General features: G+C 61.4%; 41 protein-coding genes, 1 pseudogene and 1 riboswitch. Of the genes and pseudogenes, 29 read left to right on the forward strand and 13 right to left on the reverse strand.

Translation table 11 applies throughout. The annotated features are described in order from the left end of the window. Positions 1 to 1,097 (reverse strand): porin (locus PQR67_RS34625; RefSeq protein ID WP_408467301.1); only part of this gene is annotated, 1,097 nt, incomplete at its 3' end. Between the two features lie 150 nt (positions 1,098 to 1,247). Continuing rightward, positions 1,248 to 2,963 carry an FAD-dependent monooxygenase gene (locus PQR67_RS34630; protein ID WP_408467302.1) on the reverse strand — a complete coding sequence of 572 codons (1,716 nt, stop codon included), beginning with the start codon at positions 2,961 to 2,963 and terminating at the stop codon, positions 1,248 to 1,250. 96 nt (positions 2,964 to 3,059) lie between these two features. Between PQR67_RS34630 and PQR67_RS34635 the strand changes: the two genes are divergently transcribed. After that, positions 3,060 to 3,974, forward strand: coding sequence for a LysR family transcriptional regulator (locus tag PQR67_RS34635; protein ID WP_408467303.1), 915 nt, complete (start codon positions 3,060 to 3,062; stop codon positions 3,972 to 3,974). A gap of 14 nt (positions 3,975 to 3,988) precedes the next feature. On the opposite strand, the gene PQR67_RS34640 is transcribed toward PQR67_RS34635, so the two are convergent. Beyond that, entirely contained in the window at positions 3,989 to 4,903 is a 915-nt protein-coding gene (locus PQR67_RS34640; RefSeq protein WP_408467304.1) for a LysR family transcriptional regulator, read from the reverse strand. 882 nt (positions 4,904 to 5,785) lie between these two features. Here PQR67_RS34640 and PQR67_RS34645 point away from each other — a divergent pair. The 12 genes from PQR67_RS34645 to PQR67_RS34700 all read left to right on the forward strand — a co-directional run bounded on the left by PQR67_RS34645 (position 5,786) and on the right by PQR67_RS34700 (position 24,151). Further along, on the forward strand, positions 5,786 to 14,212 hold the full coding sequence (locus PQR67_RS34645; protein WP_408467305.1) for a discoidin domain-containing protein: 8,427 nt from the start codon (positions 5,786 to 5,788) through the stop codon (positions 14,210 to 14,212). A 77-nt stretch (positions 14,213 to 14,289) separates the two neighbouring features. After that, positions 14,290 to 14,754: a type II secretion system major pseudopilin GspG gene (gspG, locus tag PQR67_RS34650; RefSeq protein WP_054042398.1), complete on the forward strand. Its 465-nt coding sequence runs from the start codon at positions 14,290 to 14,292 to the stop codon at positions 14,752 to 14,754. A gap of 84 nt (positions 14,755 to 14,838) precedes the next feature. Next, positions 14,839 to 16,026 carry a type II secretion system F family protein gene (locus tag PQR67_RS34655; protein WP_408467306.1) on the forward strand — a complete coding sequence of 396 codons (1,188 nt, stop codon included), beginning with the start codon at positions 14,839 to 14,841 and terminating at the stop codon, positions 16,024 to 16,026. Continuing rightward, complete coding sequence (locus PQR67_RS34660) at positions 16,023 to 17,711, forward strand: GspE/PulE family protein (RefSeq protein WP_408467307.1); 1,689 nt, start codon at positions 16,023 to 16,025, stop codon at positions 17,709 to 17,711. Before PQR67_RS34655 ends, PQR67_RS34660 begins: the two co-directional genes overlap by 4 nt. Further along, complete coding sequence (locus tag PQR67_RS34665) at positions 17,704 to 18,570, forward strand: hypothetical protein (RefSeq protein WP_408467308.1); 867 nt, start codon at positions 17,704 to 17,706, stop codon at positions 18,568 to 18,570. Before PQR67_RS34660 ends, PQR67_RS34665 begins: the two co-directional genes overlap by 8 nt. Beyond that, positions 18,567 to 19,118, forward strand: coding sequence for a PilN domain-containing protein (locus PQR67_RS34670; RefSeq protein WP_408467309.1), 552 nt, complete (start codon positions 18,567 to 18,569; stop codon positions 19,116 to 19,118). The genes PQR67_RS34665 and PQR67_RS34670 overlap by 4 nt, the downstream gene beginning before the upstream one ends. Next, positions 19,115 to 19,705 (forward strand): hypothetical protein, encoded by a 591-nt coding sequence (locus PQR67_RS34675; protein ID WP_408467310.1) that lies wholly within the window; start codon positions 19,115 to 19,117, stop codon positions 19,703 to 19,705. Before PQR67_RS34670 ends, PQR67_RS34675 begins: the two co-directional genes overlap by 4 nt. Then, entirely contained in the window at positions 19,702 to 20,235 is a 534-nt protein-coding gene (locus PQR67_RS34680) for a hypothetical protein (RefSeq protein ID WP_408467311.1), read from the forward strand. Before PQR67_RS34675 ends, PQR67_RS34680 begins: the two co-directional genes overlap by 4 nt. Positions 20,236 to 20,267: 32 nt before the next feature. Beyond that, on the forward strand, positions 20,268 to 22,709 hold the full coding sequence (locus PQR67_RS34685; protein ID WP_408467312.1) for a secretin GspD/PilQ domain-containing protein: 2,442 nt from the start codon (positions 20,268 to 20,270) through the stop codon (positions 22,707 to 22,709). Further along, the gene (locus PQR67_RS34690; RefSeq protein WP_200661060.1) at positions 22,706 to 23,221 is read left to right on the forward strand and encodes a type II secretion system protein; all 516 of its coding nucleotides are present in this window, start codon (positions 22,706 to 22,708) and stop codon (positions 23,219 to 23,221) included. Before PQR67_RS34685 ends, PQR67_RS34690 begins: the two co-directional genes overlap by 4 nt. A 4-nt stretch (positions 23,222 to 23,225) precedes the next feature. Beyond that, a complete protein-coding gene (locus tag PQR67_RS34695) occupies positions 23,226 to 23,609 on the forward strand; it encodes a type II secretion system protein (RefSeq protein ID WP_128576812.1) in 384 nt (127 codons plus the stop codon). A 2-nt stretch (positions 23,610 to 23,611) separates the two neighbouring features. Beyond that, the gene (locus tag PQR67_RS34700) at positions 23,612 to 24,151 is read left to right on the forward strand and encodes a type II secretion system protein (RefSeq protein WP_408467313.1); all 540 of its coding nucleotides are present in this window, start codon (positions 23,612 to 23,614) and stop codon (positions 24,149 to 24,151) included. A 57-nt stretch (positions 24,152 to 24,208) separates the two neighbouring features. Here the strand turns inward: PQR67_RS34700 and PQR67_RS34705 are convergent, their stop codons facing one another. The 5 genes from PQR67_RS34705 to PQR67_RS34725 form a co-directional block, all read right to left on the reverse strand. Beyond that, on the reverse strand, positions 24,209 to 24,565 hold the full coding sequence (locus tag PQR67_RS34705) for a hypothetical protein (RefSeq protein ID WP_408467314.1): 357 nt from the start codon (positions 24,563 to 24,565) through the stop codon (positions 24,209 to 24,211). A gap of 140 nt (positions 24,566 to 24,705) precedes the next feature. Then, positions 24,706 to 25,002 carry a hypothetical protein gene (locus tag PQR67_RS34710; RefSeq protein WP_408467315.1) on the reverse strand — a complete coding sequence of 99 codons (297 nt, stop codon included), beginning with the start codon at positions 25,000 to 25,002 and terminating at the stop codon, positions 24,706 to 24,708. 12 nt (positions 25,003 to 25,014) lie between these two features. Further along, positions 25,015 to 26,754, reverse strand: a complete 1,740-nt coding sequence (locus PQR67_RS34715; RefSeq protein ID WP_408467316.1) for a methyl-accepting chemotaxis protein — start codon at positions 26,752 to 26,754, stop codon at positions 25,015 to 25,017. A gap of 419 nt (positions 26,755 to 27,173) precedes the next feature. After that, the gene (locus tag PQR67_RS34720) at positions 27,174 to 28,307 is read right to left on the reverse strand and encodes a hypothetical protein (RefSeq protein WP_408467317.1); all 1,134 of its coding nucleotides are present in this window, start codon (positions 28,305 to 28,307) and stop codon (positions 27,174 to 27,176) included. Between the two features lie 219 nt (positions 28,308 to 28,526). Further along, positions 28,527 to 30,095: a hypothetical protein gene (locus PQR67_RS34725; protein WP_408467318.1), complete on the reverse strand. Its 1,569-nt coding sequence runs from the start codon at positions 30,093 to 30,095 to the stop codon at positions 28,527 to 28,529. 699 nt (positions 30,096 to 30,794) lie between these two features. Between PQR67_RS34725 and PQR67_RS34730 the strand changes: the two genes are divergently transcribed. From PQR67_RS34730 to PQR67_RS34740, 3 genes are all read left to right on the forward strand, one after another. Further along, positions 30,795 to 32,078, forward strand: a complete 1,284-nt coding sequence (locus PQR67_RS34730; protein WP_408467319.1) for a serine hydrolase domain-containing protein — start codon at positions 30,795 to 30,797, stop codon at positions 32,076 to 32,078. Further along, complete coding sequence (locus PQR67_RS34735) at positions 32,078 to 33,097, forward strand: zinc-dependent alcohol dehydrogenase family protein (protein ID WP_408467320.1); 1,020 nt, start codon at positions 32,078 to 32,080, stop codon at positions 33,095 to 33,097. Before PQR67_RS34730 ends, PQR67_RS34735 begins: the two co-directional genes overlap by 1 nt. A gap of 90 nt (positions 33,098 to 33,187) precedes the next feature. Then, the gene (locus PQR67_RS34740) at positions 33,188 to 34,327 is read left to right on the forward strand and encodes an ABC transporter substrate-binding protein (protein WP_408467321.1); all 1,140 of its coding nucleotides are present in this window, start codon (positions 33,188 to 33,190) and stop codon (positions 34,325 to 34,327) included. 77 nt (positions 34,328 to 34,404) lie between these two features. On the opposite strand, the gene PQR67_RS34745 is transcribed toward PQR67_RS34740, so the two are convergent. Both PQR67_RS34745 and rpiB read right to left on the reverse strand, forming a co-directional pair. Continuing rightward, positions 34,405 to 35,391, reverse strand: coding sequence for a sugar-binding transcriptional regulator (locus PQR67_RS34745; protein ID WP_211623401.1), 987 nt, complete (start codon positions 35,389 to 35,391; stop codon positions 34,405 to 34,407). Positions 35,392 to 35,478: 87 nt separating this feature from the next. Next, complete coding sequence (rpiB, locus tag PQR67_RS34750) at positions 35,479 to 35,949, reverse strand: ribose 5-phosphate isomerase B (RefSeq protein WP_054042378.1); 471 nt, start codon at positions 35,947 to 35,949, stop codon at positions 35,479 to 35,481. Positions 35,950 to 36,246: 297 nt separating this feature from the next. On the opposite strand from rpiB, the gene PQR67_RS34755 reads away from it, so the two are divergent. The 12 genes and pseudogenes from PQR67_RS34755 (at position 36,247) to PQR67_RS34810 (ending at position 51,680) form a co-directional block, all read left to right on the forward strand. Continuing rightward, complete coding sequence (locus PQR67_RS34755) at positions 36,247 to 37,725, forward strand: sugar ABC transporter ATP-binding protein (RefSeq protein ID WP_408467322.1); 1,479 nt, start codon at positions 36,247 to 36,249, stop codon at positions 37,723 to 37,725. Then, positions 37,722 to 38,708 carry an ABC transporter permease gene (locus PQR67_RS34760; protein WP_408467323.1) on the forward strand — a complete coding sequence of 329 codons (987 nt, stop codon included), beginning with the start codon at positions 37,722 to 37,724 and terminating at the stop codon, positions 38,706 to 38,708. Before PQR67_RS34755 ends, PQR67_RS34760 begins: the two co-directional genes overlap by 4 nt. Before the next feature lie 45 nt (positions 38,709 to 38,753). Next, positions 38,754 to 39,758 carry a substrate-binding domain-containing protein gene (locus tag PQR67_RS34765; protein ID WP_408467324.1) on the forward strand — a complete coding sequence of 335 codons (1,005 nt, stop codon included), beginning with the start codon at positions 38,754 to 38,756 and terminating at the stop codon, positions 39,756 to 39,758. A gap of 15 nt (positions 39,759 to 39,773) precedes the next feature. Then, on the forward strand, positions 39,774 to 40,544 hold the full coding sequence (locus PQR67_RS34770; RefSeq protein WP_408467325.1) for a GolD/DthD family dehydrogenase: 771 nt from the start codon (positions 39,774 to 39,776) through the stop codon (positions 40,542 to 40,544). 26 nt (positions 40,545 to 40,570) lie between these two features. Then, complete coding sequence (locus tag PQR67_RS34775) at positions 40,571 to 41,578, forward strand: dihydroxyacetone kinase subunit DhaK (RefSeq protein ID WP_408467326.1); 1,008 nt, start codon at positions 40,571 to 40,573, stop codon at positions 41,576 to 41,578. Then, the gene (dhaL, locus tag PQR67_RS34780) at positions 41,575 to 42,246 is read left to right on the forward strand and encodes a dihydroxyacetone kinase subunit DhaL (protein WP_408467327.1); all 672 of its coding nucleotides are present in this window, start codon (positions 41,575 to 41,577) and stop codon (positions 42,244 to 42,246) included. The genes PQR67_RS34775 and dhaL overlap by 4 nt, the downstream gene beginning before the upstream one ends. 99 nt (positions 42,247 to 42,345) lie before the next feature. After that, positions 42,346 to 44,382, forward strand: a complete 2,037-nt coding sequence (gene tkt / locus PQR67_RS34785) for a transketolase (protein ID WP_408467328.1) — start codon at positions 42,346 to 42,348, stop codon at positions 44,380 to 44,382. Positions 44,383 to 44,503: 121 nt separating this feature from the next. After that, on the forward strand, positions 44,504 to 45,556 hold the full coding sequence (fba, locus tag PQR67_RS34790) for a class II fructose-bisphosphate aldolase (protein WP_408467334.1): 1,053 nt from the start codon (positions 44,504 to 44,506) through the stop codon (positions 45,554 to 45,556). A 66-nt stretch (positions 45,557 to 45,622) separates the two neighbouring features. After that, a complete protein-coding gene (zwf, locus tag PQR67_RS34795) occupies positions 45,623 to 47,071 on the forward strand; it encodes a glucose-6-phosphate dehydrogenase (RefSeq protein ID WP_408467329.1) in 1,449 nt (482 codons plus the stop codon). Positions 47,072 to 47,164: 93 nt separating this feature from the next. Beyond that, positions 47,165 to 48,172 (forward strand): annotated as a pseudogene (locus PQR67_RS34800) (class 1 fructose-bisphosphatase); the annotation flags it as partial. A gap of 15 nt (positions 48,173 to 48,187) precedes the next feature. Further along, on the forward strand, positions 48,188 to 49,792 hold the full coding sequence (gene pgi, locus PQR67_RS34805; protein WP_408467335.1) for a glucose-6-phosphate isomerase: 1,605 nt from the start codon (positions 48,188 to 48,190) through the stop codon (positions 49,790 to 49,792). 172 nt (positions 49,793 to 49,964) lie between these two features. Next, a complete protein-coding gene (locus PQR67_RS34810) occupies positions 49,965 to 51,680 on the forward strand; it encodes a methyl-accepting chemotaxis protein (RefSeq protein WP_408467330.1) in 1,716 nt (571 codons plus the stop codon). A gap of 49 nt (positions 51,681 to 51,729) precedes the next feature. Here the strand turns inward: PQR67_RS34810 and PQR67_RS34815 are convergent, their stop codons facing one another. The 3 genes from PQR67_RS34815 to PQR67_RS34825 all read right to left on the reverse strand — a co-directional run bounded on the left by PQR67_RS34815 (position 51,730) and on the right by PQR67_RS34825 (position 55,344). After that, complete coding sequence (locus tag PQR67_RS34815) at positions 51,730 to 52,239, reverse strand: 6,7-dimethyl-8-ribityllumazine synthase (protein ID WP_408467331.1); 510 nt, start codon at positions 52,237 to 52,239, stop codon at positions 51,730 to 51,732. Positions 52,240 to 52,308: 69 nt separating this feature from the next. Beyond that, a riboswitch (FMN riboswitch) is annotated at positions 52,309 to 52,464 on the reverse strand. Between the two features lie 60 nt (positions 52,465 to 52,524). Further along, complete coding sequence (locus tag PQR67_RS34820) at positions 52,525 to 53,667, reverse strand: alkene reductase (protein WP_408467332.1); 1,143 nt, start codon at positions 53,665 to 53,667, stop codon at positions 52,525 to 52,527. A gap of 228 nt (positions 53,668 to 53,895) precedes the next feature. Continuing rightward, positions 53,896 to 55,344, reverse strand: a complete 1,449-nt coding sequence (locus tag PQR67_RS34825; protein WP_408467333.1) for an aldehyde dehydrogenase family protein — start codon at positions 55,342 to 55,344, stop codon at positions 53,896 to 53,898. A gap of 697 nt (positions 55,345 to 56,041) precedes the next feature. Here PQR67_RS34825 and PQR67_RS34830 point away from each other — a divergent pair. Next, positions 56,042 to 56,758: a type IV toxin-antitoxin system AbiEi family antitoxin domain-containing protein gene (locus PQR67_RS34830; RefSeq protein ID WP_236556493.1), complete on the forward strand. Its 717-nt coding sequence runs from the start codon at positions 56,042 to 56,044 to the stop codon at positions 56,756 to 56,758. Positions 56,759 to 57,016: the final 258 nt, after the last annotated feature.

A 57,016-nucleotide genomic window follows, 5' to 3' on the forward strand; every position in this document is an offset into this window, starting at 1 on the left:
CCGAGTTGGCCGACACCCGCTGCGGGCGTTGCGCCTGGGCCACCGGCACTCAACGTGTAGTGCGCTTTGGCACTATTGAACAGATACCCGCTTTGCAGATAGACGCTGGTCTGTTTGGAGAGCAGATAGGTACCACGCAAAGCGGCCGACGTGGCACGCGTGTCCTGTTGCTTGTCGATGGTGTGATAGACACCGCCGTCCATCACGAAGTAAGGCGTCACGTAGTAGGAACCGGTGAGGTAGAAGATATCCGTGCGCACGTCCCGAGCTGCCGTCTCAACGCGACGACCCAGCCAGCCGCCACCGACTTTCGCTTGCCCCGCCTTGATGTAGCCATTGAGTTGCGTGCGTGCGTCCTTGTCGCTGCTGTTCGTCAAGGCAATCGGTGCCAGGCCATTGAAGAAATTGGCTGCTGCGCCTGGGCCGCCGTGCTGTTCGTCATAGGAGGCGGCCACGCCGAACGCACTGGCGTCGTAGCGCAGCATCGCGGACCATTGGCGGCACGCCTGCGAATTGCCCGGGATCGATCCCGCACAGGTCCCTTGTCCAGGTGAGTTGCCGGTGCCGCTCGAGTCGCGTCCGAACGAATACGTCGCGCCGACCGTCACGCCGTAGAACGTGCCTTTATAGGCCACCGTGTTGTCGCTGCGTGAGTTGGGAATATAGGCGTCGAGGCCACCCACGCCACCGTAGATATCCGGACCCAGAATGTCGGAATCGGTGATGGCCCAAAAACTCATGGTGTACTGGCGCCCAAAGGTCAATGCACCGTACCGACTGGACAATCCTACCCATGCCTGACGTCCAAATAGCCGGCCGCCCTGATTCATGTCACCTGCACGAGTATTGAAGCCATTTTCCAACACGAAGATGGCCGCGAGCCCGCTGCCTAGATCCTCCTTGCCGCGCAAGCCCCAGCGAGACGGCACGGAGCCGGTAATGCCGGGCATCCGAATCACCTTATCGCCTGCGGCATTCGCATGAGTGACGAGCTCGATACCGGTGTCGAGAATCCCGTAGAGCGTCACGCTGCTTTGCGCGAACACGGGACCGCTGATGGCGAGCATGACCGCCGCTGCAATAGTTGTGTATTTCATGTCTCCAGACCTGATATTTTATTTTCTTCGACTGAATTGCGCTTTACATGACGTCAGTAATCGTCATGATTCGTCCCGCTTTGGCGTTGCAAATAGAGTGACCAGTACTGCGAATTGATTGGTGTGGACCATCAATCCAGCCAGGACCTCTCAGGCGACCAGAGGACGTACCGGGGCTGAGATGGTGCCGATGTCCGTGGGCAGGTGCCCTACTGCCCTGAGCGCCACCGTTTCAAAGCCGCGATTCAGCACATCGCCACGCCAGGCGACATGCTGGTCGGGGCGGATCAGTACGAACCTGGCCTGATAGAGCTCCGCGACGGCTGCTTCGCCGACGTGCACGACGGCGAGTTGAGGCAGCGCTGCGCCGGCGCGTTGCAGCGCCAGTTGCTGTTCGTCGCTGAATCCGCCCGCTCCCGTGCAAAGCAGCGTGAAACCGCTGCCAAAGCGGTCATATAAGGAACGACCGTCGGCGAGCCATGCGTGTGGCGCACGATGGCCCGGCCGTGCGCATGGCACATACAGGTTGGCCGGGTCCGGAGAAGCAGGGCCTGCTTCAACCTCGAGGAGCGGAGACGACTCGTAGCGTGTCCCAAGATGAACACCCGGAATCACGAACTCCGAAGTCGCATGGAACATCAGGTAGTCACCGAATGCCGTGCGCGCGGAGTTGCCAGCGGGGCCGGACTCATACACTTCACGAGGCACACGCAGGTGGCCGATACTATCGGCAAAGCCGCGTGCAAATGCCGTGTTTCTCAGCGCAGCGGGACGACGCTCCGCTTCATAGCTCGCCCCCAGCGCCTGGCCGGCGTGGCCCTTGATCATGGCTTCGAGCTTCCATGCGAGATTGGCGGCATCGTCGATGCCGGTGTTGTAACCGAGGCCGCCAGTCGGCGTAAACAGGTGCGCGGCGTCGCCCGCAAGAAACACCCGTCCAGCCTGAAACTGTTCCGCCACCAGCGTGAACCCCGCAGTCCATGTCGAACTGCTCTTCAGTTCGAAAGGAATATCGGTGCCGATTGCTTCGGCAATCCTCTGCCGCACGCTGTCGTCGTCGGGGCGTTCATCGTCGCGCATCTGCACGTTCATGATGAAATGACCGTGGCCGTCAACGGCGATGATGAGGGCGCGCTGTTTGGGGCTGAAGGTCCAGTATTGCCAGGCGGGTGCGTGCGGGCTCACGCGATAGAGGTCGGGTGCGTAGAAATAGACGGCGTCCATCTGGCCGCCCATGAATTCCCGCTTCTCGCCGGCCACACCTTCATAGCGGATACCGAGCGATTTGCGCACGAAACTGCGTGGACCATCGCAACCGATCAGGTAGCGCGCGGTGACGGTGCGGGTTTCGGCAGCACGCTCGGCAGTGGCCTCGAACTCGACGGTTGCAGTGACCCTGTCGTCGCTTTGGGAGATATCGACCACACGCGTGCTGAATTGCACCCGGCAGCGGGCATGACTGCGCGCCGCTTCAAGCAGAACCGGCTCGACATACAGTTGCGAACAGCGATGCGGTGGCTCGGGCGTTGCCCAGGTGAACGAATGTGCCTTCGCCCATTCCACCGCGTCCTGCGATGCGGGTTGATGAAGCCGGGCCAATTCGTGACCCGTAATCGACGTGAAGTACGCAACGTCCGGCGCATAGTCGCGCGGCAGCCCCAGCGAGCGGATTGCGGCAGAAATGCCGATGCGGCGGAAATGCTCCATCGTGCGTGCGCTGTTGGCATTGGCGGCGGGATGGGTGCTGGTGCCGGGTTTCGCATCGAATACCTCGACACTGATGCCGCGCTGGCCGAGCTCAGCGGCCAGAAACAAACCTACCGGGCCACCGCCCACGATGATCACGTCGCAGTCCACCACATCCATCTCCTGATTCTTTTAAAGTGTGGATGCGACGTTAAACGCTGGCGGGCTATAAATCTATACAATGGATTTCATACCCACCATGAAACAGGTGCATAGATGCAACCGCCCGATCTGAATTTCCTGTACGTGCTTCAGGCCCTTGCTGATGAACGAAGCGTGTCGCGGGCTGCCGATCGACTCGGGCTTACGCAACCGGCAGTCAGTCATGCATTAGGGAAATTGCGGACTCTGTTTCAGGACGATCTGTTCGTCCGTGCCGGACCGGTTATGGCTCCGACCCCTGTTGGCGAGCAGCTGATCGAAGGCGTCGCGCGCGTATTGGCTATGGTGCAGCAGGAAATCTGGAGCACGAAAGCGTTTGACGCCGCGACCACGGAACGTACATTCTCTGTATGCCTAAGTGACATGGGCATGATCGTGATACTGCCGCAGCTCCTGGCAGCGTTCCGTGAGCGGGCGCCACTTGCGACGCTAAAGCCGATCCAGCTGCCGTCGATGGAACTGGCGGGCGCACTACAGGATGGTAAGGTCGATCTGGCAATCGGCTATCTAGGCAAACTCGGTGACAATCTGCATCAGCAGTCGCTGTTTCGCCGCTCGCTGGTCGGCATCGTCAAGGCTGGCACCAAACGCAAGAAGATCAGCATGACGCTCGAGCAATTCGTTGAGCGAAAGCATGTTGTCGCCGGCACCCTGGCGCTGACCAACCAGTTGTTGGAGAGGGAGTTGCGCCAGCATGGCGCGCGTTTGAAAGTGGGCGTAGAAGTGCCTTTTCTGCTGGCTGTCCCGAACCTCGTCGCCATGTCCGATTTCATCGCAGCCGTGCCCGACGAACTCGCAACCCTGTTCGCGAGGCTTGCAAATGTTGAAGTGTTTCCCCTGCCGATCAAGCTTCCCGACCTTACCGTTCAACAATTCTGGCACGCCCGCTTTCACAACGACGCAGGGCATCGTTGGCTCCGAGGTGTCGTTGCGGAAACGCTAGGACAGGGTTGGAGAGATCAGGCCTAGCGCTCGCCGTCGCCTTATCGAATGGCCCACGGCGGATGTGGATTGAATGCGTCGAGAAGGAAATCAGTCATGACCCGCACCTTCGCCGGGGGAGCCCGATCCGGCGCGCGAACGAGGTGTATGCCGCCGAGGTCCGCGGTGCGAACTTCGAGCGTAATCTGCTCCAGTGCGCCTTGCCGGATTGCATCGGCAACGATGAACTCGGGCTCGTAAAGAACGCCGAGACCGGCAACGGCTGCTGCAACGAGTGCATCGCCGTTATTGGCCCGCATGGTTCCCTTGACGACCACATGCTTGTCCCCATCCTTGCCGAACCGCCATTCGTCGGGCCGCGAGATGTTGGAGAACGTAACGCTCAGGCAATTGTGGCCACCCAGTTCGGACCAGCGTTTCGGGCGCCCGTGCCGGGCCCAGTAGCCCGGAGCTGCACAGACAATCATCGCGCTCTCCGCGAGCCTGCGTGAGACGAGACGACTGTCCTTCAGACGCCCAACCCGGATCGTCAGATCCCAGCCCTCTTCCATGAGATCGACGACGCGATCGTTCAGCCCGAGGTCGATGGTGACCCCGGGATGCTTGTTTCTGAAGGCAGGAATCAGCGGCGCGATGTAGCGAACACCAAACGAAAGTGGCGAATTCAGACGCAGCAATCCGCTCGCCTCCACGCGCTGGGACGCGATCGTCGCCTCCGCTTCTTCCAGATCGGGCAGGAGGCGGGCACAGGTTTCCAGATACTGCTGTCCCGCCTCGGTGAGCGTGAGCTTGCGCGTGCTGCGGTGAAACAGACGCACGCCCAGCCGGTGCTCCACCGCATCCAGATGCTTGGTCGCCATGGCGGGCGACAGGCCGAGTTGCCGGGCGGCTGCGGAGAGGCTTCCGGCAGTAGCTGCACGGGAGAACACCTGCATTCCCGTAAGACGGTCGAGCATTGTGATTTCTCGCTGTGGTTAAAAACTGAATCGACGAATATGCATGTTATCGCCTAAAAAGTGCAACTGTATCCTTGCGCCGTAATGTTCGAACCAGCCTGCGTGCGCCAGCAAACGGATGCTTCTGAAGTTGGCGCTTCCATTCAGTGAGCGGGGTCGGATGCACATCGAACTGCTGCGCCAGTCAGTGCCACCTTTGCCTTGAACGCCGCTAAGGGCGTCCGCGAGGCTCAGATTCAAGCAGTTCCACGAATCGCCCTGTCCGAATTTTTGACGCCACCTCTAGACGGTCTGGCGTAGCTTTGTGCTGCTCATTTGTTCGGTAGTGAACATTTTATCATTGGTTTTCGGGGAATTTTTTTGCTGAGAAGGTCGAATCCGCGTTTTTGATGTGACGAATCGGCAATCGGAGCGCCTCGGTTATGACTTGTTGTTGCCGCTGAGTGGCCAGCGTCGATTCGGCTTGAACGAGCCGAATAGTATTGAAATTTATGAATTTGTTGTGAAATAAATGGTGCGTGAGAGAAGTTTCGGCATTTGATATTCGCGCTGCTGGTCGGGAAATGTAGGGTTTACCCCAATCAAGATATACATAGTCGAGGCCGTCATATCATTTGTTCGTAAATGATCATTTAATCAGCGGTAAGGCCGTAAGTCGAATGGAAGCGCAAACGTTAGCCACAAAGAATTATGGCGACCGTCGCGCGATTCAATCCGCTGTGGAAGGCCCCCATGTCAGGCGAATAACGGGGTCGATGTTGCGGGTTGGCTAGTTTTGGCCCACAGGTGCCGTCGAGCAACGCACCGAGGCGGGCAACATTGAATTGCGCGCTGCTCGCGGCGAAGCAAAACCACACACGCTCGAAAAAACAGGATTTCGCCATGCGCGATCGCGTTTGGAAGGTTACGGGGCAGCTTGCCGGTTTGTTTGCTTTGCTGTGGGTCTTGCTGGTGTTCGCCGCAGTTCATGCAGTCGCGAGTGACGATCTGCCGGCATCGAACCGCATCAGGATCAATCTGGGGCAGACGCCCTGGCGGTACGTCAAGGACGTCGACGATCCTGGTTCGATGCAGCCGGGTTTCGACGACTCGGGTTGGCAATCGGTGGGCGTGCCGCAAACGCCGTCCGACAACGACACTTTCATCAACACGAAATCCGGTGGCGACCAGTTGTACCTGACGGGCAACATCAACTGGTACCGCAAACACTTCACCGTGGATCCGTCCTACGCGAACCGCAAAATATTCGTCGAGTTCGAGGGCGCACACACGGGGGCACAGGTCTACATCAATGGCCAGTTCATTCCCGGCAACAGCCTGATCAACCCCAAAGCCACTCACGTGATCGGCTTCGTTCCGTTCATCGTCGACATCACGCCTTACGTGAAATTCGACGGGACGGATAACGTGATGGCGGTGAAGGTTGCGCGCGGCGACAGCTTCTTCGAGTCGCCGAGTTTTTCGGGCGCCTTCCGCTTTGGTCAGGACGATACCGGTCTGTTCCGGCCCGTGTGGATGTACATCACGGACAAGGTTCACATTCCGGAGAATGTCTATGCAGTCCTTGGCACCTGGGGAACTTATGTCTCCACGGTCGCCGCGAGTACCGCTTCGGCCACGATCCGTGTACAGACCAACGTGCTGAACGAATATCCGACGGACCAGCAGGTGACGTTGACGACGCAGATCGTGAACGCCAGCGGTAACGTCGTGGCAACTGCCCAGGATACCAGTACGGTGCCGGCCAATGTGCCGCCGGGTTTGCATCCGGGCCTCTTCGATCAGGTGTTGACTGTCGCGAACCCGACCCTCTGGTTTCCGAATAACAGTGTCTTCGGCAGTCCATATCTGTATCACGTGATTCACTTGGTCAGCGTCGGCGGCACCGTCGTGGATTCCACGGAGACTCCGCTCGGCATTCGCACGATCACTTGGGACCAGAACTTTCCGATCATTAACGGCCACCCGCACTATCTGTGGGGAGCCTCCGGGCGCTACGACTACCCGGCGCTCGGATCGGCTGTGCCGGAAGAGCTGCAATGGCGCGATCTGAACCTGCTCGCGCAGGCGGGCGGCAGCCTCTACCGGCCCGGCCACTCCAGCCAGGGCCCGGAATTCCTCGACGCCGCGGACGCCTACGGCGTGATGATGATTCAACCCAGCGGCGACGGCGAGAACGGATTTTCGATCCTCTGCACGAGCACGGTCACGACGGGCTGCACGACGGCTGACAACGTGGAGCTGAAGAAGGAGCTGCACCGGGACATGATCGTGCACGATCGCAATCATCCCTCGGTGCTGGCATGGGAAGCCGACAACGGCTCGACCGATACATCGCTCGCGCAATCCCTGAAGGCTTTGTCGCAAGTGTGGGATCCGATTCTCACGCGCGCCCAGGCCGACCGCATGCCGAACCCGCTTAACGGCGACATCCTCGGCTGCAGCGGCGAAGGGTGTGACATCAATGTCAAACAAACCTATCCGGATTCGCCTGCGTGGGGGTCCGAATATTGGGGGGACGGCGTCGGCCGCGCGCTGTATGACTATGAGCTCGCGTTTGCCGCGCCTTACCTGAACGATTGGGTGCACAGCGTGGCCGGCAAGTCGTTCGGCATCGCGCACTGGTACCTGGCCGATACGCCAGGTGAAATCAACCAGCAGATCGATGGTCCCGGCTCGCCGCAAGGAAACGCGAACGGCACCACCCCGGAGATGGTGCGCGGCAATGGCGCATCGATGATGGATGCCAACCGCATTCCACGCCTGCTTTACTACATCTATGAAGCGGCCTGGACGCCGTTCCAGATCAAGCCGGTGGTCAAACTCGCCTACCACTGGAACCGTTCTGCTGCTGGCCCCGTGACCGTCAATGCGTTCAGCAATTGCGCCACGGTGCGGCTGCTGCTCAACGGCCAGCCGGTTGGCCCCGACCAGACTCCGAACCCGCCGACGTCGGACCCGAGGGCAGACCTGAGCGAGAACACGACGCTGCTGCCGGCCCAGGTGCACTGGAATAACGTCGCGTGGGCACCCGGCACGCTGCTGGCTGAATGTCTGGACGGCAATGGCCAGGTCGCCGCGACGGACACCCAGGTGACGGCTGGTCCGGCCGACCATATCGTGCTCACGGTCGAGCCCGAACTCGTCAAGCCGGACGGCGAGGTTTTCGCGCTCACGGCCAACGGTACGGACGCGGCCCTCGTGACGGCGACCGTGGTGGATGCGAACAACGTTCGCGTGCCTGACGCGAGCCCGATCATTACTTTCAACGTCAGTGGCCCCGGTACCTACCGCGGCGGCTCCGACCACCTGGTCACGGCGAACCAGCCGCTTGGTTACCATGCGCCTGGCGATCCTAACTTGTCGGCTGAAGGTGGCCTGACCCGAATCGCAGTCAAGACGCAGTTCATGCCCGGCACGGTCACCGTGACGGCAAGCGCGCCTGGCCTCGGTGGCGGCACGACCACGTTCAACGTATTGCCGACCGGCAGCCAGCAGGTGTTCAACGGCGATGCCCTGGTTATCGGTCCGCAACAGGCGAGCAGTCTGCAGATCATCACACAGCCGCTCAGCCAGACGGCCGCCGTGGGGCAAACGGCGCAGTTCACCGTGCTCACGGCCGGCGCTTCGCCGAACTTCCAATGGATGAAGAATGGCGTGCCGATCGCCGGTGCGACCAGCTTTACCTACACGACGCCGGCTGTTCTGAGCGGCGACAACGGCGCAAGCTTCAGCGTCGACGTGAGCAACGCCAGCGGCAGCATCACGTCGAGTGCGGCAATCCTGACGGTGGTGGCGCCGGCGGTGCCGACCATCGTCACGCCTCCCGCGCCGCAAAGCATCACGAGCGGGCAGGGGGCTGAATTCACCGTGGCGGCGGCCGGCTCGCCAGTGCTGACCTATCAGTGGCTGAAGAACGGCGCCGCCATCCCGGGCGCGACGCAAGCGGTGTACGACACGCCGATCATGCAGACGTCGGACAGTGGCACGGTGTATAGCGTCGTCGTGACCAATAGCGCAGGTACGGTCACGTCGGGCAGCGCCACCTTGACGGTGGGCGCCGCGACCCTGCCGTCCATCCTCTCGCAACCGCGCAGCCAGAGCGTGCCGGTTGGCCAGAGCGTGACCTTTAACGTGCTGGCCAGCGGCTCGGCACCCCTCCAATACACGTGGACGAGAGACGGCACGCCAGTCGGCACGAACGCCTCAAGCATCGTCATTGCATCGACGCAGAACGGCGACGCCGGCAGCTACGTTGTCACGGTTACCAATAGTGCCGGTAGTGTCACGAGTACACCGGCCACGCTCGCCGTAAGCGGCGGCGGTGATACCAACCTGGCGCTGGGTGCGAAGGCTACGGCCAGCAGCGAGCAAAATGCAGGCCTTTCGGCGAGCCTTGCCGTGGACGGCAGCTTCACGTCGCGCTGGTCATCCGCACCAGGTATCGACCCGTCCTGGATCGAACTCGATCTCGGTTCCGTGCAGACCTTCGACGAGGTCGCGCTGGCGTGGGAGAACGCCTTCGCCAGGGCCTACCAGATCCAGGTGTCCAACGACAACCAGAACTGGACGACTGTCTTTACGCAGAACGCAGGCGTGGGCGGTACCGAGACGATCAGCTTCCCGAGCACCTCGGCCCGCTACGTGCGCATGTACGGCACGCAGCGCGCGACGGACTACGGCTATTCACTGTTCGAGTTCGAAGTTTTCGACGCACCGCAATGCGGCAGCGCAGCCGAGCGCTATACGCCGCTGGGCGCGGCGCCTGGTCAGTACACATCGACCATTCCGGGGCTGCCGTCCGGGCCGAACGTCCCGACCGTGCGTGACAATCTGAGCGGTCTGGTCTGGCAGCAGTTCCAGACGACTTTCCCGGCCCAGGGCGCGCAGTTCACGCAGACAATCGCCGCGCAATACTGCGCGTCGGTCGGCATGCGTCTGCCCACGCAGAACGAAGCGTTGACCGTGGCCCGCTCCAACTACGGCGCATGTGCGTTTCCGGCCCCGTGGGGTACGTGGACGACAACCGGCGTGCCGAACGATCCGACCAACGCGTACCTCGTGTTTTCGTCGGGCCAGTCGGTACCGGGCATCATCAACAACACGCCGGGTTGGGCGCTGTGCGTCGCGGGCACATCCGCCGCTGCCCCTGTGATTGCCGCGCAGCCGGGCAGCCAGAGTGTGGCCCAGGGCCAGACGGCCCAGTTCACGGTGGGCGTCACGGGCACCGGTCCGTTCAGCTTCAATTGGCTGAAGAACGGCACGCCGGTTGCCATCACGACCACACCGGTCTACACCACGCCGGCAACGGTAGCGGCCGATAGCGGCGCAGTGTTCACCGTTGTCATCGCCAACGGCGGCGGCAGCGTTACCAGCGCGCCTGCAACGTTGACGGTGACCGCGGCAATCGACACCGGCACGGGCACGGGAGATGGCGGCAATCCGGTCACCGGCGGCAATCCGGGAGATGGCGGTAATCCGGGCGCTGGTGCGCCGGCCGCCGGCAACCCCGTGCCGAGCGCCAACCTTGCAATCGGCCATGTCGCGACGTCGAGCGGTGTGGAAGGCGACGCGTTCCTGCCGGCAGCGGCTGTGGATGGCAACGACGCTACGCGCTGGTCATCGTCGTTCGTCGACCCGTCATGGATCCAGGTGGATCTGGGCTCGGCGCAGACGTTTGATCGCGTCGTGCTGCGCTGGCAGGACTCGTATGCCGTCGCGTACCAGATTCAGGTATCGAATGACGAGGGTGACAACAAGAACTGGACGACGGTCTACTCGCAGGCGACCGGCAAGGGCGGCACCGAGGACCTCCGCTTTACGGCCACCACGGCCCGCTATGTGCGGATGTTCGGTACGCAGCGAGCCACGCAGTTCGGCTACTCGCTGTTCGAGTTCGGCGTGTACAACACCGCGACCACGCCGCAATACGCGGTCACGGCGAGCGCGAGCGGTAACGGCGCGATCACGCCGGCCGGCACGACCCAGGTGTTCCAGGGCGGTCCACAGACGTACTCGTTCACGCCGGCGGCAGGCTTCGCGGTCACGGGCGTGCAGGTGGACGGCAGCAGCATCGGGCTGGTCAACAGTTACACGTTCGACGACGTGCTGGCGCCGCACACGATCAGCGTGACGTTCGGACCGAGTTCGGCCGCGGCGAATCTCGCACTCGGCGCGAAGGCGAGCGCAAGCGGTCTCGAAGCCGATGCGTATCCGGCGTCGGCCGCGGTGGACGGCAATCTGGCTACGCGCTGGTCGTCGGCCTTCGTCGACCCGTCGTGGATCCAGCTCGATCTCGGTTCGGTGCAGACGTTCAACCGTGTGATTCTGTTCTGGCAGGACGCGTTCGGCGTGGCCTATCAGATCCAGACCTCGAACGACGGGCAGAACTGGACGCCGGTGTTTACGCAGACTGCCGGCAAGGGCGGCACCGAAGACCTGTCGTTCCCGACCGTCAGCGCACGCTATGTGCGGATGTTCGGCACGCAGCGCAATACGGCGTATGGCTACTCGTTGTGGGAGTTCCAGGTGTACAACATGCCGGTGGCGCCGGCGATCACCGCGCAGCCGGCGGCCGTCACGGTGAATCAGGGCGATCCCGCGCAGTTCGCGGTGGTGGCGAGCGGTACCGCACCGCTCAGCTATCAGTGGCTGAAGAACGGCACGCCAGTGGCGACGACGACAACGCCGTCCTATACGACGCCGCCGACGGTGGCGGGCGATAGCGGCGCGACGTTCAGCGTGATCGTCAGCAACGCTGCGGGCAGCGTGACAAGTACCGGCGTGACGCTGTCAGTCAACGCGCCGCCGGGCAGCGCGAACGACGGCACTGGACAGGACACCGGCGGTGGCACGGCCGGAACGGCCGGCGCGAATCTGGCGCTGGGCAAAGTCGCCACCACGAGCGGCGTGCAGGGCGACGGTTACAACGCAGCGAACGCGGTCGACGGAAACCTCGGCTCGCGCTGGTCGTCGGACTTTAACGACAACGCGTGGCTCACGGTCGACCTCGGTCAGCCGATGCGCTTCGACCGCGTCGTGCTGCGCTGGGAGAACGCGTACGGCAAGTCCTATCTGATTCAGGCGTCGAACGACAACCAGACGTGGACGACCGTCTCGACGCGCGATGCAGGCGCGGGCGGCACGGAAGATCTGCCGGTGGTGGCCACGACCGCGCGTTACGTTCGCATGCAAGGTGTGCAGCGTGCCACGCAGTACGGGTACTCGCTGTTCGAGTTCGAGATCTACAACTCGGCTGCGACACCCGCCGTCACGATCGCCGCGAGCAGCGGTCCGAACGGCGCGATCAGCCCGTCGGGCAGCGTGAGCGTGGGTGAAGCGGGAACGCAGACCTTCACGGCGGTGCCGGCGGCCGGTTTTGCCGTAGGCGCATTGACCGTGGACGGCCAGTCGCAGGGTGTGCAGTCGACCTACACCTTCACTAACGCGACCGCGCCGCACAGCATCAGCGTGAGCTTCGTACCGCTCGCGGCAGGCACGAACCTGGCGCTGCACAAGACGGCGACCGCCAGCGGCCTCGAAGCGGATGCGTATCCGGCGTCGGCAGCAGTGGATGGCGATGCGGCTACCCGCTGGTCGTCGGCTTTTGTCGACCCGTCGTGGATCTCAGTCGACCTCGGTACGCGGCAGACCTTCGATCGCGTCGTGCTGAACTGGGAAAACGCGCATGCGGTGGCGTATCAGATCCAGACCTCCGACGATAACCAGAACTGGACGACGGTGCTCACCCAGACCGCGGGCCAGGGGGGGATCGAAGACCTGAAGCTGCCGGCACCCGCGGCCGGACGTTATGTCCGCATGTTTGCGACGCAGCGCTCGACGCCGTACGGTGATTCGCTGTACGAATTCGAGGTGTACAACACTGCGGCAGGGACGTCGGCGGCGGCGAGCTTCATCGAGCAGCTGGCCGACCAGACAGTACCGGCCGGACAAAACGGCCACTTCGCGGTGATTGCGTCGGGCAGCGGTCCGTTCAGCTATCAGTGGCGCCGCAACGGGACGCCGGTCAGCGGTGCGACGGCCCGCACGTACGACACGGCGGCCACGACGAATAGCGATGACGGCTCGGTGTACAGCGTCGTGGTCACCGGGCCGAACGGCCCGATCACGTCGAACGACGCCAGGCTCAGTGTGGACAGCACGATACCGAACTACACGGTGACGCCGGGCTTCGTCGGCGTTGATCTGCTCAACAACACCAAGGGTGCGTTCACCGACGACCAGGTGTATGTGGAGATCATCGGACGCGACCCGCAGAACGGCGGCAGGTTCGTGTGGCTCAAGCCGGATGGCACGATGGTGCCGATGGCCCTGTCGGACAACGACGCGCCGGGTCACCTGAGCACCGCTGGCCAGAACTACAGCAACTACGCCTTCACACTCGCGCAGGCCAAAACGCTGCAGTTCCCGCACGTGTCGTCGGCTCGCATGTTCGTGTCGCTCGGCAGTCCGCTCTTCATCAAGGTGCTGGACGATGCGAACGGCAATGTCGCATTTGCCGGGCCGAATCCGCAGAACCTGACCGATCCGAACGTCAATGTCGTTTTCGACTGGATCGAATTCGACAACGGTGGCGACACGCTCTTCATCAACACGACGCAGGTGGACGAGTTCGGCATACCGCTGGTCGAGGACATTTACGGCATGAATCACACCACGCACATGCAAACAGGCACCACGCTGAGCAGTGCGGAAATCTTCGCGGCCTACGCGCGGGAAGTGCCGCCGGAGTTCCAGTCCCTGTCGGCTTCGAAGATCCGCATCATGGCGCCGGCCAAGGGCAGTTTCGGCGCGGGGCAAGCGAACGGCAATTACTTCGACGGCTACGTGAATCAGATGTGGCAGCTCTATGCGAACCAGGATCTGGTGCTGAACCTGTTCAGCAATAGCCGGCGCTTTGTCGGCAGGACGCAGGGTGATCAACTGGTATTCACGGAAGTCGACCTGAGCAACGGCGCCTTCGTCGGCGGGACGTATAGCGTCAGCAAGCCTTCCACGCAGGACGTATTGCTCGGGGCCGGCACGCTTGCCACCGGTGACTCGGTCACCCTGCAGATCGAAGCGCAGATCTGCGCGGCGCTCAACCGTCACGTGATGGAAGACGTAAACAAATGGGCGGTGCCGACCGCCTGGTGGAGCCAGTCGCCGACCAACGAGTACGCCCGCTTCTTCCATGACCACAGCGTCAGCGGACTCGCGTACGGATTCGCCTACGACGACGTGTCGAACGGCAGCTCGTCGATCGTCGCGCAGAAGCCTGAGCACATGGTTCTGGGTATCGGCTGGTGATGCCCGGCTGAGGGTTTGTTGCAAGCGCAACGGGCGCCCGCACGGCGGGCGCTCACTATTTCTTGAGAGGCGTGTAAATGCGGTTTGGGACAGTGAGCCGGGTGCTCGACGGTGCAGGGGCGCGGCGCGCGCGGGTGGTGAAACAGCGAGGCTTCACGCTGCTCGAACTGCTCGTGGTGCTGGTCATCATCGGCATGCTGGCGGCCATCGTGGGGCCGCGCTACTTCTCGCAACTGGGTAAGTCGCAGGTCACGATCGCCCGCGCGCAGATAGATGTCCTCAGCAAGGCGGTCGACAACTTCCGGCTCGACGTGGGCGTCTATCCGACGGCCCAGGAAGGGCTGAACGCGCTGGTCGTCAAGCCGGCCAACGCCGACAAGTGGAACGGACCGTATCTCAAGAAGGACGTGCCGCTCGACCCCTGGGGACACCCTTATGTCTATCAGGTGCCCGGCACCAAGGGCGACTACGCGGTGATCTCATATGGTCGCGACGGTCAGCCAGGCGGTACCGGCGAGGACGCCGACATCAGCAGCGAATGATGCGGTACAGGCAATGGCACATGTAATGCGAGCGCAGCCCGTCCGGGCGCGTGACAACGTGGCAACCATCGGCAGCACGGCAACATGCAATACGAAGTGAAAGCGCTTTCGTCCGATAACAAGATCATCGCCCTTGTCGTCGACGCGCAGGATGAAAACGATGCGCGACGCCAGCTCGAAGCGCGCGGGCTGCACGCAACGCGGCTTGTTCCGCAACGCTCGCTGCGCTTGCCGTCGGCGTCGCGTGGCGGCCTCTCGCTGGTGCTGTTCAGCCAGGAGTTGCTGGCGCTGCTGACGGCCGGCCTGTCGATTGTGGAAGGTCTGGAGGCGCTGCTGGAGCGCGAGGGCGGCGGCCGCCTACGCGGCGTGCTGGAGCGGCTGCTGGCGGGTCTGCGCGAGGGCAAGCGCTTCTCGAATCTGCTGACCGAGCAGCCGGACGTGTTCCCGCCGCTCTATGTCGGCATCGTCCGTGCCGCGGAGGGCACGAGTGACTTGCCGCGCTCGCTGCAACGCTATGTCGACTATCAATCGCGTATCGACACGGTGCGCAACAAGCTCATCAGTTCTGCGATCTATCCGTGCATCCTGCTGGTCGTGGGCGGCGGCGTGGCGGGTTTCCTGATTGCTTACGTGGTGCCGCGCTTCGCGACCATCTACGAAGGCACGGGCCGGTCATTGCCGTGGATGTCGCAGGCTTTGCTCGACTGGGGCACGTTCGCCGCGTCCCACGGTTTGGCGCTGTTTGCCGGCGCCGTCACCGTCGCGGTGGCCGGCGGTATGCTCCTGCGCGCCGCGATCGCGAGAGCCGGCCTCGTCACCCTGTTGGGACGTATTCCGCTGCTGGGTCCGCACTTGCGCATTTACCAGTTGTCGCGGCTGTATCTGACGCTCGGCATGCTGCTCGAAGGCGGCATTCCCATCGTCGCCGCGATGGAGACGGCCGGCGGGACGATTTCGCCGGCCTTGCGCGAGCGCCTCTCGCAGGCCCGCGCCGCCGTGCAGGCCGGCGCGACATTGTCCAGTGCGTTTGACGCCGAGGAACTGACCACGCCCATCTCGTTGCGGATGTTGCGGGTCGGCGAGCGTTCGGGAGAAATGGGCAACATGCTCACGAAGTCGGCGGCGTTCTACGACGGCGAAATCAGCCGCTGGATCGACCGCTTCACCCGGCTGTTCGAACCGCTGCTGATGTCGGCTATCGGGCTGGTCGTCGGCACGATCGTGATCCTGCTCTATATGCCGATCTTCGATCTCGCGGGGAGCCTGTCATGACTGTGCAGGAGACCACGGCGCCGCTCTTCGACGCCGATCTGCTGGTCCGCGCACGCACGGCCGCGGCAGCTACGCAGCGTCATCTGCTGGCCGAACTGGAGGCGCTGACTGGCGCGGACCCGCGCGAGCTGATGCAGGCGCTCGCACAGCGGGTCGCGATGCGCGTCATCGAGACTGCGGAGATGCTGACGCTGCAGCCGGCCTTCGACCGCGTGCCCCTGTCGCGTGCCATGCAGCGCCGCTGCGCGCTGCTGCGCGACACCGATGGCGGCCTGATCGGCGTGCTGACCAGCCCGTTCGATCTCGACCTGCAGACCTGGCTGGGCGCGCAGGCGGGGGCGCCGATCGACGTGCGGCTCACCCTGCCGTCCGATCTTCAGGCTTACCACACGCGCATGGAGAAGTCCGCGCGCGCCGTCGACAGCCTCGTGACGGACGGCGGCGCGACGCAGGCCGATGGCAGCACGGCGCAGGTGCTGTCCTTCGAGTCGATCAACGAGGTGGCCAGTCCGGCCGTCAAACTGGTGAATTCGACCCTGTACGACGCGCTCAAGGCCGGCGCCTCCGATATCCACCTGGAGAGCACCGCGAGCGGCCTGGCGTTGAAATACCGCGTGGACGGCGTGCTCGACGCGGCGGCGACCGTCAACGGCGTCGAGACCGCGGAGCAGGTGATCTCGCGGCTCAAGGTGTTGGCGGAACTGGACATCGCCGAGCGGCGCGTGCCGCAGGACGGCAGCTTCCGCGTGGCGGCGGGCGGGCGTGACATCGACCTGCGCGTGTCGATCATGCCGAGCATTCACGGCGAGGACGCGGTGATCCGGATTCTCGACAAGCGCGCGATGATCGAGGCCTATGGCTCGCTGACGCTCGAGGCACTGGGCTATGACAGCGAATCCCTCGCGGCGTTGCGCCGTCTCGCAGAGGAGCCGTACGGCATGGTGCTCGTGACCGGCCCGACGGGTTCGGGCAAGACGACGACGCTCTACGCTGCGCTGACGGAAATTCACAACGGGCGCGACAAGATCATCACCATCGAGGACCCGGTCGAATACCAGCTACCCGGCATCCTGCAGATTCCCGTCAACGAGAAGAAGGGGCTGACCTTCGCCCGTGGTCTGCGCTCGATCCTGCGGCACGATCCGGACAAGATCATGGTGGGCGAGATCCGCGACCGGGAGACGGCCGAGATCGCCGTGCAGTCGGCCTTGACGGGCCACCTCGTGCTGACGACCGTGCACGCCAACAACGTGTTCGACGTGTTCGGCCGCTTCAGCCATATGGGTATCGATCCCTACGCGTTCGTGTCGGCGCTCAACGGCATCTGGGCGCAACGTCTCCTGCGCGTCAACTGCACCCACTGTGCCGCATCCTATGTACCAGGGGACGCCGAACTAACACGTCTCGGGCTGAGCCGCGCGGACGTTGCCGATTTTGATTTCCGCCAGGGCACTGGCTGCGGCGACTGCCGCGGCACCGGCTATCGCGGACGCCGCGCGATCGCGGAAATCCTGATTCTCGACGACGAGATCCGCGACATGGTGGTCGAGAAGCAGCCGATCCGGCTGATCAAGGAAGTCGCCCGCAGGAACGGTACGCGCCGCTTGCGCGACGTAGCGCTCGTCCAGGTCCGGCGCGGCGAGACGACGCTCGCCGAAGTCAAGCGAGTCACCCTCAATGCGTAACCTCTTGATGCCTCGCTGGCTGCGCGGACATTGCAGGCTCAGCCTGTCGCGTGGGGCTGTTTCGGTGCTGCGTATGGGCACGTCGCGCAAGTCCGCGCCGGTCGTCGTGGATCGGCCATGGTCCGAACCGCCCGGAACGGCGCCCGATGAACTGGCCGCGCAGATCGCCGCGACGCTAGCCGCAGCCGGCGGCAGCGGACTGCCGGTCTACGCCACCTTCGCGGACAACCTCGTACGCTATTTCATCGTCACGCCGCCGGGCAACAGCGCGCGCATGCAGGATCTGCGCGCCGCCGCCGAGGTGCGCTTCGTGGTGCTCTACGGCGAATCCGTGGCAGGCTGGCAGCTCGTTGCCGACTGGCAGGCCGGCGCGCCGTTTCTCGCATGTGCCGTGTCGCGGCGTCTGCATACGGCATTGCAGCTTGCGGTGCGGACAGGGCGCGGCTGCCTTGTATCGGCGAGCCCGAACTTCGTTTGTGCATGGAATCGCGAGCGGCGCCGTTTCAGCGCCGATGCGTGGCCGGCGACGCTGCACGGGGGCACGCTGACGCTCGGCCTCCTCGCCGGCGGCACTCGGCCTCGTCTTGCCGCTGTGCGCACGCTCGAACTGCTGGAGGATGCCCCGCCGCTCGAATGGCTGCGCGAACAGGTGGCGCGCGTCGCGTTGCTCGACAATCTGCCGGCTCCGTCCGTGCTGCATCTTCATGGTCCGTTGCTCGACGCCTGGCAGCCGCGCGTCGCGTCGTCCGGCGGCGCAGGCATGACCGTGCACTGGTGTGCGGCCGATCATGTCGTGGCTAGACCGGCCAGCATCGGCATGACGGCGGCGCAGCGCGCCGGCAGCGGGGCGACGCCATGAAGCGCCTGCACATCGACCTTGCGCCGTTCAGCGTTCGGCGCCCGCTGTATCGCATGCATCCGGCTGCGCGCTGGCTGGCGCTGGCCGGACTGTTGCTGTGTGTGCTGGCGGGCTTGCGCGCGCAAAAGCAGTTGACCCGCCTTCACTCGCTCGATCAGGAGGCGATGCACCTCGCGGCGCGCGCGGCGGAGTCCGCACGCTCGCTCGCGCGGGTCTCTAACGAACCGATCGACGCGAAGCAGGCGAGCGCAATCAATACGGCCGTGGCTCGCCTCAACCTGCCCTGGGATGACATTCTCAACGCGGTCGAAGCCGCCACGCCCCGCGAAGTCGCGCTGTTGTCGATTACGCCAGAACCCGCTCGCGCGCTGCTCAAGATCGAAGCGGAGGGCAGCAGCAGCGACGCAATGATCGCTTACCTGAAGGCGCTTGAGCAGCAGCCGCTGCTCGGACGCGTCTATCTGGTCAGGAACGAGCGTGCCCGGGACCAGACGGATGGCGTCATCCGTTTCCAGATCGAAGCCGAGTGGCGCAGGAGCGGATCGTGAAGCTGCCGCATGCCCTGTTAGGGCTGAGCCTCGCGCTAAGACGCTCCAGTGCGGGCGCGCTGGTCGCCGGCGGGCTCTTGCTGGCGGCCGCTGTCATGTGGTTCGCGCTGCTGCCAGGCCTGTCGGCGCGCATCGTGCAGCAGACGCGCGAGGTGGCGCGCGAGCGCTCGGCGCCCAAGCCCACGCCGGTCGTTTCGTCATCGACGCTGGCTGCCCAGCGGCTGGCGGATTTCTATGCCGCGCTGGGTGACGCAGGGCACACCGAACAGATCGTGACCCGGCTGTTCGAGGCCGCCACCGAGGCGGGCATCGTGCTCGACAAGATCGACTACAAACCGGCGCTGGATGCCGCCGGGCGCTTCGAGAGCTACACGATCGTGCTGCCCGTCAAGGGCGACTATCCAGACCTGCGGCGCTTTTGCGAAAAGGTTCTGCTGACGGTTCCGTACGCCGCGCTCGACGACATGCGCTTCAAGCGCACCTCGTCCAACGACCACGTTGTCGAAGCCAGCCTGCGTTTCACGGTCTTCCTGCGGCCTGCCATACCGGCGGCCGCGGGTGCCGCAGCGGGCGAGGTGCCGCGATGAAGGCGATGAAGCGCAGCCACGTCGCGCTCGCGCTGGCGTTCGTCGTCTGCGCCGGCGTGCTCCTGTTTGCGGACCGCAATCCGGCGAACCAGATCGTTGAAGCCGCGCCGCGCACCAGCAGACCTGACGCGACGCGGGCTGCCGGCTCAGGCGCCGCGGCGGGCGTCAGCATTGCGGCACTGCGTGCACGCGCCGACCTGTTCGGCTCCGATCATGGTGAACACCATGATCTGTTCGACAGCCAATCATGGGCGCCGCCGTTGCCATCGCTGGCGCCGGCGCATGCGGAGGTGCCCCCGCTGCCGCCGTCGTCGGCGGCGCCCGGTTTGCCCTTCACCTATCTCGGCAAGAAGGCGGCGGACGGCCGCTGGGAAGTGTATCTGGCGAGTGGGGACGAGACGGTGATCGTGAGTGAGCAGACCGTCATCGGCGCGACCTATCGTGTCGACGCGATCAAGCCGCCCACCATGACGCTCGTCTACTTGCCCCTGAAACTGGTCCAGACCCTGGACATCGGCAGCGCTGATTGACCGGCGCGCTGCGAGGAAACGAATCGTTCCACATGCAACTCTCCCTCCAATGCAAACTCCGCGAAATCGCGCGGTTCATCGTGTTGCCGGTGCTTCTGACCGGCTGCGCGGCGCAACAGGCCTTTCGCGACGGCCAGAACTTCGTCGCCGAGGGCAAGACCGATGAAGGGCTGGCCAAGTTGCAGGAGGCGGTCACACGCGAGCCGCGCGACGCGCAATATCGTTCGAGCTGGCTGGCGGCGCGCGAAAACGCGCTCGTGCGTTACGACGAGCAGGGCGACCGCCTTGCCGGCAGCGGTGCGCGCGAGGCTGCACGCAAGTCCTACCAGCATGCGCTTACCATCGACCCCGCCGACGAACGCGCGCTGACCGGGCTGGCCGCGCTCGACAGAGCGGCACGTCTGGATGCCCTGGTCGATCGCGCGCAGGCCTTGGCCGCGAAAAAGGACAGCGACGGTGCGCGCCGTCTGCTCGCCCAGGTGTTGACCGAGGCGCCGGCGCAGCCGCGCGCCCTGGCGCTGCAGCGCAAGCTGACTGGCGACGCGGGTGTGTCGAGCGTCGAGGCGGCACTGGCGAGCGCCTACCGCAAGCCGATTCGCATCGATTTCAAGGACGCCACGCTCAAGCAGGTGTTTGAGGTCATCTCGCGTACCTCGGGGCTGAACTTCCTGTTCGACAAGGATGTGAGGACGGACCAGCGTACGTCGATTTTTCTCAGGAGCAGCACCATCGAGGCGGCCGTACGCTACGTGCTGGCAACCAATCAGCTCGCGCAGCAGGTGCTCGACGAGAACACGGTGCTGATCTACCCTGCCACGCCGGCCAAGCTGAAGGACTACCAGGAACTGGCGGTGCGTACCTTCTTCCTCTCGAACGCCGAGGCGAAGACGGTTGCCAACACGCTCAAGACCATCGTCAAGTCGCACGACATCGTCGTCGACGAGAAGCTCAACATGGTGATCGTGCGTGACACGCCCGAGGCCATCAAGATGGCCGAGAAGCTCGTCGCGCTCGAGGACGTTGCAGAGCCGGAAGTGATGCTCGAGGTCGAGGTACTGGAGGTACAGCGCGACAATACACAGGACCTCGGCATCCAGTGGCCGAACTCGGTGACGTTCACGCCGCTGCCGGCCGGCAGCGTGCTCGGTTCCGCGAGCAGCACGGTCGGCAGCACGGTGGGAACGCTCGGAACGCCGTCCACCGGAAGCGGCGCGTCGCCTTCCCTGTTGCTTAGCGATCTGCTGCACCAGACTTCCCGCACCGTAGGTGTTTCGTCGATGCAGGCCACGCTGAACGCGAGCCTCGTGGATTCCACCGCCAAGTTGCTGACCAACCCGCGTATCCGTGTGCGCAACCACGAGAAGGCCAAGATCCTGATCGGCGAGCGCGTACCGAACATCACGTCGACGGCGACCTCGACCGGCTTCGTTTCGCAATCGGTCAACTACCTCGACATCGGCCTGACCCTGAACGTGGAACCGACCATCTACCTCGACGACACGGTCGGCATCAAGGTAGCGCTCGAGGTCAGTAGCCTGCTCAATCAGGTTACCGGGTCCTCCGGCACGACTGCCTACGAAATCGGCACGCGTACTGCCAGCACCGTGCTGCAATTGAAGAACGGCGAGACCGACGTGCTTGCCGGTCTGATCGACAGTCAGGAGCGCACCTCGGGTAACAAGCTGCCCGGCCTCGGCCAGCTGCCGGTCCTCGGCCGGCTGTTCGGGGCGACCACGGACGACGACAAGAAGACGGAAATCGTCCTGTCGATCACGCCGCATCTGGTTCGCAACATTCAGCGTCCGGATGCCGGTCTTGCCTACTTCACGGCCGGCACGGAATCGAACATGCGGAGCATGATTCAGTCGAATGGGCTCGCCTCCACTTCCTCGAGCGCTTCGACAAGCGCGTCGTCCGGAACCGCCACCGTTGCCGCCCCGAGTTTGCCGTCGAACTATCCGCAAAGCGGGGCGAATGGCGCAAACGGCATGACGGGCGGCCTCGCCGCGGGCAGCGCAATTGATCCGGACGTAGGCGGCGCTGCGCCCGGCGCAGGCACGGCCCAGATGACGATCCAGGGGCCGCCGCAGGTCAAGGTGGGCGATTCGCTCACGGTGGCGCTGCTGATGCAGGCCGACCAGCCCGTGACCAGCGTGCCCGCGACCGTCAGTTTCGACAGCACGAAGCTGCAGTTCACCGGCGTGACCGAAGGCGACTTCCTGAAGCAGGGCGGCGCGCCGACCAGCTTTTCCAGCCGCGTGGGCCAGAACGGCCAGTTGACCGTGGCCGACACGGTCGCGGGCGGAGCCGGTGCATCCGCGCAGGCTACCTTCGCCGTGCTGAGTTTCAAGGTGCTGGCGCCGGCCGGACAGACCGCGATCCAGGTGCAGCCCGGTGCGCTTGTCGGCGTGGGCGGCGTCCCCGTCACGATGGTGCCGCCGTCACCGTACGACTTCGGGATCCTGGCCCGATGACGAGCGGCGAGAGGCACGGCGTATTCGGTTGCAGGCGCGCCGGCGGCGCGGGCGGTTTTACGCTGATCGAGCTGCTGGTTACTCTCGCCATTCTGGGCGTGCTCGCCTGTATGACCGTACCCGTGGCGCAGGTGATGCGTCAGCGCGAACGGGAGCAGGACTTGCGCGTGGCGCTGCGTGAAATACGCGGTGGCATCGACGCTTATCAGGCCGCGAGCAAGGAAGGGCGCGTGGCCAAGGAGGCGGGCGCCAGCGGCTATCCGCCCAGCCTGGGCCTGCTGGTCGACGGCGTGCCGGATCAGACCGATCCGAAGGGGCACAAGCTGTACTTCCTGCGCCGCATCCCGCGCGATCCGATGAACTACAACGCCGAGCTCGGCGATGCGGCCACGTGGGGCAAGCGCAGCTACGCGAGCGAGGCGGACGACCCGCAGGAAGGCGACGACGTGTACGACGTCTACTCGACCTCCACGGGCGTCGGACTCAATGGCATTCCCTACCGGAAATGGTGACTCGATGAAAGGGCGCTTGCGTACAGCCGGCTTCACGCTGATTGAGCTGCTGATCGTACTGGCGGTGATCGCGTTGATGCTGACGCTGGCGTTGCCGGAGTATTTCCATTCGATCGACGCGTCGAAGGAGAAAATCCTGTCGGAAAACCTGCACGTGACCCGCGACGCCATCGACAGGTTCTACGGCGACATAGGGCGGTATCCAGAGTCGCTGCAAGAACTCGTGGATAAGCACTACCTCCGGTCGCTACCTGTCGATCCGATCGCAGACAGCACGACGGCCTGGCACATCGTTCCCCCGGACGAGCAGTTTCCCGGCAACGTCTACGACATCAAGAGCGGTGCCCAGGGTACGGATCGCGACGGACAGCCGTACGAGGCTCGCTAGACATGCGAATCGGCAGCCGCAGGCGGCATAGGACGCAAGGGGGCTACGCGTATCTGGCGCTGATGATCCTGATCGCCATCATTGGCGTGGCCGCTGCCGCCGGGGCCCAGCTCGGCGCGACCTATCAGCGGCGAATGGCCGAAGAGAATCTGCTCGTCATCGGCGGCGAATTCCAGCGGGCGCTGTTGAGCTATGCCGCGGCCACGCCCTTGGGTCAAGCGACGCAGCCCCGTACGCTCGACGATCTTCTGCGCGATCAACGCTACCCGAATGTGGTGCGCCACTTGCGCAAGCTTTACTTGGACCCGATGACGGGCAAGGCTGACTGGGTGCTGGTCAAATCACCCGACGGACAGACTATCGTGGGCATACACAGTGCGTCGAACGCGCATCCGATCAAGATCGCGAATTTTACGGGGGATTTTCAAGGGTTCAACGATAAGCATAGCTATGCAGACTGGGTGTTCGTCGCTCGTCTGCCTATGCTAACGTCAGGCCAGAGGCCGTCAAACAGTCAGGCATTGAGTTCCCCGTCTCCGTGAAGTCCCTGAAGTCCGTGAACGACGACGGCGGGACTCCCGCGCGAAGTAGGCTCGTACCTACTTCGCGGTCCTTCTGACTTCAATCTTGTCGCGCGGGGGGAGGCTTGCCAGGATTTTTTCCATTCGAGCTTCGTCGGCCGAAATAGCGGCGTCGATACGCGGATCGAAGGTGCAATCGAGTCGGACACAGGCAAGGTTAAGCGCACGCGTAATTTCGTCGATCATTTCCTGAATGGATTCGCTGTACTTATGCTCGCGAAGTGCGACACGCAGATCGTCCAGCTTGCGCGTGAGCAGTGGCACGACCACGATGCGAACTACCATTCGCTGGTCCCTTTTTGCTGGATCGAATGTGGCGCACGCTTTGGAAAGCGCGGTCAGTTCATATTCTTTTAACAAAGCGGTGCTGGTCATGGTGATTCGGGCGTTGTGCGAGAGCGATTTTTCGAATGAAAAAATAGCGTCGTGCTAACTAAGCACGACGCCAAAACGTTCTGACTCGGGGCGAATCGGAACGTGAGAGACAGTGCGATATTGCGGGTTCTGACTAGACGCTACCTATGAGCCGCGCTTCGCGCATGCAACATATTCAGCAGGGCATTTGTCTGAGCCAACAGCATTGAGTGGTATTCCGCAGGCAGAGGTACATCGTCCATGAGCGACATTGTCTTTTCAACCTCCTGCCGAAATGACTTTGTGATCTTCGCGCACTGAGCCGCTGTGAGGTGTGGGAATGTGGCGTCAAGGAAATTGCCCATCACAACGATCTGCGCGCCGAAACTGGAAATAGTCTCGCTGTTGGACGCGACAAGGGTAGTGAGTGATTTCAGAAGCGCGTTGGTATTCTTCAAAACCAGAACTCCTCAGAACGCTGCCCAGCCGGGACGACGCTCGTCTGCCGGGATGAGTGTGCCGGCGCCGGCCGTGGTCGCGGTGTTGGGTGATTGACGAACTGTTCCCGGTTTAGCCGATTCCGTGCGACCGTTGGTCATTGTCCTGGGGGCGGGCGGGCGCGGTTTGTTTTGTGGAATCGCTGTTCGTGACGCGGAGGTCCCTGTCGCGGCGACCTTAAATACCGAGACAGCGTCTTTCAAGTTCATGGCCTGCTCTTCAAGTGATTGCGCCGCTGCGGCAGCTTGTTCGACGAGCGCCGCATTCTGCTGAGTCACTTCGTCCATTTGATTGACGGCCTGATTCACCTGTTCGATGCCACGGCTCTGTTCTTCAGAAGCGGCTGCGATCTCACCGACGATATCGGAGACCTGCTTGATTGCCTGCTTTACCTGCCCCATGGTCGCGCTAACCGCCGTCGCCTGTTTCGATCCATCCTGAATCATGGCTACGGACGATCCGATCAGATCCTTGATTTCTTTGGCGGCAGTGGCTGAGCGTTGAGCCAGACTGCGAACTTCGCCGGCAACGACAGCGAAACCGCGTCCCTGTTCGCCGGCACGGGCAGCTTCGACGGCAGCGTTTAACGCCAGAATGTTCGTCTGGAATGCAATGCCCTCAATGACGCCGGTAATTTCGGAAATTTTGCTTGAACTGCCGCTAATCCTCTCAATCGTTCCTACCATGCCCTGGACAGCCTCATTGCCTGTGTCGGCAATGCCAGTCGCATGCGTTGCCAACGTGTTCGCCTGACGTGCGTTGTCGGCATTCTGTTTCACTGTTTCCGTTAGCTGCGTCATGCTGGCCGCAGTTTCCTCAAGGGACGCGGCTTGCTCTTCTGTGCGAGAGGATAGGTCAGTGTTGCCACTGGCGATTTCCCGGGATGCCACCGTGACAGATTCCGTGGATGCTTTGATCCCGTGAACCGCCTTGCTGAGCCGCTGATCCATTTTCTTCAGCGCTGTGAGAAGTTGACCAAACTCACCTCCTGAGTCCACGTCGATCTGGTTTTCCAGTTCTCCATCAGCGATATGGTTTGCAATGGACAGGGCTTTATTAAGCGGGTTCGAGATCGCACGCAGCAAGTAGACCGATACAGCGGCGGCGACTACGACACCGACACCGAGAAGTGTGATGGCACTCCAAAAAATGGCCTTGAATGTGGCTGCGCTGTCGTCGGCGAATTTCTTGGCCTGGGCCATATTGAGCGCAGCATCCAGGTCTAGCGTGTCGTCCAACGTCTTGGAAAATGGAACAATCTTTTCGATCGTCGCCGAAGCAGCGTCGAAATTGCCCGAGCTAGCGGCAACTACGGTTTCATTCGTCAATGCCGTGAACTGGGGGATGACGATTTTGATCTGCTCTGCGAACTCAAGCTCCTTGTCGCTGGATATGAGGTTCGGGTAGTAGCGATTCCAGGAGGAATTGATGAGTTCCAGGGCGGTGCGGATTCTCGCAACGGCATCTCCTGTTTTACTCAGGTCCCGGTATGCCTGAATGCGCCGTAGTTGAACTCGCACAGTCAACTCGGCTGAACGAACATCGAATAAGTCACCAATTGGAATGATGTTTCTGGAATAGGATTCGTTCATGTTCGAGTTCATTCGGTAAAGACCGAATGCGCCAAAAATCCCGATGGAAGCCATGAGAACGACGTACACGACGAATGCGAGAATGATCTTGAATTTAATTGTTTGTACTAACTTGTACACGCTTTTTCCTTTATGGCCTGATTGTCATAAGTGCTATAGGAAGGACCCATGGTCTCAACCTGTCTTTTTGTTTACGGCAGGTGATGGCTATCACTGAAGGTGAAATTGTCAGGTATTTGAAAAAGTCTATCAAGCAAGGATCTTGGTGGTTGATATTGATATGATAAGTAATGCTGAATGTATGGGATGTTGATCGAGCTGATGGGTTCTACGGGAGAAATTCATCTTTACTTTGGTGCGCACGCACTTTCACCGTGCACGCATGACGAACAAAGTGAGCTTCGACAACGGCGATGTCGTGAATGTCGTTGCCGCGGCCAGAACTGGGCTAGCCGGATAATCGTAGTTCAACCTCTCAATGGATTGACTTTGTTTCGGCAAGCATGAACACAGGCAATAGCAAACCGGTAACGAGCCCGTCAGGCGACAACTATCGACGACAGCGGCCGGCGGGGGCTTCGCGGAGCCATTGCACCGGCGTAGCCGAGGCGGAAACCGAAGATAGGCTCCCATCCGTTCCAGTTTTGCTGCAGCGCTGCACGTATGGCTGAAGATGTCTGCGACGTTCCCTGCGTGCGGGTCTCGTGGTCAATCACTTCGACGAAATGGTTCATTGGTTGCATCGCCAGGTCGCGATTTGTGCCGTCGAGGTGGATGCGCTGCCAAAGCCGTCCGGCCTCAATATGCAGGCGGTGATCCTGTCTTGTGCCGCGGACCATGATCAGTCCGAACGCGGCTGCCGTTGCGCAGGCCACTGTCCGGGTTGCTTTCAACCAGTTCGCGTCGGCCCGATGCAGGTCTTCCGCGCTCAGGGCGGACGGGTTTGCCGCGATTGCGCGTAAGCCCGCCCAGCGGCCCTCGCGCAAGTCCGGCGTGTCGATGATGAGTTGCGTCGCCTGCATCATCAGGTCCGTAAAGACCGTGCCGCCTGGTGAGGTCGCCTCGAGGAAAATGACCTGCACATCTGCCGAAGACGCCAGTCCGGCAAGCGCGTCGAGTGTCGCCTGATCGATCTTTCGATCCGTATCGTAGGGAAGGCGATTGGTGTGTCGTCGGGCAATGGCATCGTGATAGGGGTGCTTCGCTTGCCGGGCCGGCCGCAACTCGATTGCCGCGGCGAGATTGTCATTGCCGGCCGGCGACTCAGGCAACAGACGAACGACAGGGTTGAATCCTTGAGCCGGTGCGGCTACGCATGCGTTCTCAATGGCGCATCCGAGGCCCATGTAGAGCTCTCGCCGGAATGGATCGAGTTCACCGAGATTGCGGTTCTTGTCGGCCAGTACCTCGATGTGAGTGGAGCGTAGCCGGAACAGCCAGGGTTGAGTATCGTAGGGGCTGGCAGAAAGAATCGCTGCAGCCGCAATTCTGACGACACCTGCTCCCTGACCTGACGCCCAGTAATCCCAGGGGCCCTCGCCGCCGATGTCGGGGAGTGGCGGCGGTGAAGCGGTGTCGGGTCGTGTGGACGGCTGACCAAACGCGGACAGATCGACCAGCGCGGCCAGTCCACCCGCGACGAATGAGCGGCGGGAAAGCGAAGGGACTGTCATGGTATGTATTCGTGCGGGTTGTGACAGACAGAGTGCGCAACGCGGACTGGATGCTGGCTGACGGATATCTATAGTAGAGGTTTTACGGGCGGCGCCAATTTTACTGACCGGAAATTGTGTTTTTTCTTGTAGTGCGAAGTCGGGTCGTCCGCCGAGGTTTCAAACGGGATCCCGGACGGCTAAATTTCTTCTGTGGGGCGGCTGCAACCCGATGTGTGTCTATGCCGAAGAACCTGGCTGCGGAAGAACCAGATTGTGTACGTCTGACAATGTTTGCTGCCACGAATAGATATCCCCTTGTGACTTGGGTTTGCCACTCTCTAAAGAGGGCTTGAGCAGTGCAAGCAAATCCTTTGATTGTGACGTCTCGGAGGGTGTCATAGTGTCCGAGACAAGGCTACCCATCACGTATTTCGACTGGCGCGTCGATTGATCGGCCTTTTGGTTAAAAGAAGCATCGATAAGTTTTCCGTTACGGTTTGCAATGTACGTTGCGCTTGCGGATGCGTCATTGATTTGAGTGTAGTAGTAATTTTGCGAGTTCCGCATTGAGTTCAATGCGAGAGGCGCGCCTGCAGACAATGACATGTGATAACTGGCTGCCAGGTGAGATTGCTGATTTTGTGAAATAGTCCCGTACAGTTCGCTTCCTTTTATGTTGGTGTGTTGGGAAACCTGATAAGAAAAAGTGTCTTGTTCATTCAGGCGCATTGGATTTGTTGCCGCAGGCGCCTGGGTAATGGAAGCATTGAAATCGGCGAGCCCTGTCAACATGGCGTGGTCCGCCTCGCCCAGAGAGGTCGCGTAAGTTGTTCCTGGAATCTGTTGCGACGGAACACCGTAGTCGCTATTCATTTGTGAAAATGCGTCTTTGAACATCGCCATGAGCGATGCGTCGCCGTGACCCCGTGAGCTTGTTTTGTCAAATTGACTTAGATACTGGTTGATGGCCCCGGTACGTTGCGCCTGGTTGCCCCAGATCGCAGAGTTACTCATGTCCACGTTGATTTTCATTGCACCGGTCGGGCCGTTTACGCTCACGGCTCTTGCCGCACTGTCCGCGTGGAAGTCGATCGATTGTAGTGGTTGTCCTTTGACGGGCACACTGGACTGGAGATCCACCGACGATAGAACCGATGGGTCAAACTGCGTCAGCCCGCTCAGATTAAGGCGCGGGGGGATAGCACTCAGTCCGTCGATTACATCCTGAAACGAACCTGAGAGTTTTGCAAGCGCACTACGTTCTACATCCGTGAGCTTGCCGTTGCTTTTTACGCCAACGGTCAGGCCGCCATCCTGACTGTGCAAGGTTATGTCGACTTTCACGCCGCTCTTTGTCTGGATCGTAAGCCTGATATCTGCTTGACTGCCCTGTACCGTCTGCCCGATTGAGCTCACCGGGTTTGCCGACGCTATCTGAACCGATTGCGAAAAGTCATCGCCCGTGGTTTTGAAGCGATCAAGTAGTGCACTTCCCAGCCCGTAGAATTTGTTGTTGGTCAGCGATGCGGATAGCACATCACCCGCCATTGCTGTTGTTATCGCGTCGTTCGCGTTGTTCGCCAGGGTCAAGGTGCGCGCCGTAGATTCGTTCGTGCGCGATGCGGAGTACTCCGGCAACGGATTTGTCGCATCTGCCTGACTAATGGTGACGATTGTCGATGATTCTGGTGGTGCAGTCGTTTCTTCCGTGACAAGTTTGCTCGCCAATACAGTCGATCCGAGGCTATTCAAGGATGGCGAGCCTGGTGAGAGGTTTGCCGGAATCAGTGAAGACACAGTTGTCATGTGTAGAGGTATCCGAAATTTGGCGTAAAGGAGTTTGCGGGTGCTCATAAGGTACCCGTTCTGGCCGGTTCTATAACGGCGAGGGTCGAAAAGACTTTAGCTGCTCAGCACTGGCGTCGAAGTATTCTGTTATTGGAGTCGTCGCCGCTCAGCATTCGGCTATGTGCCGTCGGCACAGTCCATAAAGAGCCGGATCGAGGCTCTGTAGCAGAAGAATCTGGCGGTGCCGTGTCCGGTTTCTCGGAGAACGAAGGGCAACGCGCGGCTCACTTCTCATTATCGGGAAAAACCGAATACACCACTGGTTGGGTATTCGGCGTCAGAGGGCAAGATGCGATGACCCGCGCACAGAAGAGCTCCACCTGATTGAGGTTTCCGATGCGTGTCCACTAAAACACAATTCTTCAGCAATCCAAAATGTTGCTTGACGATGCAGGTTTTCTGCCGTCGATCATGGCGCATCGCGCGCTCTGCAAACCTGTGGGCGACCGGCCGGGTTGCCGGGCAGCCGCTGAGAGGCTTCGAGCGGTAGCAGCACGGGAGAACGCCTGCATTCCGGCAAAACGGTCGAGCGCTGCTATTTCTCACTACGGTGAAAAACTCAATCGACAATTCAACATATTATCGCCTCATAGGTGAAACTGTACATTACTCTCCATATCTTGTTAGAGGCCGCGTGAGCGGCGAGGGCAGGCAGCAATGAAAGCATCCACATCCCGGCGACCAGTCGCGGTTCGAAAGGTATCGCGCCGTGAATTCTGTGTCGCCGCCACGGTCGGCGGCCTCGCGGCCGCGTTGACAAGTCCGGTTTCCGAGGCGACGCCATCTGCGCCGGCCATTCAGCCCCGATGGAATCGGACGAAGGCGCTGGACGCCGTCATTCTCGACGCGGTCAACAGTGGGCATATCGTAGGCGCGACCGTGATTGCCGCAAAAGACGGAGAGATCGTCTACCGCCGCGCGGCTGGTTTTGCCGACCGCGAAGCCCGCCGGGCAATGACTGAAAACGAGGTCTACCGCCTCGCGTCGATGACAAAACCGATTGTCTGCGTGACGGCGCTGGCACTCATTGATGGTGGCCGGCTCGGTCTGGAAGATCCCGTGACCCAGTGGCTTCCCGACTTCCGGCCGAAGCTGCCCGATGGCCGCGAGCCCGTCATCACGGTGCGCCATCTGCTCACGCATACGGCGGGGCTGACTTATGGGTTCCTCGAGGCTGAGGGTGGTCCCTATCACCAGTTGGGCGTGTCCGACGGACTCGACCATTCCGGGCTGACGCTGAAGGAGAACCTTCGGCGAATTGCAGCGGCACCACTGCTTTTTGAGCCTGGTACGGCGTGGCACTATTCCGTCGCCATCGACGTGCTCGGCGCCGTCATCGAGCGCGTAACCGGCACGACATTGCCTGATGCGGTCCAACGCATCGTGACGGATCCGCTGGGCATCTCCAGCATCCGCTTCGTTGCTTCAGCCGATACCGTGCTGGCGACGCCGTATGGCGATGCGTCGCCTCAGCCCATCCGCATGACCTATCCCTTTTCGCTCGCGTTCGGACAAAGCGCCATCGTGTATTCGCCCGCCCGGGCATTCGATTCGAAGGCCTTTCCATCTGGTGGAGTCGGCATGGTAGGCACGGCGGAAGATTACCTCCGCTTTGCCGAAGCGATCCGCTCAGGTGGTGCGGGCATCATCCGCCCGGAGACCATGGCGGCAATGACGTCCAATGCGATCGGCGATCTGCCGGTCGGCGCAGCCGGCCTAGGCTTCGGCTGGGGACTCGGCGTGGCCGTGCTCAGGGATCCGGCTGCGGCGAAATCGCCAGTGAGCGCCGGCGCCTGGAACTGGTCCGGCGTGTACGGCACGAACTTCTGGGTGGACCCCGCTGCCGGCATTTCTGTCGTTGCGTTGACGAACACGGCAGTCGCAGGCATGACCGGGAATTTTCCAATGGCACTGCGCCGTGCTGTCTACCGGGAGGTGTAATGAAGGCTTATCAAATCCAGGCGGGTGCTGGCCTTGGCGGACTTGAGCGTGTCGAGCGCCCAAGCCGGGGCCCCGGAGCCTACGAAATCAGGATGCGCGTAGACGCTGCCGCGCTCAACCATCGCGACCTCAGTTTCGCGCGGGGCCAGTTCTATAACCCGCCGAGCTATCCGATCGTCCCGCTCGTCGATGGATGCGGGGAGGTCATCGCCGTTGGGGAGGCGGTCACGCGTTTCAAGGTGGGTGATCGTGTCATCACAAGCTACTACCCGCGATGGATTGACGGTGCACTGTCCCCTGGCAAGACAGCCGTGTCCTTCGGGGCCCAGTTCGACGGCACGCTTGCCGAAGAAGTCGTGGCAAGCGAGGAGGCTTTCGTGCTGGCGCCGCGCAGTCTTGATCCCATCATGGCGGCAACGTTGCCTTGCGCCGGCGTGACGGCATGGAATGCGTTGTTCGTCGCGGGTGCGGTCAAACCGGGCGGCAGCGTGCTGCTGCTGGGAACCGGCGGTGTCTCGCTCTGGGCGCTACAGCTTGCGAGAGCTGCTGGCGTCTTCACGATCGTGACATCGTCCCAGGACGAAAAACTTGAACGTGCACGCTCGCTGGGCGCGAATGCGACCATCAACTATCGGAACAGCCCGGAATGGCAGGACGAGGTCTTGCAGCTCACGGAGGGGGCCGGCGTTGATGTTGTTGTCGAGGTCGGAGGCGAGGGCACATTGGCGCGCTCGCTGAAGGCCGCGGGACCCGGTGGGACGATTGTCGTGATCGGCCGGGTCAGCGGCGGCGGGGGTGTCTCGATCGAACCCGGCGCGCTCATCGGTGGAGCAAAGCGCCTCGTCGGTATTACGGCGGGTAGTCGCGCGATGCTCGAGCAGCTCGTCCGTTTCGCCGAGGTCAACCAGATCAATCCTGCCGTCGACAAAGTCTTCCCGTTCGATGCGGCTCCGTCCGCCTATGAATATCTCGCGAGCGGGCGGCATTTCGGCAAAGTGGTAGTCGACGTGCGCGCATAACGCGACGCTTGCCTTCTGTTGCGGTAGCAGGGGTTTCCACAGGCAGTTTGGCTGTGATCGCCAGTTAAGCCATCAGCAAAGGAATCGTGTATGAAATTGATGTCAGTGTTGTTGGCAACAGGATTGGCGATTGCCGTTAGCCCGGCATTCGCCGCGGACCCTGTTCGCATCGGCGTCACAACCATCCTGAGCGGCCCGAATGCCGATCGCGGAAAGAGCGAGCAATACGGTGTCGAGTTGGCATTGCAGCGCATCAACGCATCGGGCGGCGTGCTCGGCAGACCGGTCGAGGCGTTTTATGCCGACAACGCCGCCGATCCGGCAACAGGGTTTGCGGCGGCGAAGCGACTCATCGGACAGCAGCACGTTTCCGTGCTGCTGGGCGCGCTGGCGACGCCGGTCACGCGAGCTGTGATGCCTGTAGCGAATGAAGCGAAGGTACCGCTTGTAATCGACATTTCGGCTGGCCAGGAATTCGTCGACGCCGCCGGCTCCGGGGGCTACGACTACGTTTTTAAAACCAGTCCATCCGACGGCGATGTGGCGACTGCGATGATGCAGTGGCTGAAGGCCCGGAACGTCAAGCGTATTGTCATCCTGGCAGATGACAACGACTTCAACCACGCCAACGCAGTGGCGATGGAAAAGGCTGCGACGGCCGCACACATCGAGACCTTGGCGAGCGAAACCGTTGCAAAGGGAACCACGGACCTGGCTTCCTCCGTCGAGCGATTGAAGGCGCTGCAACCGGATCGAATCGTTACCCTTCTTGGCGCGTCTAGCGGGGCATTTTTCCGTGCCTACGAGCAAACCGGCGGAGGCATTCCAGTAACGGGCCGCGTCGATTTCACGGCGGCGATTGCGAACTTGTCGCCCCGGTTCGTAGCGGCTGGCGGGCTTGATCAGGCCGCGGGGATTTCAGTATTTACACCCGTGGCACCCGGGTCCGGCGTGGGGGAGTTCGTGGCTGCTTATCGAGAGAAATACGGGCTTGCTCCGACCCAGCGTTCGGTTTTCGCGTTCGAGGCGACGGAACTGGTCGTCGACGCAATCCGTCGTGCGAATTCGGACGACCCTGTCGCGGTGCAGCAGGCGCTGCGCTCGACACAGATGCCGTCCATGCTTGGCGGCACCTTTGCGATGGACGAGCACAATCATTCCCACGTCATGATGCAGATGGTTGGAATGCGGGGCGGCAAGCTTACGGTTCTCGAGCAGGTCGGGAAGTAGGCCGTCCGGACCGTGTGTGCGGACGCCGTTCGAGCTTGCACGCCACGCGCATGCGTACCATGCAGACGGCCCGATGTTTACCGGGTCGCCAGCTCCGACTGTTGCGGAGAAAGCGGATTGCGAGTGGCGTCTTCCAGGCTGACAATCGATTGAGCAATGGCTTCCGTCGTTGCGAGCGTGGTGATTGCCCCTGCACGCAACGCGCCCAGGACCGCGGTTGTCTTGGTGTTTTCGCTGGCGACCGCAATAACGTTCGGAATGCGTTTCAGGTCTTCCATGCTCAGACCAATGACCCGGTCGCGCACGGGAGTGACAACGGGGCGGCCGGCAATATCGATGAAGTGGTAGCCCATCAGGTCTCCAACTGCCCCGCACTTGCGGAGTTCGGCGATCTCGTCCGGCGAAAACCAGCCGTTGCGAACCATGATGCTGTCTTCATTGATGTCGCCGACCCCAACCAGCGCGATGTGGGCTCTACGTGCCTTGTCAAGCGTGGGTTTGACCGCATCGTTGTGCAGCAGGCCCTCGCGGACGGCAGGATCGCCCACGAGAGCCGGCGCGTAAAGTGTTTCGCTGCCACCCCCAAAGCGGGCGGCAAGCCGGCGGCTGATGTGGTCGGCATTCATGATCTCGCCGCCCCGGTAGAAGCCGCCAATGGCGCAGACGAAGGTCGGAGAGCGTTGCGTCGACGAGATCGCATGCTCTGAGATCGCGTTGATATTACGGCCGATACCCACGGCAACGATCATGTCGTTGGTGAGAATGCGATCCAGATGGCTGGCGACCAGACCGGCAAGCAGTTCGCGCTGCTTGTCCTGGTCCTTGTGGTTGACGGACACGATCGCTTTTTCGATCCCAAACCGCTCGATCAACTCACGTTCGAGGTCTCGTGTATCACGTGGATGGTGCCTGACGCGAATTTCAACGATGCCTTCTTCCTGCGCACGCTTCAGAAGACGGCCTATCTTGGCTCGGGAAAGCGAAAACTGCTTTGACAGATCTTCCTGCGTGAGTCCGTCGACGTAGTAAAGCGTTGCCAGACGAGTCAGTTCGTCGGTGGTCATATGATTTGTCTCTTTCCCATTCGGCTGGATATTACGTGGCTTGCCGCGGAGCCGGTGGGTAATCGACTGATGACCGGGGCAGCCAGTTCAAGCAGGCTTGTTGTTGCGGGGTAACTGGTGGTCATCCTCGTATTCCTTGATGCGGTTCACCTTCGGGACGGAGCGTCCGCCATCGAAGCTCGCACCAAGCCATGTATCAACAATCGCTTTCGCGAGTTCGGGACCGACGACGCGAGCGCCAATTGTAATGATTTGCGCGTCGTTGCTCTTGCTCGCCCGCTCCGCCGAGTAGGTGTCGTGACATTGCGCAGCGCGAATGCCATGCACCTTGTTGGCGGCGATCGCCATGCCGATGCCAGTTCCGCACAGCAGCACGGCCCGATCGAATTCGCCTTGCGCAACCTTCTCCGCTACGGCGAACGCGATGTTTGGGTAGTGAACAGGTTCCGCCTCGTAGGTTCCGAAGTCAGTGACGTCCAGCCCCTTGCCAGTCAAATGTTGCTTGATCAGTTCCTTCAGGTCAAATGCGGCTTCATCGCATCCGATTGCCAGCTTCATATTTAACTCCGTTGTCCGGGATTGTTCAATGTACGATTGATCAAATGTTCGTCGATGATCAAATTCTCATTCGTGTGCACATGAAAGTCAAGGCCATGATCATGAGTTTTTTATGCTGGCCGGTATTGGCAAGTCCTTGTTCAGCTGGCTGTTACTGCCGCGTTGCAGCAGATTGGTAAATAGGGTGATATTAGGGGTAAACCACATGGTTCCAGTAATTGACAGGTGATGGACGCGAATCTACGATGTGACTCAGATGCTCAAATGTTCAATAGCGAGCAAATGTTAGGAGACAAAGTGGACGACCTTCTTGTGGATGCCAGCGGAGTACAAAAGGCATTCAATGGTGTCAGGGCGTTAGAGGACGGCCGGTTGAAGCTGCGGCGCGGAAGTGTCCATGCGCTGTGCGGCGGGAACGGTGCCGGAAAGTCGACCTTCCTTGGCATCGTCATGGGTATCACCCAGCGCGATGCCGGAGAAATCCTGTTCAAGGGACAAAGCGTCAATTTCCAGACGCCGGCCGAAGCACTCGACAATCGCATCGCGATCATTACGCAGGAGCTTTCGCCGATTCCCGGCATGACCGTTGCCGAGAACCTGTATCTCGGCCGCGAACCCCGCAGGGCCGGTGTGCTGGTCAGATTCGGGGCGCTCGTGAGACAGGCGCAGGAACTCCTGGACCGCCTTGCTTTCCCGGTCGATGCCCGCGCACGCATGTCGTCGCTGAGTCTCGCGCAGATCCAGTTGGTTGAGATCGCCAAGGCATTCAGCCGCGACTGCGACGTGATGATCATGGACGAGCCGACTTCAGCGATCGGCGAGCGCGAAACCGAAGTGCTGTTCAACGCGATCCGTAACCTGACGGCGCAGGGGACCGGGATCATCTATGTCAGCCACCGGCTCTCGGAAATATTCCAGATCGCGGACGACTACACGGTCTTTCGCGACGGACGGTATGTGGACAGCGGCCGTATCGCCGACATCGACCGCTCCTATCTGGTGAGCACGATCGTCGGGCGCAAGCTGCATTCCGCCGAGAAGGTTCGCAGGGCCGTGGGCGAGCCCGTACTGGAGTCGACGGGTCTTTCCCGGGAGTCGGAATTCAACGATATCTCGCTCACGGTTCACGAGGGAGAAATCCTTGGCATCTACGGGCTCATGGGCGCGGGCCGCAGTGAATACCTCAACTGCATGTACGGGCTGACCCGTCCCGATAGCGGTCAAGTCAGGCTCAAGGGCCGCGCATTGCCGGTTGGCCGCCCCGCCAAGGCCATCCAGGCCGGCCTGTCGCTTGTGACGGAGGATCGCAAGGAGACGGGACTCGTGCTGTCGGCGTCCGTGCGCGACAACATCTCGTTCTCCGCCTACGACCGCCTGTCGCGCCTGTCGCTGATCAACCGCCGGAAAGTGAAGGCCCTCGTCGACACGATGGTCGATCGCATGCGGATCAAGACCAGTTCGGTGTCGCTGCCGGTCTCGTCGATGAGTGGGGGGAACCAGCAGAAGGTCGTGCTCGCGCGTTGTCTTTCAACCGAGCCCACGTGCCTGCTGTGCGACGAACCGACCCGTGGTATCGATGAGGGTGCCAAGCGCGAGGTCTACAAGCTGCTCGACGACTTCGTGTCGAAAGGCGGCGCCGCCATGGTGGTGTCTTCCGAGGCACAGGAGATTCTGGATGTCAGCGACCGCATCGCCATTTTCAAGTCGGGGCAGTTGGTCACCGTGATCGACGGCCATACCACTACTCAGGAAGATCTTTTGCACCTCGCATCATGAATACTCATACCACTTCCCTGAAAGTCCCGGCGAGCCAAAGCCGTTCCGCCCATATGCGCGATATCTACCGGCGCTACGGCATCGTCGCCGTGCTCATCGTCCTGTGCGTCGTGTTGTCTTTTGCCAATCAGTACTTTCTGACGCTGGGCAACATCGCGGACATCCTGCGACAAACGTCGATCAACGGCATTCTGGCCGTCGGGATGACGTATGTCGTGCTCACGGCGGGCATTGACCTGTCGGTCGGGTCCACGCTCGCTCTCGCCGGCATCATAAGCGCCAGTCTCGTGACGGGTCCGCATCCGCACGGCGCGGCAATTGGACTGGCGGCGGGGCTTGCCGTAGGCGCTGCCATCGGTGCGATCAACGGTTTGCTCGTTGCCCGGCTCTCCATTCCTCCTTTTGTTGCGACGCTCGGCATGCTGAGCGCGGCGCGAGGGCTGACCTATATCTACAACGATGGCATGCCGGTGACCGATCTGCCGGACGGATACCTGACCATCGGCACGGGCGCGATTGCCGGGATACCGGTGCCGATCATCGTTTTCGCTCTCGTCGTTGTGCTGTTCTGGTTTGTCCTGCGCTATACGACTTACGGCCGCTACGTTTATGCAGTGGGCGGCAACGCAAAGAGCGCCAAAACAAGCGGTATTTCGACGGGGAAGATCCTCTTTTCCGTCTACGTGATCGGCGGCCTGCTGGCGGGTCTTGCCGGGATCATCCTCGCCGCGCGCACGACATCGGCGTTGCCGCAGGCCGGCGTGTCCTATGAACTCGATGCCATCGCGGCCGTAGTGATCGGCGGCACGAGTCTTTCGGGCGGCACGGGCTCGCTCGGCGGCACGGTGGTCGGCGCGCTGCTGATCGGCGTCATCAACAACGGACTGAATTTGCTGGGCGTGTCGTCGTATTACCAGCAAGTTGTAAAGGGCGTCATTATCGTCGGTGCCGTCCTGCTCGATGCTTCGCGCAAGAAGCAATAACGTCAATCTCAAAAGAAACATTCCGGAACTATTCAGGAGACTTCGATGATTTCGTGGAAAAAAACCTTGCTGGCCTGCGCAGTGATGGGCCTCACCTGCACTGTCGCGCAGGCGGCCAAACCCATCCGTATTGGCGCAGCGGTGTATGGGCTCAAGGGTGAGTTCATGCAGATGTGGACCAACGCACTTAAGGCTCAGCCCGCGGTCAAGGACGGTACGGTGCAGCTCACGGTATTCGACGGCAACTATGACGCGCTCACCCAGAGCAATCAGTTCGACACGATGATCACGCAGAAATACGACGCGATCATTTTCGTGCCGATCGACAAGGCAGCGGGTGCTGCCGCCGTGGCCAAAGCCGCCGCGGCGCACATTCCGGTCATTGGATCGAATACCCTGGTGTCCGGCGACAAACTCACGTCCTATGTTGGTAGTAACGACGTGATTGCAGGACAAATGGAAGCCGGGGCGATCGTCAAGGCGATCGGCGGTAAGGGCAATGTGGTCATCCTCGAGGGGCCGATCGGCCAGTCCGCGCAGATCGATCGTTCGAAGGGTATTCAGGACGTGCTGTCAAAAAATCCGGACGTGAAGGTGCTCGAGCACAAGACGGCGAACTGGTCGCGTGCCGAGTCGCTGGCACTGGTCGAGAATTGGCTGACCGCGCATCCGGGGCAGATCAGCGGCATCATTGCGGAGAACGATGACATGGCGCTCGGCGCAATCCAGGCGCTGAAATCGAAGGCTATCGATCCGAAGAAAGTTCCGGTTGCCGGTATTGACGGAATTGTCGACGGTATCGCCGCAGTCAAGCGCGGCGAAATGACGACCTTCTTCCAGGACTCGCAGGCGCAGGCGCAAGGCGCACTGGACGTTGCACTGCGTACGGTCATCGGTTCGTCTTACAAACCGCGCTCGGACGTCTGGGCGGGATACGGCGCGAAGATGCCTTGGGACGACGGTACGGCGAAGTCCTACGCGGTGCCTTGGACGCAGGTCACGCCGGCCAACGCCCAGGACATTCTCAACAAGATTCCCAAGAGTAATTAATCAAGGAGTGGAGCGATGTCGGTCAATTCAACGACCTCTTTTGATATCACGGACCGCGTCGCGGTCGTGACCGGTGCGGCAAGCGGTATCGGGTTTGCCGTTGCCGAGTGCCTTGCTGCCGCGGGTGCGCGCGTTGCGCTGCTCGATATCAACCCGGCCGTCGAGGCCGTGGCCCGGACGCTTCCTGGCGGCCCGGAGAGGCACCTGGGTATCGCGGCGGATATCACGGTCGCCGGGATATCGGATGCCCTGGTGCGGCGCGTGACCGAGACGTTAGGTCCCGTCGACATCCTGGTCAACAATGCCGGCGTCGCTCTGCTTGAGAACGCGGAAGCACTGTCCGAGGAAGCCTGGGACAGGACGATGACAATCAACCTCAAAGCCCCGTTTCTCCTGGCGCAGGCCGTCGGCAAGCAGATGTTGGGCCGTGGTGGTCCCGGCCGGATTGTGAATCTGGCTTCTCAGGCGAGTGTCGTCGCACTGGAGCGCCATGTGGCGTACTGCGCGAGCAAGGCGGCAATTGTCGGCATGACCAAGGTGCTCGCGCTCGAATGGGCAAAGCATGGCATTACGGTCAACGCCGTTTCGCCCACGGTCGTGGATACCGAACTGGGCAGGAAAGCCTGGGCGGGTGCGGTGGGCGAAGCGATGAAGGCTAAAATTCCCGCAGGGCGATTCGCACGCCCCGACGAAATCGCCGCGTTGATTCTGTTTCTGGTCAGCGATGCCGCCGCGATGGTCAACGGCGAGAATATCGTGATTGATGGCGGCTACACCGCCCAGTAACAATACTCAAGATGTAAAGGAACGGTATGAATCGCGTCATTAACAATCCTGATCTCGTTGTCGAGGACATGCTCCGCGGCGTCCTCGCGGCACACCCGGAGCTGCGCGCCGCACCGGAGAATCCTCGCGTTGTCTCGCATGCCCATGCTCGCCAGAAGGACCGCGTGGGTATTGTGACTGGAGGGGGATCAGGACACGAACCGGCTTTTATCGGCTATGTCGGGCGCAACCTGGTGGACGCGGTGGCCATCGGCGAAATCTTTTCGTCGCCGACTGCGAAATCATTCTTTGAAGCGTTCAAGGCGGCCGATAGCGGCGCGGGCGTAGCGTGCCTTTACGGCAACTACGCAGGCGACAATATGAACGTAAAGATGGCAATCAAGCTGGCCGAGCGCGAAGGTATTCGCGTGCGCACGGTCGTCGCAAACGACGATGCCGCATCGGCGCCGAAAGACGAGATCGAAAAACGACGCGGCGTTGCCGGTGAAATCGTGATGTGGAAGGTTGGGGGTGCACGGGCCGCTCAGGGTGCCACGCTCGATGAAGTGATCGCCAGTGCGCGCAAAGCGGTGGACTCGACGCGCTCGATCGGCGTCGGCCTGTCCGCCTGTACGATCCCCGCGGTCGGCAAGGCGAACTTCGTCATTAAGGATGGTGAAATGGAGGTCGGCATCGGCCATCATGGCGAACCCGGAATCCTGGTCCAGCCTACCGTTCCCGCGAGAGACATGGCGAGGCTGATGCTCGACAGGCTGTTGCCGGATCTGCCTTTTGCCAGAGGCGACAGGGTATCGGTGCTGTTATCGGGTCTCGGCGCGACGCCGGTGATGGAGCAATACATCCTGTACGGAGAGGTTGCCGAGTATCTGCGTGAAGCGGGAATCGACATCCAGTTCTCGTTCGTCGGCAATCTGTTTACGTCCCTGGAAATGATGGGGGTTACGCTGACGTTGACGAAACTCGACGACGAACTGAGCGCGTGCCTCGCGCATCCATGTCAAAGCATCGGACTCAATGTGGGAGACGCACGATGATTGAAATCGTTAAATTGGCCGACGCCGGCGGTGTGGTCGTCGATCTGGTTCGAACCATCAATGCGAATCGCCAGTATCTGAGCGAAGTCGACGGCGCGATTGGTGATGGCGACCATGGCATCAACATGAGCAAGGGCTTCACGCAGTGCGGGGAGCATCTTGCGGCACGCGGATCGGCACCGTCGCTCCAGGTGGCCTTGGCTGATCTGTCCTCGGCACTCATGGACGGCATCGGCGGTTCAATGGGACCGCTCTACGGGACGTTCTTTCTCAGCATGAGCGACACGTTCGCGGACCACGCCGAACTCGACAAATCCCTTTTCTATCAGGCGCTCGTTGCCGGTATCGATTCTGTCCAGGAGATCGGCGATGCGAAGGTCGGCGACAAGACGCTGATCGACACGCTTGCTCCCGCGCGGATGGCGTATGGGGTGGCGTTGGAAGAGGGCAAGAGCTTCCGGGCGTGCATCGATGCGATGGTGGTTGCCGCGGAAGCCGGGATGAATTCGACCCGCGAGCTGCGCGCCCGTATCGGACGGGCAGCCCGTTTGGGCGACCGTTCGATTGGTGTCCTGGACGCCGGCGCATGTTCCTGCTTTCTGATCCTGCGCAGCATGGGTGAATCGATCACGCATCTGCTGGATAGTACGGCGGTGCCTGCCGCCTGAGGTCGTAACAGTACTCGAAGACTGGATGCCGGAGCCTCGTCGAGAAAAACGCGCGGGGCTTCAATATATTAATTTAGGTATACGAAACAGTGGTGATTCATGGATCATGCTAATCCGACCCGGACAGAACTTGCCAACGCAGTTCGGTTTCTAGCCATCGACGCCGTCCAGGCTGCCAATTCTGGACACCCCGGCATGCCGATGGGAATGGCTGATATCGCCGAAGTACTGTGGCGCAAGTACCTGAAGCATGATCCGGCAAGTCCGGATTGGGTCAACCGGGATCGCTTCGTGCTGTCAAACGGTCACGGGTCGATGTTGCTCTATGCCGCGTTGCATCTGAGCGGCTACGGTCTGTCGATAGACGATCTGAAGGGTTTCCGGAAGTGGCAGTCGATTACGCCCGGGCACCCGGAACGTGGTCTGACGCCAGGGGTCGAGACGACTACCGGTCCGTTAGGACAGGGTCTTGCCAATGCCGTCGGCATGGCGTTGGCTGAACGGCTGTTGGCCGCCGAATTCAACGAACCGGGTTTCGACATTGTCGATCACCACACCTATGTGTTCCTCGGCGACGGCTGCCTCATGGAAGGCGTCTCGCATGAGGCGTGCTCGCTCGCCGGCACCTGGCAGCTCGGCAAACTGATTGCGTTTTATGACGACAACGGCATTTCGATAGATGGCCATGTCGAGGGCTGGTTCACCGACCAGACCCCGATGCGCTTCCGTGCGTACGGCTGGCATGTCGTCGAGGGTGTCGACGGACATGATCCGCTGTCGATCGAGCGGGCGATCGAGGCAGGGCGAGCGGAACGTGACCGGCCGACGTTGATCTGCTGCAAGACGGTGATCGGACATGGTTCGCCGAATCGGGCCGGCACGCACGACGTGCATGGCGCTCCACTTGGCGCCGCTGAAATCGCGGCCACGCGGGAGCATCTTGGCTGGCATCACGCGCCGTTCGATATTCCCGGGCCGGTTCGCGACGCATGGGATGCGCGAGCGGCGGGCCGTGAGAGCAACATGGTCTGGCGCACGTTGTTCGAAGCCTATCGCACCCGCTTTCCTGAAAAGGCCGGCGACTTCGAGTCCCGCATGCACGGCAGCCGCCGCGAACGATCCGCCGAGGCGATCGAAAGCCTGCTGGCGGGCGGTGACTGGTTCGAGCAGAAGATGGCGACTCGCAAGGCGTCGCAGAAATGCCTGGAGTTGCTGGTTGGTCGATTGCCCGAACTTCTGGGCGGTTCGGCAGACCTGGCGCCGTCGAATCTCACCATGGTGCCGGCTTCGCGCGCGCTCATGCCCGACAGCGCGAACGGGCCTGGAAACTATATCCACTACGGCGTTCGCGAGTTCGGCATGGTCGCGATCATGAATGGCGCTGCGCTCCATGGTGGTTTCCTTCCGTATGGCGGGACCTTCCTGGTGTTTTCCGACTACGCGAAGAATGCGCTTCGTATGGCGGCGTTGATGCATCTGCAATGTATTTACGTTTTCACCCACGATTCGATTGGTCTCGGCGAGGACGGGCCTACCCATCAGCCGATCGAGCACGCGGCAATGCTGCGCCAGATTCCGGGCATGAACGTGTGGCGTCCGGCAGACGCGGTCGAAACGGCATATGCGTGGGCGGCGGCATTGGAAACAACTGATGCTCCGACTGCGCTGCTGCTTTCGCGCCAGAATCTGCCGCCGCTTTCCCGTACCGCGCAGGCGAAGGCACAAATCCGGCAGGGCGGTTATGTGCTCTCGGAGGCCGTTGGCGGACCGGCGGACATCATTCTGATTGCGACGGGTTCCGAGGTTGAACTCGCGCTCAAAGCGCAGACGGCGCTCGCCGATCAAGGGATTGCCGCAAGGGTCGTGTCGATGCCGTCAACCACGATCTTCGATAGCCAACCGCTTGCGTACCAGCTTTCCGTTTTGCCGCCCAAGATCCGGCGCGTGGCCATTGAAGCGGCGGCCGGCGATTTCTGGCGGAAGTACGTTGGTCTGAGTGGCGCTGTGATCGGGTTGTCGCACTTTGGCGAGTCGGCTCCGGCTGAGACGTTGTACGAAGAGTTCGGTATTACGGTGGACGCGATCGTCGACGCGGTGAACCGCACGCTCGAAGTGGAACAAGGGGTGGTCGACTAGTTGCGTCGCCGCGTCGTGCCCAAAAGTGCCGGAATCGCCGACACCGGCGCGATGTCGTGATCATCCTCGATATCAATTTAACGACGTTCGCCGCACGGCGACATTACTTCCTGGAAATGACATGGCGCTGATTTCATTGCGGCAGTTGCTGGACCATGCGGCGGAGCACGCGTATGGCGTGCCGGCATTCAACGTCAATAACCTCGAGCAGGTTCAGGCAATCATGCAGGCGGCCGCTGACTGCGATAGTCCGGTCATCATGCAGGCCTCCGCCGGGGCGCGGAAATATGCAGGCGAAGCGTTTCTGCGTCACCTCGTCGAGGCGGCGATCGAGACTTATCCCGACATCCCGGTCGTGATGCATCAGGACCACGGGGCGTCGCCGGCTGTTTGCCAGGCCGCTATCCGCAGCGGATTCAGCAGCGTGATGATGGACGGTTCACTCATGCCGGACATGAAAACCGTTGCGAGCTACGACTACAACGTCGAGGTGACGCGCACTGTGGTGGAGATGGCGCATGCCATCGGGGTGTCGGTCGAGGGTGAGCTCGGATGTCTGGGTTCACTCGAATCGGGAATGGCAGGGGAAGAGGATGGCTCGGGTGCCGAAGGCGTATTGACCCACGACATGCTGCTGACCGACCCCGAGCAGGCCGTCGACTTCGTGCAGCGTACCGGGGTCGACGCACTAGCAATTGCTATTGGCACATCGCACGGTGCCTATAAATTCTCCCGCAAACCGTCGGGCGACATTCTTGCGATCGACAGGATCAGGGAAATTCATCGCCGCCTGCCCAATACTCATCTGGTGATGCACGGATCGAGTTCCGTGCCTCAGGAATGGCTCGAGATCATTCGTGAATTCGGCGGCGAAATCCGCGAAACGTACGGTGTTCCGGTGGAAGAGATTTGCGAGGGCATTCGCCATGGTGTACGCAAGATCAACATCGATACGGACATTCGCCTCGCGATGACCGGGGCAATACGGCGCTCACTTGCACAGCGTCCTTCCGAGTTCGACGTGCGTCGATTCTTCACGGACGCACTCGGCGCGGCCCGGGATCTGTGCCGTTTCCGCTTCGAGGCATTCGGCAGTGCCGGACAGGCGCACAAGATCAAGCCGGTTGCGCTGTCGGCGATGGCAGGGCGCTATGACCACGTGCACTGTGCGTAATGGATTGCGCTGGCACGAGCGCGCGACAGGTCACACGGCCCCAGGAATCCCGTCGGAGTCAGATTGATGAAAGTACAGATATTGGTTATTTTTGGCGGCACGGGAGATCTTGCCATGCGCAAGCTTCTACCCGCGTTGTATCAGAACCACCGGGAGGGCGCGCTTCCGGACGGCATGCGCATCGTCGGCGTCGGACGGGAGGGGCTGGAGCGGAACAGCTACCTCGATAAGGTACGCGATGCCTTACGTCAGTTCCTGCCCGCGACCGACTTCGACGACGCACAGTGGAGCACCTTCTCAGCTCGCCTCGAATTCGTTCAACTGAACGCGCGAGTGTCTGCAGACTACGAACGGCTCGCCGCAATGTTGCGATGGCAGGACAGCCGTGGGCACATCTTCTACCTTGCCACGCCGTCGGAACTGTTTATTCCGATATGCACCGAACTGAATCGGGCAGAGCTGGTCTCCGCCACATCGAAGGTCGTTCTCGAAAAGCCGCTGGGCCATGATTTGCCCTCCGCTCAACGGATCAACCGCGAGGTCGGGGCGATATTTCGCGAGCAGCAGATATACCGGATCGATCACTACCTCGGTAAGGAGACTGTTCAAAACCTGTTTGCGCTGCGCTTTGGCAATGGGATGTTCGAACGTCTCTGGAATCGCGACGGGATTCGCGACGTCCAGATCACGATTGCCGAGCAGGTGGGCGTTGAGGGGCGCGGTGCGTTTTACGAGCGCACCGGCGCAATGCGGGACATGGTCCAGAATCATCTGTTGCAGTTGCTGTGCATACTTGCCATGGAGCCGCCGCTGAGTCTCGAAGCGGATGCCGTACGCGACGAGAAGCTCAAGGTCCTTCGCTCGCTCAAGCCACTCAGTGCGGTCGATGTGGCACGGCAGACCGTACGTGGCCAGTACACGGCCGGCGAGATGCATGGCGCGCCGGTTGCGGGCTACCTGGACGAGCCGGACATCCGTGCCGATAGCAGGACGGAGACATTCGTCGCGCTGAAAGTGGAGCTGAATAACTGGCGCTGGGCGGGCGTGCCCTTCTACCTGTACACCGGCAAGCGCCTGCAGAGTCGGGTCGCGGAGATCGTCGTCAATTTCAGGGATGTGCCGCATTCGGTGTTCGGCTCTCCCGGCACGGACAGCCAGGGCAACCGCCTCGTCATCCGGTTGCAGCCGGACGAGAGCCTGAAACTTTACCTGATGACCAAGGCGCCGGGTGATGAGATGACGGTCAGGCCGGTGAGTTTGAACCTCGAGTTTTCTTCGGCATTCTCGACGAGGCGAAGGGATGCCTACGAGCGGCTCCTGCTCGACGTGATCCGCGGCAGACTCACACTTTTCATGCGCGGCGACGAACTCGACGCCGCATGGCAATGGGTCGATCCTGTCATCGACGCCTGGCGCGGGCAGGATCCTCCCGAGCCTTATGTCGCGGGAGGCGCGGGTCCCGATGCAGCCCTCGCGCTGCTCGGCCAAGGTAGCGCCGCGCCATGTGATGCGTAAGCGTCCACCATTGCTGTATGCATGTCGACGGAGCCTCTCCCAACCCGTTGATTCCAATCGATCGCCAGATAGTTCCTGCCAAGCAGACCGAATATGACTCACATAGCAAGCACCCAGTACATTACGCTGTCCTCATTTCTCGCGAAAGCAGCACTTGACGAACGAGTCCCGGCAGGACTGGTTACGCTGATCGAATCTGTTGCCGATGCATGCTCCTCCATCGCAACGGCCGTTGAGCGAGGCGTATTCGACGGCGCATCCGGAATTGCTCATTCCGAGAATGTTCATGGAGAGGCGCAAAAGAAGCTCGACGTCGTTTCCAACGACATTATGATCAGTACGGTCGAGTCGATTGGTTGTCTGCGCGGACTGGCGTCTGAAGAGCTCGAGTCGGTTCAGGTGAGCGGGCATGAGCATGCCACGGATGCCCCTGAATATCTGCTGCTTTTCGATCCGCTCGATGGATCCTCCAATCTTGGGATTAACGGCATTGTCGGAAGTATCTTTTCCGTGCTGGCTGCGCCGGTGTCTGATGCCGTACTCGACGAACGTCATTTTCTTCAGCCGGGCGTGAAGCAGGTCTGCGCGGGGTACGCGATCTACGGTGCAACCACGATGTTCGTGCTGACTACGGGGTATGGCGTCGACGGTTTCACGTTCGATAAGGAGTCCGCATCATTCGTGCTGACCCACCCACAGCTTCAGATCCCGGGAAATACCTGCGAATTCGCGATCAACATGTCCAACGAGCGCTATTGGGAAGAACCTGTGCGCCGCTATGTCCGTGAGTGTGTGGCGGGTGCTTCGGGGCCGCGACAAACGAATTTCAACATGCGTTGGATAGCGTCCATGGTCGCGGAGGTCCATCGAATCCTGATGCGTGGAGGCGTTTTCCTCTATCCGCGGGACAACAAGAACCCCCAGCTTGCTGGACGGTTACGGCTGACCTATGAGGCCAATCCGATGTCGTTCATCGTCGAACAGGCTGGCGGGATGAGTACGACGGGCGAGATGCCGATCATGGAAGTCCAGCCTGACCATGTCCATCAGCGGGTTCCCGTCATTCTCGGGTCAAGGCTGGAAGTGGAGCGCCTGATCCGATACCACGATGAGGTCGTGGCCGCATGGTCCTCGCTGCAAACGCATTACGAGAAGATTCGCGATGCGCACATGCGCGACTGGTTCGCCCCCGAGAACGATCCCGCCCCTACCCGTGCTGAGCGCTTTGCGTTCGCGGGCGGCGGTCTCGCGGCCGATTTTTCGAAGAACCGCATCACCGACGAAACCCTCAAAGCGCTGGTACAACTCGCGCGCGAAGCCGGCGTCGAAAAGCGCCGCGACGCGATGTTCGCGGGCGAAGTCGTCAACCCGACCGAAGGCCGCGCCGCCTTGCACACCGCGCTGCGCGCCACTGATCCGGAAGCACCGTTCCATGCGCAAATCCTGGCTGAACGCGCCAAAATGGCCGCGTTCGCCGACCAGGTGCGCAGCGGTGCATGGACGGGCTATACAGGCAAGCGGATTCGCTATGTCGTGAACATCGGCATCGGCGGCTCGGACCTCGGACCGAAGATGGTCGTCCACGCGCTGCATCATCTGGCCACGCCCGAGATCACCACGCACTTCGTGTCGAACGTGGACGGCGCGGATCTGTACAACGTGATGCAGCAGATCGATCCCGAAGAGACGCTCGCGATTGTCGTCTCCAAGACTTTCACCACGCTCGAAACCATGACCAATGCGCGCTCGCTGCGCGACTGGTTCATCGAGAAAGGCTGCCCGGAAAGCGCGCTGGCGAAGCACTTCGTCGGCGTGTCGGCGAACCCGACGGAGGTGGTCAAGTTCGGCATCGCGAAAGAAAATGTGTTCGAGATGTGGGACTGGGTCGGCGGGCGTTATTCGCTGTGGTCGGCGGTAGGTCTCTCGATCATGATCGCGATCGGCCCGCAACAGTTCGACGAACTGCTGGCCGGCGCCAACGAGATGGACCAGCATTTCCGCGACGCACCGCTCGACACGAACTTGCCAGTGCTGCTCGGCATGATCGGCATCTGGTATCGCAACTTCTTTGGCTCGCAAAGCTATCTGGTCGCGCCGTATTCGGAAGCCCTGCATTTCCTGCCGTCGTATCTGCAACAGCTCGAGATGGAGAGTAACGGCAAGTCGGCGCGCCTGGATGGCGTGATGGTCGACTATCCGACCGCCGCCGTGACCTGGGGCGAGCCGGGCACGAACGGGCAACACGCGTTCTTCCAGATGCTGCACCAGGGCCCAACGATCGTACCGATCGACTTCATCGCTGTGTTGACGCCGGAGCATCCGCTCGTCAGTCATCATCCGTTGCTGCTCGCGAACTGCTTCGCGCAAAGTGAAGCGCTGATGCTCGGTCGCACGCTCGAAGAGGCGAAGAAGGTGGCTGGGGCGGACAAGCCTGAACTGGCGCCGCATCTCGTGTTTCCAGGCAACCGTCCAACCACGACGCTGCTCGTCGATGCACTCACCGCGCGTTCGCTCGGCGCCTTGATCGCGCTGTACGAGCATAAGGTGCTGGTGCAGGCATCGGTATGGGATATCAATCCGTTCGATCAATGGGGCGTCGAGTTGGGCAAGATTCTCGGCAAAGTGGTCGAGGCGGATCTGACCTCAGCGAGCGTCGATGAAAAGAAGCATGACTCGTCGACGTCGGCGTTGATCGCCCGGGCGCGGGCCAGATTGCGCTAATGGAAACGCTCCATTGATCACGGTGGATAGCTGCTTGTTTTCCGTCTGCGCTCGCCAGCGTTATGGCGTCTATGCAGCAGAGAAGATGCGACAAAATAATTAATCCGCGTTCCGTCCGGTTGGGGCTGTCCGGGACACGGCCATCTGTAGTGTTGTGACCGGAGAGTAAGTCATGAATTTTAATAAAATGACCCTGCGCGGCAAGCTCACGGTGGCGTTCGGATTGCTTGTCTTGCTGGTGCTGCTGGTGTCCGGACTGGCCTTGCAGTCGCTGAGCAATACGAACGAACACTTCAAGACGTACGTGGCTGGCATCGCTGCGCGCGCGGCGCTCGCTGAGCAGGTTCGCACGGCGGTGGACCGGCGCGCGATTGCCGAGCACGAGCTTGTGCTTGTCACGAAGCCAGAGGACTTCGAGCTGGAGAAGACCGCGCTGACGCAGGCTCATGCGGACGTGCAGGCGCGCCTGCGAGAGTTGAAGAGGCAGAGCGCAGCTGACACAAGCGAAAAGTCCCGGGCACTCACCGCCGAAATCGATCGGGTCGAAGTCCAGTACGGGCCGGTGGCAGAGGACATCTACAACGCCGCGCTGGAAAGCCGGCACGCTGCGGCTATCGCCATCATGAACGACCAGGGCCGCCCGCTGCTTGCGGCTCTGATCAAGGCGACCAATGCGTACCATGACTACACGGAAGCTCAGTCGCGGCAGTTGATGAGAGAGTCCGCGGAACGCTACACCAGGCAGATCGTGCTCCTGATCGGCATCTGCGTGGCCGCGCTAGCTGCAGCGGTGGTTGCGGCGGTGCTGATCACACGCAGTCTGACCCGTGCTCTTGGTGCGGAACCCGCTGAGCTGGGCGAGGCGACGCAGCGCGTCGCGGGTGGGGACCTGAGTCCAGTGCCGGGCGCACGCGATGCGCCACGAGGTAGTGTGCTTGCTTCGATGGGCGAGATGCAGGTAAGCCTTGTGCGTCTGATTGGTCAGGTTCGTACCTCGGCGGATAGTATCGCCACCGCATCCAGTCAGATCGCAACCGGCAATGTCGAGCTGTCGTCACGCACCGAGCAGCAGGCAGCGTCACTGCAGGAGACCGCATCGAGCATGGACGAACTGACCTCGGCCGTCAGAACGAACGCCGACAACGCGCGCCAGGCAAACCAGCTTGCGGTGAACGCGTCCGACATCGCGACACATGGCGGCGAAATCGTGCTGGAAGTTGTCACGACCATGCAGGCTATCGCTGAGAGTTCGGGCAAGGTGGTCGATATCATCAGCGTGATCGAAGGCATCGCGTTCCAGACCAACATCCTCGCGCTGAATGCCGCGGTAGAAGCGGCGCGCGCTGGAGAGCAGGGACGTGGCTTTGCGGTAGTCGCAAGCGAAGTGCGCGCGCTCGCTCAGCGGAGTGCGACAGCCGCGAAGGAAATCAAGCACCTGATCGGCGATTCGGTGCAAAAGGTGCACACCGGCTCGGCGCTCGTCGAACGCGCCGGCGCAACGATGGGCCAAATCGTTTCGGCGGTCGCACGCGTGACCGATATCATGGGCGAGATCAGCGCCGCGACCGACGAGCAGTCCAGGGGGATCGAGCAGGTGAATCGCGCGGTAGGCCAAATGGACTCGATCACGCAGCAGAACGCTGCCTTGGTTGAGGAAGCGGCCGCCGCGTCGAGGTTGCTCGAGGACCAGGGCCTCCAGTTGATCGCCGCGGTGACCATCTTCCACCTTGACGGTGCGCTTCACGGTCAGCCGATGCAGGCTCGAGCGGCCCCGCCACCCAAGGCTCCGGTCGTAAGGACACAAGGGCCCCAAACCTCTGCAGCGAGGGCGGCCACACCGGCGCCGGCAACGGCTCACTCGCGGACAGAAGGCTGGGAAACGTTCTGACCGGCAAATGCGGCGGCCGCTCGCATGCGGTCGCCGTTCGCTTCCTCTCTCAGGCTGCTTGCGCCGCCGGCGCGCACTCGCGCGAGTCGCGCAATGCAGCGATCGTTTCCACTGTCTGGACGCAGGCGCGAGCGACCTCGGCGCCTTTCACTTCGAAGTGTGCGAGGAAGAAATTCGTGTGCTCCTCCGAGCTGTGGAAGTGGTGCGGTGTCAACACGGCGGACAGGACTGGTGTTCCGGTTTCCAGTTGCACCTGCATCAGTCCGGAGATGACTGCCTGGCCCACGAATTCGTGGCGATAGATCCCGCCATCAATGACCAGCCCGGCGCAGACCACCGCCGCGTACTTGCCGCTCTTCGCAAGAATTTTAGCGTGCAGCGGGATTTCGAATGCTCCGGCAACTTCGAAGAAATCGCAGTCCGATTCGCCATAACCAGCCTGAGCGAGTTCTGCGACGAACGAGGTTCGGCAACGATCGACGATATCTTTATGCCAGCAGGCCTGGACGAAGGCGACGCGCTGGGAGCGCGATGAAGATGATGTGTGAGTAGTAGCCACTGGGCGAGTCCTGTGTGAAAAGGAAAAGGGCGCGCAGGGGCCAAGCCGCGTGAAGAACGCGAAAAGAAATCCTGCTCTCTCTCATCCGGACTGTTACCGTCGGCCCTGGAGTCGCACCAGGTCTGCTGACCTTGCTGCCAGGAGAGGCGCAGCAAGCGCTCGCGGGCTACGCGTGTACACGCGATTACCGCCGGTGGGGAATTGCACCCCGCCCTGAGAACATTCGCGGCATTTACTGCCGCGTGTGAGAATCTAACATAGCGTGCTCTGCCGGTGAATGGCCGCTTATGGAGTAAGCGCACTTTCTTCCGCCGCCGTGGCGGTGCCGCTCCAGTTCGGGTAATCGCCGTATCCGCGTTCGGTGCCACCGAACAGCGTACTTCCGTCGAAGCTGGCAAGCGGCAGACCCTCGGCCAGGCGGCGAGGAAAGTCGGGGTTCGCGACGAACGGGCGGCCGAAGGCGACCAGGTCCGCATAGCCGTGCGACAGAACCCACTCGGCGCGGGGCGAGTCGTACTTACCGGCAACAATGACGGGGCGCGTAAAACGTTCGCGGATGGCCGTGCGGAATGTTTCGGTGAACTGAGGGGCATCGTCCCAGTCGGCCTCGACGAGATGCAGATAGGCAATGCCGCGCGCCTGCAGAAACTCGGCTGCTTCGAGAATCGTCGGCAGGATGTCGGGGCAGTCCATGCCGCGGGCGGTCAGGAACGGCGCGAGACGGATGGCGGTGTGCTCCGCGCCGACTTCCTCGGCCACGACGTTGACCACATCTTTCAGAAAGCGCAGCCGGTTTTCACGCGAGCCGCCGTATTCGTCGGTGCGTGTATTGGAGGTCGTGCGCAGGAACTGGTCTACCAGATAACCATTCGCGCCGTGAATTTCCACGCCGTCGAAGCCCGCGTCTACCGCGTTGCGCGCCGCGCGGCGGAAGTCGGCCACGACATCCCGAATTTCCTTGACGGACAACGCACGCGGCGTCGGACACACGACCATAGCGCCTACGCCCGTTGCCGGGTCCACTTTCCAGATCTGACCGTCGAAAGGAATGGCGGACGGCGCGACAGGCAGTTCGCCGTCGTGGAAGTCCGGATGCGACATACGCCCGACGTGCCACAGTTGCAGGAATATCCGGCCGCCGGCGGCGTGAACCGCATCGGTGACGAGACGCCATCCCGCGACCTGCGCGGCGCTATAAATGCCCGGCGTGAACGAATAGCCTTTGCCCTGCGGAGAAATCTGCGTGGCCTCGGTGACGATCAATGCGGCCGATGCGCGCTGCGCGTAGTAGCGCGCCATCATCGCATTGGGCACGTCGCCCGGCTGCGTGCTGCGCGAGCGTGTCATCGGCGCCATGACGATGCGGTGCGGGAGTTGGAACTGTGAAACAACGGTCGGCGTGAAGAGTGACGAAGCGGTGGATGTCATGGTGGAAATCTCCGGCGGCGTGAGGTAAAGAAGAGTCGCGGATTGAAGAAGTGAGCCCATTGTCTACACGCGAGCCAGTTTTGATAATTGGCCTATCTTTTGAGGGATCTTCAAAAAATATGGGAATATCGTGGAGGGCCCCGCTGATATCCGGCTCTTCGTTGAGGCAGCAAACCCGGCGGTCTTTCCGCTGCCGGCGCACGCCGGGTCTGCAGCCGTCGGTTTCTGTTACGCGTGGCGGAAGACCTGGAGGATCTGCTTGTACTCGAGGAAGTCATCGATGCCGGCGAGCCCGCCGAGCCGGCCCTGGCCGCTGTTCTTGAAGCCGCCTTCCTCGAATTCGACCTGCATCCCCGCCCACTCGTTGATGCAAATGTGCCCGGCATCGAGCTGACGCGCCACGCGGATCGGCCGGTCCGTGTCCCGCGTCCAGATGCAAGCGCTCAGGCCATACTCGCTATCGTTGGCTAGTGCGATGGCTTCGTCTTCCGTGTCGAACACCTGAAGCGTCTGAACCGGGCCGAACACTTCGTCGCGCGAGATGGCGAGACCCGACGCGGGCACTTCCAGCAGCGTGGGGCGGTAAAAGGCGCCCGCCGCGAGTGGCCCTTCGACAATCGGGCCGCCTCGCACGAGGACCGTCGCGCCTTCCGCCAGCGCGGCCGAGACCATCCGGTCGACCCGCTCGACTGACGCGCGGTCGATGAGCGGACCCATCTGGCTTGATGCATCGGCGGACACACCCGGCTGCACGGCGACGAGTCGTGCAGCCAGCAGGTTCTTGAACTGCTCAGCGATTCGGCGCTGAACCAGAATGCGGCTACCCGTCACGCAGAACTGACCTGCGAACACGGTCGACGATGCCGCGATGGTCGGCACCGCCTGTGCGAGATCCGCGTCGTCGAAAACCAGATGCGGCGTCTTTCCGCCAAGTTCGAGCCCGACCCGCTTGAAGCGGGCGGCGGCCGCCGTGGCGATTGCACGTCCGGTTGAGGTGCTGCCCGTGAAGTTGATGGCCGGGACATCGTGTGAGTCGACGAGGAACTTCGCGCCGTCTGCACCGCTTTCAACGAACAGATTGATTGCCCCTCGGGGAATTTCCGGCACGCTCGCCAGTATCTCGGCCGAAAGCCGCGCGGTCTGTGCCGCCTGGGCCGGCAGCTTGACGACTGCGGTGCAGCCTGCCGCGAGCGCGGGTGCCAGCGCGCGGACCAGCAGGTAGGCCGGCGAATTCCATGGCACGATCAGTCCTGCCACGCCCACGGGCTGGCGGAGTACCATCGACTGCGTTCCGGGGCGCGGCTCCGAGACCCGCCCAAATGTATGCAGCGCGAGGCCGGACGCAAACCGCAGCGCGCGCACGATCTGCATGGCTTCAAAGCCGGCTTCGACCCTGGGCTTGCCGTTTTCGGTCGAGAGGCAGTCGATGATGTCCTGGGAACGTTGCTCGTAGGCATCGGCGAGATGGCTCAGAGCGGTCGCGCGCTTCATCGGGTCGACTTTCCAGTCGGTCTCGAGAAAGGTCCTACGGGCGGCGGCGACGGCACGCTTCGCTTCGTCGAGTCCGCCGTCGAAATACGATGCGAATGCCTGGCCGGTTGCCGGGTCGATGCTTTCCCGGGGTGTGCCGGTTTCCAGCCATTCGCCGTTTATCCAGTGAGTTGCCTGTCGTTCCACGAAAAGTCCTGTTGCTAGGTTGCGAGTCGACTGAGGCTATCTTCGTCCCGGCAGTGCGATAAGCGGGTCATGGGAAAAAACAGTTTTAATCGGCGGTGAGAAGCGCACCGGTGCGCTTGAGCGGACGAAGCGGAGCACCCAGACCTGATCGTGAGGATCTTTGCCAGCCCAACAATCGCGTCAGTATCCGCGCGCACTACTCACGCCGCGCGGCAAAAGCCCCGTCCCCGATAGGTATTGTTCGCAATAACCGCCGCAGCGGTCTCGAAGTCGGTAGGCGCCGAGATATGTGGAGCACCGTCACTGCAGATGGCGCCACAAACGGGAGTCAGGTGGCAGCGGTTCTGCGCGCCCGCAACACGCGCTTGCCCGCAATGGCATATATCGCCTCGCTGCATACGACAGTGCTGTTTTCCACGGAGATATGAAACTCAGGGAGATTACCCGACAGAGAGTGGGCAGCTGATCGCCTCTGTCAGCGAAGCTCGACATCCACACGTTCAAGCCCGAAGATTCGCATGCGTCCAATCGTTCGACCACGGAAGTTCCACGCGCGGCAACTAGTTGCACCGAGAAGTGGTCAATTGAACCAGTCCGATGCGTGATTTATTTGCATAAAATAAAGATAAACATATAATTTACTTTATCAAATCACGTAAATGGAAACCCTGTGGCAACGCACGCAGTACAACTGTTGATGCATGAAGCGCCGCGTGGGCAACCGCTTGACACTGCGCTACTCAGCCATTTCGGGATAAGTCCCGCCCAGACGCATTACCTAGTGACCGCCGGATGGCTGCAACGACTGTCTAAGGGTGCGTATCTGCTCCGAGGAGATACACCCACCACGGAGGGAGTTCTTACATACCTAAGCCGACATTGCGCGGGGCTCCACGTAGGTGGCAAGACCGCGCTCGATTGGCAGGGAGTGCGGCATAACATCGTATTTCGGCCGCGTGTCACGTTGTGGGGGCTACAGGTGCATCGCTTTCCGAGGTGGGTCGAGCAGCATATGCCTCACACCTATCAGACGACGCGACTGTTTGATGACCAATTTTCGCTGTCAGAGAATATCCGGCCGCTGCCTTCGAGGAATCCCTCTGTCCTGGTTTCCATACCTGAACTGGCGCTCCTTGAACTCGCCAGCGACATTGGCAAACGAGGCGTCAAGGGACAATCCCTGGAGGAGGCGCTGCAACTGGCCGATTCGCTTCGTAACCTGCGTGCTGATCACCTGGTCGGACTTCTGCAACGTTGTACTCGAGTCAAGGTAGCGAAGCTTGTGCGCGACCTGGGTGTGAGCAGCGGTTATGAATGGGGGCGGGAGTTACCGGGCATCGTAGATCGGATGGGTCACGGCAGACGGTGGTCGAGTATAGGAAAAGACGGGCGAAGACTTACGCTCAAGCCGTGACTTTCCTCTGCGGGATCGCGGTGCCAGCCGGTCACTGGCCGCCCAGTACCTGTAACTGGGCATCAAACGCTACTTTGATAGAACGAGTTAGCTGAGTGGACACCGTCTGCAGAGGGAAACGTTCGGGTCGGGTTTGCCGGTGCTATGGCGTCACCTGGCAATACCGTTCCGAAGGAAGCGATCGCCATGCCGACTTGCAATGTTGTGCTCACGGACCATCAGGATTCGCTGGTGGATAGACAGCGTCAAGCAGCACGG

This window comes from Paraburkholderia fungorum (assembly GCF_046026025.1).
In the GTDB taxonomy this organism is placed as follows: Bacteria; Pseudomonadota; Gammaproteobacteria; order Burkholderiales; family Burkholderiaceae; genus Paraburkholderia; species Paraburkholderia fungorum_E.

What these genes read in the sequence shown, in the direction of transcription:
- PQR67_RS34690 (WP_200661060.1), top strand. Translation starts at nt 22,706, where the DNA reads ATGACGAGCGGCGAGAGGCACGGCGTATTCGGTTGCAGGCGCGCCGGC.
- PQR67_RS34705 (WP_408467314.1), bottom strand. Translation starts at nt 24,565, where the DNA reads ATGACCAGCACCGCTTTGTTAAAAGAATATGAACTGACCGCGCTTTCC.
- PQR67_RS34665 (WP_408467308.1), top strand. Translation starts at nt 17,704, where the DNA reads ATGCGTAACCTCTTGATGCCTCGCTGGCTGCGCGGACATTGCAGGCTC.
- PQR67_RS34655 (WP_408467306.1), top strand. Translation starts at nt 14,839, where the DNA reads ATGCAATACGAAGTGAAAGCGCTTTCGTCCGATAACAAGATCATCGCC.
- PQR67_RS34765 (WP_408467324.1), top strand. Translation starts at nt 38,754, where the DNA reads ATGATTTCGTGGAAAAAAACCTTGCTGGCCTGCGCAGTGATGGGCCTC.
- PQR67_RS34745 (WP_211623401.1), bottom strand. Translation starts at nt 35,391, where the DNA reads ATGACCACCGACGAACTGACTCGTCTGGCAACGCTTTACTACGTCGAC.
- PQR67_RS34685 (WP_408467312.1), top strand. Translation starts at nt 20,268, where the DNA reads ATGCAACTCTCCCTCCAATGCAAACTCCGCGAAATCGCGCGGTTCATC.
- PQR67_RS34770 (WP_408467325.1), top strand. Translation starts at nt 39,774, where the DNA reads ATGTCGGTCAATTCAACGACCTCTTTTGATATCACGGACCGCGTCGCG.
- gspG (WP_054042398.1), top strand. Translation starts at nt 14,290, where the DNA reads ATGCGGTTTGGGACAGTGAGCCGGGTGCTCGACGGTGCAGGGGCGCGG.
- PQR67_RS34630 (WP_408467302.1), bottom strand. Translation starts at nt 2,963, where the DNA reads ATGGATGTGGTGGACTGCGACGTGATCATCGTGGGCGGTGGCCCGGTA.
- PQR67_RS34740 (WP_408467321.1), top strand. Translation starts at nt 33,188, where the DNA reads ATGAAATTGATGTCAGTGTTGTTGGCAACAGGATTGGCGATTGCCGTT.
- PQR67_RS34735 (WP_408467320.1), top strand. Translation starts at nt 32,078, where the DNA reads ATGAAGGCTTATCAAATCCAGGCGGGTGCTGGCCTTGGCGGACTTGAG.
- PQR67_RS34775 (WP_408467326.1), top strand. Translation starts at nt 40,571, where the DNA reads ATGAATCGCGTCATTAACAATCCTGATCTCGTTGTCGAGGACATGCTC.
- PQR67_RS34810 (WP_408467330.1), top strand. Translation starts at nt 49,965, where the DNA reads ATGAATTTTAATAAAATGACCCTGCGCGGCAAGCTCACGGTGGCGTTC.
- fba (WP_408467334.1), top strand. Translation starts at nt 44,504, where the DNA reads ATGGCGCTGATTTCATTGCGGCAGTTGCTGGACCATGCGGCGGAGCAC.
- PQR67_RS34760 (WP_408467323.1), top strand. Translation starts at nt 37,722, where the DNA reads ATGAATACTCATACCACTTCCCTGAAAGTCCCGGCGAGCCAAAGCCGT.
- PQR67_RS34670 (WP_408467309.1), top strand. Translation starts at nt 18,567, where the DNA reads ATGAAGCGCCTGCACATCGACCTTGCGCCGTTCAGCGTTCGGCGCCCG.
- dhaL (WP_408467327.1), top strand. Translation starts at nt 41,575, where the DNA reads ATGATTGAAATCGTTAAATTGGCCGACGCCGGCGGTGTGGTCGTCGAT.
- rpiB (WP_054042378.1), bottom strand. Translation starts at nt 35,949, where the DNA reads ATGAAGCTGGCAATCGGATGCGATGAAGCCGCATTTGACCTGAAGGAA.
- PQR67_RS34700 (WP_408467313.1), top strand. Translation starts at nt 23,612, where the DNA reads ATGCGAATCGGCAGCCGCAGGCGGCATAGGACGCAAGGGGGCTACGCG.
- PQR67_RS34725 (WP_408467318.1), bottom strand. Translation starts at nt 30,095, where the DNA reads ATGACAACTGTGTCTTCACTGATTCCGGCAAACCTCTCACCAGGCTCG.
- PQR67_RS34730 (WP_408467319.1), top strand. Translation starts at nt 30,795, where the DNA reads ATGAAAGCATCCACATCCCGGCGACCAGTCGCGGTTCGAAAGGTATCG.
- PQR67_RS34640 (WP_408467304.1), bottom strand. Translation starts at nt 4,903, where the DNA reads ATGCTCGACCGTCTTACGGGAATGCAGGTGTTCTCCCGTGCAGCTACT.
- PQR67_RS34720 (WP_408467317.1), bottom strand. Translation starts at nt 28,307, where the DNA reads ATGACAGTCCCTTCGCTTTCCCGCCGCTCATTCGTCGCGGGTGGACTG.
- PQR67_RS34830 (WP_236556493.1), top strand. Translation starts at nt 56,042, where the DNA reads ATGCATGAAGCGCCGCGTGGGCAACCGCTTGACACTGCGCTACTCAGC.
- PQR67_RS34660 (WP_408467307.1), top strand. Translation starts at nt 16,023, where the DNA reads ATGACTGTGCAGGAGACCACGGCGCCGCTCTTCGACGCCGATCTGCTG.
- PQR67_RS34635 (WP_408467303.1), top strand. Translation starts at nt 3,060, where the DNA reads ATGCAACCGCCCGATCTGAATTTCCTGTACGTGCTTCAGGCCCTTGCT.
- PQR67_RS34695 (WP_128576812.1), top strand. Translation starts at nt 23,226, where the DNA reads ATGAAAGGGCGCTTGCGTACAGCCGGCTTCACGCTGATTGAGCTGCTG.
- tkt (WP_408467328.1), top strand. Translation starts at nt 42,346, where the DNA reads ATGGATCATGCTAATCCGACCCGGACAGAACTTGCCAACGCAGTTCGG.
- PQR67_RS34680 (WP_408467311.1), top strand. Translation starts at nt 19,702, where the DNA reads ATGAAGGCGATGAAGCGCAGCCACGTCGCGCTCGCGCTGGCGTTCGTC.
- PQR67_RS34645 (WP_408467305.1), top strand. Translation starts at nt 5,786, where the DNA reads ATGCGCGATCGCGTTTGGAAGGTTACGGGGCAGCTTGCCGGTTTGTTT.
- PQR67_RS34820 (WP_408467332.1), bottom strand. Translation starts at nt 53,667, where the DNA reads ATGACATCCACCGCTTCGTCACTCTTCACGCCGACCGTTGTTTCACAG.
- zwf (WP_408467329.1), top strand. Translation starts at nt 45,623, where the DNA reads ATGAAAGTACAGATATTGGTTATTTTTGGCGGCACGGGAGATCTTGCC.